At 55.8% G+C, this 56,104-nt stretch carries 42 protein-coding genes; 26 read left to right on the top strand and 16 right to left on the bottom strand.

Annotation, left to right across the window (positions count from 1 at the left end; genetic code table 11):
• Positions 1 to 56: 56 nt before the first annotated feature.
• From CUC55_RS23655 to tssH, 7 genes are all read right to left on the bottom strand, one after another.
• On the bottom strand, positions 57 to 242 hold the full coding sequence (locus tag CUC55_RS23655; protein ID WP_082760232.1) for a helix-turn-helix domain-containing protein: 186 nt from the start codon (positions 240 to 242) through the stop codon (positions 57 to 59).
• A gap of 272 nt (positions 243 to 514) precedes the next feature.
• Positions 515 to 1,003 carry a competence protein ComJ gene (comJ, locus tag CUC55_RS13665; protein ID WP_103088203.1) on the bottom strand — a complete coding sequence of 163 codons (489 nt, stop codon included), beginning with the start codon at positions 1,001 to 1,003 and terminating at the stop codon, positions 515 to 517.
• Positions 1,004 to 1,005: 2 nt separating this feature from the next.
• Positions 1,006 to 1,389: a NucA/NucB deoxyribonuclease domain-containing protein gene (locus CUC55_RS13660; RefSeq protein ID WP_425352839.1), complete on the bottom strand. Its 384-nt coding sequence runs from the start codon at positions 1,387 to 1,389 to the stop codon at positions 1,006 to 1,008.
• A 1,412-nt stretch (positions 1,390 to 2,801) separates the two neighbouring features.
• Positions 2,802 to 3,191: a PAAR domain-containing protein gene (locus CUC55_RS13650; protein ID WP_067648229.1), complete on the bottom strand. Its 390-nt coding sequence runs from the start codon at positions 3,189 to 3,191 to the stop codon at positions 2,802 to 2,804.
• Positions 3,192 to 4,562: 1,371 nt separating this feature from the next.
• Positions 4,563 to 6,650, bottom strand: a complete 2,088-nt coding sequence (tssI, locus tag CUC55_RS13635; protein WP_103088198.1) for a type VI secretion system tip protein TssI/VgrG — start codon at positions 6,648 to 6,650, stop codon at positions 4,563 to 4,565.
• Between the two features lie 799 nt (positions 6,651 to 7,449).
• A complete protein-coding gene (locus tag CUC55_RS13625; protein WP_067648221.1) occupies positions 7,450 to 7,926 on the bottom strand; it encodes an Hcp family type VI secretion system effector in 477 nt (158 codons plus the stop codon).
• 61 nt (positions 7,927 to 7,987) lie between these two features.
• Entirely contained in the window at positions 7,988 to 10,639 is a 2,652-nt protein-coding gene (tssH, locus tag CUC55_RS13620) for a type VI secretion system ATPase TssH (RefSeq protein WP_103088197.1), read from the bottom strand.
• Between the two features lie 218 nt (positions 10,640 to 10,857).
• On the opposite strand from tssH, the gene tssA reads away from it, so the two are divergent.
• From tssA to CUC55_RS13550, 14 genes are all read left to right on the top strand, one after another.
• Positions 10,858 to 11,916, top strand: a complete 1,059-nt coding sequence (tssA, locus tag CUC55_RS13615; RefSeq protein WP_245417757.1) for a type VI secretion system protein TssA — start codon at positions 10,858 to 10,860, stop codon at positions 11,914 to 11,916.
• A gap of 66 nt (positions 11,917 to 11,982) precedes the next feature.
• Positions 11,983 to 12,492: a type VI secretion system contractile sheath small subunit gene (gene tssB / locus CUC55_RS13610; protein WP_067648211.1), complete on the top strand. Its 510-nt coding sequence runs from the start codon at positions 11,983 to 11,985 to the stop codon at positions 12,490 to 12,492.
• 98 nt (positions 12,493 to 12,590) lie between these two features.
• Complete coding sequence (gene tssC / locus CUC55_RS13605) at positions 12,591 to 14,072, top strand: type VI secretion system contractile sheath large subunit (RefSeq protein ID WP_103088196.1); 1,482 nt, start codon at positions 12,591 to 12,593, stop codon at positions 14,070 to 14,072.
• 58 nt (positions 14,073 to 14,130) lie between these two features.
• Entirely contained in the window at positions 14,131 to 15,525 is a 1,395-nt protein-coding gene (tssC, locus tag CUC55_RS13600) for a type VI secretion system contractile sheath large subunit (RefSeq protein ID WP_103088195.1), read from the top strand.
• The gene (locus CUC55_RS13595) at positions 15,522 to 16,346 is read left to right on the top strand and encodes a type VI secretion system accessory protein TagJ (RefSeq protein WP_103088194.1); all 825 of its coding nucleotides are present in this window, start codon (positions 15,522 to 15,524) and stop codon (positions 16,344 to 16,346) included. The genes tssC (CUC55_RS13600) and CUC55_RS13595 overlap by 4 nt, the downstream gene beginning before the upstream one ends.
• Complete coding sequence (gene tssE, locus CUC55_RS13590) at positions 16,339 to 16,848, top strand: type VI secretion system baseplate subunit TssE (protein WP_103088193.1); 510 nt, start codon at positions 16,339 to 16,341, stop codon at positions 16,846 to 16,848. Before CUC55_RS13595 ends, tssE begins: the two co-directional genes overlap by 8 nt.
• Positions 16,841 to 18,625, top strand: coding sequence for a type VI secretion system baseplate subunit TssF (tssF, locus tag CUC55_RS13585; protein WP_103088192.1), 1,785 nt, complete (start codon positions 16,841 to 16,843; stop codon positions 18,623 to 18,625). Before tssE ends, tssF begins: the two co-directional genes overlap by 8 nt.
• A gap of 9 nt (positions 18,626 to 18,634) precedes the next feature.
• Positions 18,635 to 19,633, top strand: coding sequence for a type VI secretion system baseplate subunit TssG (tssG, locus tag CUC55_RS13580; protein WP_103088191.1), 999 nt, complete (start codon positions 18,635 to 18,637; stop codon positions 19,631 to 19,633).
• A 10-nt stretch (positions 19,634 to 19,643) separates the two neighbouring features.
• Complete coding sequence (locus tag CUC55_RS13575) at positions 19,644 to 20,840, top strand: FHA domain-containing protein (protein ID WP_103088190.1); 1,197 nt, start codon at positions 19,644 to 19,646, stop codon at positions 20,838 to 20,840.
• Positions 20,830 to 22,170 (top strand): type VI secretion system baseplate subunit TssK, encoded by a 1,341-nt coding sequence (gene tssK / locus CUC55_RS13570; RefSeq protein ID WP_103088189.1) that lies wholly within the window; start codon positions 20,830 to 20,832, stop codon positions 22,168 to 22,170. Before CUC55_RS13575 ends, tssK begins: the two co-directional genes overlap by 11 nt.
• Complete coding sequence (gene tssL, locus CUC55_RS13565; RefSeq protein WP_067648183.1) at positions 22,167 to 23,678, top strand: type VI secretion system protein TssL, long form; 1,512 nt, start codon at positions 22,167 to 22,169, stop codon at positions 23,676 to 23,678. Before tssK ends, tssL begins: the two co-directional genes overlap by 4 nt.
• Positions 23,675 to 27,166, top strand: coding sequence for a type VI secretion system membrane subunit TssM (gene tssM / locus CUC55_RS13560; protein ID WP_103088188.1), 3,492 nt, complete (start codon positions 23,675 to 23,677; stop codon positions 27,164 to 27,166). The genes tssL and tssM overlap by 4 nt, the downstream gene beginning before the upstream one ends.
• Positions 27,167 to 27,246: 80 nt before the next feature.
• Entirely contained in the window at positions 27,247 to 28,674 is a 1,428-nt protein-coding gene (tagF, locus tag CUC55_RS13555) for a type VI secretion system-associated protein TagF (protein ID WP_103088187.1), read from the top strand.
• Complete coding sequence (locus CUC55_RS13550; protein WP_245303956.1) at positions 28,661 to 29,521, top strand: protein kinase domain-containing protein; 861 nt, start codon at positions 28,661 to 28,663, stop codon at positions 29,519 to 29,521. The genes tagF and CUC55_RS13550 overlap by 14 nt, the downstream gene beginning before the upstream one ends.
• A 41-nt stretch (positions 29,522 to 29,562) precedes the next feature.
• Here CUC55_RS13550 and CUC55_RS13545 read toward each other — a convergent pair whose 3' ends face one another.
• The 7 genes from CUC55_RS13545 to CUC55_RS13515 form a co-directional block, all read right to left on the bottom strand.
• Positions 29,563 to 30,699, bottom strand: a complete 1,137-nt coding sequence (locus CUC55_RS13545; protein WP_103088186.1) for a polysaccharide biosynthesis/export family protein — start codon at positions 30,697 to 30,699, stop codon at positions 29,563 to 29,565.
• 275 nt (positions 30,700 to 30,974) lie between these two features.
• Complete coding sequence (locus CUC55_RS13540; protein WP_103088185.1) at positions 30,975 to 33,308, bottom strand: bifunctional diguanylate cyclase/phosphodiesterase; 2,334 nt, start codon at positions 33,306 to 33,308, stop codon at positions 30,975 to 30,977.
• A gap of 167 nt (positions 33,309 to 33,475) precedes the next feature.
• Complete coding sequence (locus CUC55_RS13535) at positions 33,476 to 33,814, bottom strand: hypothetical protein (protein ID WP_067648166.1); 339 nt, start codon at positions 33,812 to 33,814, stop codon at positions 33,476 to 33,478.
• A 120-nt stretch (positions 33,815 to 33,934) separates the two neighbouring features.
• Positions 33,935 to 35,545 (bottom strand): ABC transporter ATP-binding protein, encoded by a 1,611-nt coding sequence (locus tag CUC55_RS13530; RefSeq protein WP_103088184.1) that lies wholly within the window; start codon positions 35,543 to 35,545, stop codon positions 33,935 to 33,937.
• A 1-nt stretch (position 35,546) separates the two neighbouring features.
• Entirely contained in the window at positions 35,547 to 36,677 is a 1,131-nt protein-coding gene (locus CUC55_RS13525; RefSeq protein ID WP_103088183.1) for an ABC transporter permease, read from the bottom strand.
• Positions 36,670 to 37,593, bottom strand: a complete 924-nt coding sequence (gene oppB / locus CUC55_RS13520) for an oligopeptide ABC transporter permease OppB (RefSeq protein ID WP_103088182.1) — start codon at positions 37,591 to 37,593, stop codon at positions 36,670 to 36,672. The genes CUC55_RS13525 and oppB overlap by 8 nt, the downstream gene beginning before the upstream one ends.
• Positions 37,594 to 37,739: 146 nt before the next feature.
• Positions 37,740 to 39,338, bottom strand: coding sequence for a peptide ABC transporter substrate-binding protein (locus CUC55_RS13515; RefSeq protein ID WP_103088181.1), 1,599 nt, complete (start codon positions 39,336 to 39,338; stop codon positions 37,740 to 37,742).
• A gap of 214 nt (positions 39,339 to 39,552) precedes the next feature.
• Here CUC55_RS13515 and CUC55_RS13510 point away from each other — a divergent pair, with 214 nt between their 5' ends.
• The 8 genes from CUC55_RS13510 (at position 39,553) to CUC55_RS13475 (ending at position 47,979) form a co-directional block, all read left to right on the top strand.
• Positions 39,553 to 40,332 (top strand): DeoR/GlpR family DNA-binding transcription regulator, encoded by a 780-nt coding sequence (locus CUC55_RS13510; RefSeq protein WP_103088180.1) that lies wholly within the window; start codon positions 39,553 to 39,555, stop codon positions 40,330 to 40,332.
• Positions 40,333 to 40,434: 102 nt separating this feature from the next.
• Positions 40,435 to 41,943 (top strand): glycerol-3-phosphate dehydrogenase, encoded by a 1,509-nt coding sequence (gene glpD / locus CUC55_RS13505; RefSeq protein WP_067648146.1) that lies wholly within the window; start codon positions 40,435 to 40,437, stop codon positions 41,941 to 41,943.
• A gap of 72 nt (positions 41,944 to 42,015) precedes the next feature.
• Positions 42,016 to 43,101 carry an ABC transporter ATP-binding protein gene (locus tag CUC55_RS13500; RefSeq protein WP_067648143.1) on the top strand — a complete coding sequence of 362 codons (1,086 nt, stop codon included), beginning with the start codon at positions 42,016 to 42,018 and terminating at the stop codon, positions 43,099 to 43,101.
• 9 nt (positions 43,102 to 43,110) lie between these two features.
• Positions 43,111 to 44,181 (top strand): ABC transporter ATP-binding protein, encoded by a 1,071-nt coding sequence (locus tag CUC55_RS13495; RefSeq protein WP_103088179.1) that lies wholly within the window; start codon positions 43,111 to 43,113, stop codon positions 44,179 to 44,181.
• Between the two features lie 3 nt (positions 44,182 to 44,184).
• Complete coding sequence (locus CUC55_RS13490; RefSeq protein ID WP_103088178.1) at positions 44,185 to 45,051, top strand: carbohydrate ABC transporter permease; 867 nt, start codon at positions 44,185 to 44,187, stop codon at positions 45,049 to 45,051.
• 14 nt (positions 45,052 to 45,065) lie between these two features.
• Positions 45,066 to 45,884 carry a carbohydrate ABC transporter permease gene (locus CUC55_RS13485; RefSeq protein ID WP_067648134.1) on the top strand — a complete coding sequence of 273 codons (819 nt, stop codon included), beginning with the start codon at positions 45,066 to 45,068 and terminating at the stop codon, positions 45,882 to 45,884.
• Positions 45,885 to 45,897: 13 nt separating this feature from the next.
• The gene (locus CUC55_RS13480) at positions 45,898 to 46,179 is read left to right on the top strand and encodes a DUF2160 domain-containing protein (protein WP_067648131.1); all 282 of its coding nucleotides are present in this window, start codon (positions 45,898 to 45,900) and stop codon (positions 46,177 to 46,179) included.
• A gap of 78 nt (positions 46,180 to 46,257) precedes the next feature.
• Entirely contained in the window at positions 46,258 to 47,979 is a 1,722-nt protein-coding gene (locus CUC55_RS13475) for an ABC transporter substrate-binding protein (RefSeq protein WP_103088177.1), read from the top strand.
• A 240-nt stretch (positions 47,980 to 48,219) separates the two neighbouring features.
• Here the strand turns inward: CUC55_RS13475 and fba are convergent, their stop codons facing one another.
• Positions 48,220 to 49,284 (bottom strand): class II fructose-bisphosphate aldolase, encoded by a 1,065-nt coding sequence (gene fba / locus CUC55_RS13470; protein WP_067648124.1) that lies wholly within the window; start codon positions 49,282 to 49,284, stop codon positions 48,220 to 48,222.
• A gap of 350 nt (positions 49,285 to 49,634) precedes the next feature.
• On the opposite strand from fba, the gene CUC55_RS13465 reads away from it, so the two are divergent.
• From CUC55_RS13465 to CUC55_RS13450, 4 genes are all read left to right on the top strand, one after another.
• Positions 49,635 to 50,636, top strand: coding sequence for an ABC transporter substrate-binding protein (locus tag CUC55_RS13465; RefSeq protein WP_103088176.1), 1,002 nt, complete (start codon positions 49,635 to 49,637; stop codon positions 50,634 to 50,636).
• A 97-nt stretch (positions 50,637 to 50,733) separates the two neighbouring features.
• Positions 50,734 to 51,621 (top strand): ABC transporter permease, encoded by an 888-nt coding sequence (locus CUC55_RS13460; RefSeq protein ID WP_103088175.1) that lies wholly within the window; start codon positions 50,734 to 50,736, stop codon positions 51,619 to 51,621.
• Entirely contained in the window at positions 51,614 to 52,702 is a 1,089-nt protein-coding gene (locus CUC55_RS13455; protein ID WP_067648115.1) for a quaternary amine ABC transporter ATP-binding protein, read from the top strand. The genes CUC55_RS13460 and CUC55_RS13455 overlap by 8 nt, the downstream gene beginning before the upstream one ends.
• Before the next feature lie 89 nt (positions 52,703 to 52,791).
• Positions 52,792 to 53,814: an LLM class flavin-dependent oxidoreductase gene (locus CUC55_RS13450; RefSeq protein ID WP_103088174.1), complete on the top strand. Its 1,023-nt coding sequence runs from the start codon at positions 52,792 to 52,794 to the stop codon at positions 53,812 to 53,814.
• A gap of 45 nt (positions 53,815 to 53,859) precedes the next feature.
• Here the strand turns inward: CUC55_RS13450 and CUC55_RS13445 are convergent, their stop codons facing one another.
• Complete coding sequence (locus CUC55_RS13445; RefSeq protein WP_103088227.1) at positions 53,860 to 55,677, bottom strand: ABC transporter ATP-binding protein; 1,818 nt, start codon at positions 55,675 to 55,677, stop codon at positions 53,860 to 53,862.
• Positions 55,678 to 56,104: the final 427 nt, after the last annotated feature.

The following is a 56,104-nucleotide window of genomic DNA, read 5'->3' as shown; positions in this document are numbered from 1 at the left end:
TCTTCATCCGAATCTTCTCCAAAATCATTGTGAGAAAATTCTACTTTTAAACCCGGTTAGTTTGCGGGGGGATTACCGTTCAACCGCGATTGTCGGCCGGGAGTCTTGCCATTGATCAGGCCTTCGGGACCGCGCTCGTTAAAGCGCATGACCCAATCCCTGATGATCTGGAGCGCGACATTGCCAAGACGGGCGGCATCTGAACGCGAACCTTCATCGTAGATCAACCCGAGCGCTAACAGGCGTTGTACCTGGCTGCATCCTTGGTTTGCCGGGCAAGCCGCCGGAGATGATCTCCATCAAAATCTTCACGTAACGAAATGCCTGATCGCATACCTACCGTTCGCACCAGAGATCCAAATTCATCGCCGTTTGGGAAGGCCAAAGAGTCGAAGGCAGAGAGGGGGGCGTATAAGACACATCGCTAATGACGTCCTTAAACACGGGTATTACGCCATCACCGCGATGGTGGGCAGGCGGTAGCAATCCGTGCGGTCGCTCTCGGCGCTGTTCACTATTCCGCTGGCTGAGCCACCAACTCCAATTCAGATGACGCATCCATTTCGTCATCTGCTTTGCGGATTTCAAAGATAGGATTCTCCTCTTTCACGAACCTTAGCCGAATGCCGTGTTCGAATTCTTTCTCCTCGTAAACTCCGCGACGCAGCAATTCAAAAGACAATTGATATTTCGCCGCCTCGTCAATCAGAATGCTGTTTTCTTCAGTGATAGAGCCGACAGTAACGGAATTGTCTCTGATCCGCAGAAACGGCGTCAGGATGATGCGTGACGGCTCACCAATCAAAGCCGATACCTCCGAATCCTGGAGCACCTCCACAATGTAGTTCTCACCTTCCGGCACTCTGAAAGAGACGCTTTCAGCGCGCCAGGAAAACCCTTGGGAAACGTGACGCGGTTTCCAATCATTAAAAGGATTGTCGAGACTATGATTGAAANCTGCCAGTTGCTGGTAGCTTACAAAAAGTGGAAAAATTTCTGCCATGTTCAAGGTCCAACAGTAATTGTAGCTTTGCAGCCATCACGATACTTCCGAAGCTGGTTGCCCATCGAAGCGCCTGCCCCCATATTGTCACCCGCGGTCACATTTCTCACACTTGCGCCAGCCCCGCCTTCCAGAAACATTGCGGGAGGGTATTCATCAGGTTGCTTCCCAGTCTCTCGGGGAAACGCACCCGTTGCCGCTGCCCTGCGCATGGCAGCATTCGGTCGGTCTATTGTCAAGGTTGCCGGCTTTCCTGATGCCTGAGCATCCACTATGTGCTGCGCGGACTCAGGATATTTGCCTCTCGATATGATAACGATTCCGTGGCAGGGNCAGTCGTCACATGGCTCCTCTCGCGCCTTCGTTTGGGCAAGTTGTTGAGCCATCGCGGCAGCCTGAGCCAATTGCGCCGCTTTTCTTGCGCGTTCAGCCGCAAGAGCAGCCTCAGCAGTTGCCGTGACTGCCTGAGCTGTGCGAACAGTTCTGTAGCCCTGATATGCACGATAGCCGAGCATGGCAAGACGACCCAATCCAATGGCCACCGGTATAGCGAGAGGAAGAGCCATCAACTGCTCCCCGAGATACGTTTGCCTTGAATTTCAGATTGGCCAATTCTCACCATGCCATCCATGATTTCGGCCAGAGTTTGATCCGGATCGGCCGAAGTTTNCACGGCTTTTCTGATATCCTGCTCCTGGCCTATCTGACCATCAGTCGATGACATCAAAAATGCCCAGCGTGCATGCGCTCCCTCTGACCGCAGCCCCATTTCCTTGCCATCCAGCTCATAAAACAATGTCTTCTTGCGCAGATCTGCATCGGAAAGTTTATTGTTCTCAGGGTCAGCTTCTCTCAGGTAGGCCATGACCCGCTGCCGGGAGACTTCCAGCCTGGCGGCACTCATGACCTGCATCGCTGCAGGATCAAACTGGAGTGCGCCAAGAGGAGGCTTTATGTTCGCCGCGTGACGCGCCCTTTTGACGCCTCCGCCCCAGACCAAATCGGGCGCGAAAATAAGCTGTGTCGCCGGGCCGAACAGACGCGCCAGTTGAACCTCATCCAGAGCCGGGATTGTCTGCATCATGACATTCGCGTCCGCATGTCTGAAGATAACCATCTCTTGCCCACCATTGGTCAAATCTTCTAACGGCGCATCCTCACCTGCGGCGGTGAACTCTTCCTCGTTCCGGACGCGTGGCCCCTCATGTGTAGGCTGGTTATCCTTCCATACCTTCGGCACGGATATGCGGTTAAGCCCTCGCAGATGTTTATAGAGATGCTCGGAACTCAAGGAGCTTGCACCCGACCAGAAAACAGCAGCAGGCTTTCCATCGGTTAGCTTGACGACGTGCCGAAGCCGCTCGATGACCAAAGCCGGGGCATGACCCGCATCTACAGGCAACATTCCGCCGCCAGTCGGATCACCCGCCTCCAAAGACGCAACCATTTGCGCAGAGAGAGCGGCAGAATGGGCCTCGAGCTCTTCATCAGAAATGTCGTCTGCGCCTTCATCGACCATCCTCTGGTCAGTCGTTGCGGGCAGCGCGGCCTGATACGGGTCGATCAGCCATGGTCCTCCGACGATAATCGCATAGTCACCGCCTGCGTAACGATAGAGCGGTCTGTGAAAGACATTGGCCGCTTTAAACAGCTTGGGAAGATCATCAAACTGCGAACCATCCATGACGACATAAACGCGCTGGTCGGGATCGGAGACAAGTTCTGAAACGCTTTTCAGCAAAGCCTGAGCGACTGAAGACAGCTGGGTCTCATCAACGGCATCAGGTGTCATACAAAACTATCCTCGCACCATCGGCATCGACTGAGACGACATGCTCTTCTGACATTCCGTCCCACCCCCGCCACCCGCACCCGAGCCGGAACCACCCTCATCACCAATGAAGACATTGCCCGAACCCGTCTGCGCCTGCCCGCCGCAATCAATAGCATCGCCGATGCGACCGGCTGGCTTGCCGTTGATGAAGACGGTGGATGAGCCAGCAGCCAGCTTCCGGCCATGGACAGGTTCAGGGCACACCGGACAGCCATGCGGCACATAGGCGTCACCGACGCGCATCAACGGTTTATTGTTGACGAACACGTTGGGGCTTCCACCGGTGGCCAGAGTTGGCGGGAAGTGGCAGGAATGGCCGGAGCCTATGTCAGCGCGGCGGTGTGCTTGGGGCATTGATCACTAAGCTCTGTTTTTATTTATACAATTTAGTGCAGCTTCAAAAACAATCCTCTGTGATCCATCCCACATATTGGGTATGTCACAGGAGTTATTGTAAAAATACCTAGTTAGAGTAAATCCCTTCTCAGGTAACTTCTCGTTAGATTTGTAAGTTCTCCACGCGGCGGCTTCACAAGGGTTGAAGTATGATTGTTTCCCGACAATAGGGAAATTCTTCTGTCCATAAAATTTGATAAGCCATTGCCGAGAATTTTCGTCTCCCAACTTAGCAGCAACTCGTCTGAGATCTTCCGCTAAGCACAAATTACGAAAACCCAACTCAGTGTCGGCATCAGACACAAGTTTGTCTTCATATAGCAACCCAGCGGCAGCAGCTATGTCGGATGGATTATCACTCTTTGCTAAATCTAGAACCTTTATATAAGCAGGAGGGAGCGCACTCAAGTCCTCGGTTGCAGGACATTGATGCACACGCCACATAGTGACTACGAAATCAATTGCCGCCACCGCAATATATATTATAAAAANGATGCAGCATATTCTAATTGCATTACACCAAATGAATTTACAAAATCGCCTCATCGCGCACCTAACTCAAGTTTCAAGCTTTTCAGTCCCAACATTTGCGCTCTTGATCTAAAATAGACTACATCAAGGTCGTCATTTGGTTTAGCGTCAATTCGATGCAAAATTTCTTCTTCTAAGGCTTTTTCTATTATCCCCAATAAGTTATCTGTCTGTCCCCATATTACACCTGCAACTCCTAACGCCTTTTTCGCTGCTAAGATCGCAAGAATACCGGCAGCAGTAGATGCGTAACTAGTGGTCCTATTACCTAATTGGACATATCCCNTTAGTTCACTTATAGCATCAGCCGCCTTGATCAAATCATCTAAAGACATGCCAGCCAAAGCTTTGGGCTTCTCTCCGTTACGACGCATACTTTCTTTTAGAAGGCCATAACTCCATAAAGCTGGGTTTTCACCCTCTTCAAAAGGCGCTTTAAAATATTCTTTGACCACGTCATAATGAATTAAAGGTGGTTGCCAAAAAAANTTCTTATTCACTTCGTCACAAGCTGCAGCTTGCTCTGGATCATACTTTNCAATAAAATTAATCGCGTAACAATAATGCCAAGCACCTAGTACGCCGTGCATATCATAACCGTAGAATGCTGATTTCTTGAAACCGACCCCATTGTTAGAAAAGTAATTTACAAACAAATCGTAAATTGCTTTTAGAGCCTTTTCGTTAGCTTTNGACAAATCGAGGGGACGATATGATACGGTGTTTTNACTGTACCCATCGATCAGTTCATCCCCATCAAATGAGAGAAANTCGTTCACATCCAACTTTCACACCCCCTCAATTTAGTTCTATTTNACTTCCGTTTATTGTTATATTACCGTCCGCCCTTATTTCTATACTTCCATTTTTNCTCAATATGATTTTACATTTTTCATTACCAATGCGAATATCCCCCAAGCTATCGATAATCGTAAATTGCTCCGAGGTGATGGACATTTTTTTNGAAGCGTGGACATCAAAATTTACACTCTTCGACTTAAATCGTCTCTCAGAGACAAAGCCAATATCATTGGCCGACGAAANCTGGATATTGCTTCCGGCGTGCTGAATATAAGATCCGCGCACATATGAAAGTTTGCTCGCAGTCGAATTGTCAAAATTTGGCTCGCTATCTAGCTGAAGATGAGCCCATGAAANTGGCAAATATGGCGATTCATTTTNGTCGTATCCAATACTTTCTGTAAACGTTCCCCTCACTGTTTCAGTTTTTGAATTCTGGTAATTATAGTTTGCATTTCTTCTTACTATTGAACTTAAACCGCCCAGCACATAAGAAACGTGGTTATTTTTGGTAACTGAAGAGAAGTTCTTTTCTGCATGGATAAAAATTTCCTCGTCATTTGTTTNGTCTTCAAATCGTAGCTCATTATAGCCGTTCCCTTTGTGCGTGTTGGTCCTAAAGACGCTTCGCGTTTTATTAGCTGGAAGCTCGTAAGGCACTTTCTGCCTCGCATTTGGCACTACCCCAGTCACCAACGGTCGGTCCGGGTCACCATCCACAAACGCGACCATCACTTCCATGCCAATGCGAGGGATGATCTGACCGCCCCAAGTGGAGCCTGCCCAGTTTTGGGCGACCCGCACCCAGCACGTATCCGTCCCATCTTTCTTAGCCTTGCGGTCCCACGGGAACCATAGCTTGATGCGGCCATATTGATCCGGGTGGATTTCTTCGCCTTCGGGACCGGCGACGATGGCGACCTGCGTGCCTTCGATCTTCGGGCGCTTTGTGGTGCGGTGTGGGGTGAGCGGCACTCTCGCAGGGATGGCCTCGAAGGTATTGCGGTATTCGGGTTCGTTGCTGTTGGTCTCATAGGAGCGATCCACAATGGTGTGGCTTGCCTTGATGATCACATGCTCTTCATATTCGTGTTCGGGATGAGCCACCTCATAGGGCGTGAAGCGACGGCCGGCTTCCAGAATGCGGGATGTCGATCCGCCGAAGACCCGGTCATGGTCGGCCTCGATGGACTGTGCCCGGAGTTTCTGGGCCCGCTCTGCTTCTTCCACCGTCTTGATGCGCGCCGGGTATTCGTAAAGCTCGCGCTTGGTCGCGTCCGGCATCTGGACCAGTGATGGCGTCATATTGCCCGGCACCATGCCGGGTGTCTCGAAATTCCAGTCGGCACCCGCGCGCTGGCCGGGCACATAGGAAAAGCGACGGGCCCAGTCATTGATGTGGTTGCGGTCTGAGGAACCCTGTGCCAATCTCACTTTGCCTTCGCCCTGAGCGGAAGGCGATGGTCCAAGCCATCCATTGGCGGTATCGGCCACATGCAGCTTGTGAGAGCCGTCCTCATGGCTGAACCAGTAGAACAATCCATCCTCTTCAAAACGACGCCGAAGATAATCAAGGTCCCGTTCGTTAAACTGCACGCTGTAGTGCTGCGCAGGCGGAGTCTTGATGATTCCCGATGTATCCGGGGCTGGAATGCCGTGTTCGGAAAAAAGCGTTTCGGCGATCTCCACCGATGTCTTGTCCATCCAGATGCGGCAATCGGAACGGCGGGACAGCAGCCACATCTGCGGGCGGATGGTCATGGCGTAAGAGCGTAGGCCACGGGTGATGGGTGGCCCTTCATGCAGGTCCGTGACAAGCCCGTTGAAGGGACGGCGGACACCGCTTCCATCCTCGCCATCGCCTTGGTTCACCTCCACCGAGACATCGATCAGACGCCCGATCAGTTCCTCCGGCTTCACCGATTCCTTCTTAGCGCGGACATTCAGCTGTATCTCGAACAGCTGCGACACACCTTCGTTGATGACCATCCGTTCCGGCAGCAACTGGTCTTCGCCCAGTGGCGACTTTACCTTTAGAACACGGCTGGCCTGGATGAAATCAGACGACGATGGCTGGTCGGTCATGGGCTATCTCCGCTCTGCAACTCACAAGTACCAAGAGGGACAATCATCATGGATACGTCCGACGAATATATATATTAAAGTGATCGTAAGCGTATATTTGCGCAATCGTAGAGAACGCGTCCATGGAGCACTTGCCCACGCGTCACGATCAATGCTGGAATCAGGTGCGCTCTCCAACGAGATGCGCATATTTAAACTTCGTCGCATTATTGGGAACATCATCGATCTTCGGTCCGAACATAAGTTCAGGCGTCAAGATTGAGCCTATCTCTTTCGCAGACGGCGCAGTTCCGAGGAGGTAAATGTCTCGCGACATGAACATCTGGTTACCGAAAGAATTTCCGACAGCGTAGTTCACCTGCAAAGCGAAAGCAGAGTGACCTTTCGCAAGCAGAGCCTGCTTGATCTTGGCATCATTCGCGCCCAGCCATTTTTTNAGCCAAACGGTAAGTGAATATTCGTTGATCCCTCCCGAAACTTGGCTGACAGCGGCAGCGACCGCACCGCCTACAGCCATTCGCGAGTTAAGTTGTCGAGGTCCATCAGGAAGAGACATATAGGATAAATCAGGTCCCTTTCCCATGCGTTGAACAGGCACGACCTCGTCCTGCCGAACCGGGCGCACAACGAAAGAATCAGTAGAAACAGCAAAATTGGGCATGGATAGCTTCTCCCAGCAACATCCGAGAATGGACAGGCTACATTTGGCGCTAAAGGCGCTCCCGCGTATCGGCAATATCAGAATTGCGAAGACGGAAGAGACGACCCGGTGCCCTAAGATGGCACCGGGTCGAATCTGTTAGCCAGCCTTTGTGGTCGCGAGGTCGTAGGACGCGATCATTGGCGCCTGCTGCGTGTTGTTCTCGTCAGCAGGTGTGTACTTGACTTCCATCTTGGTGAAGTTGAGCTTGATGGTCTCAACAGGACGGTCACCGCTGGAGTCGACGGAATAGCTGGCGATCAGCGTGTTCGTCAGCAGGTACTGGATATAGGTGTTGCCTGGATCGCCTGTTGTGACGAGATGGATCGTTGCGAGCTTGCCCTGGCGGCCAGAGCAAGCTTCCTGGAACAGCTTTGTGGAAGACGAGTCGCTGACTTTGGTCAGGATGACTTCCGAAATGGTTGGCTCAGATGCTTCGCGGTTTGCAGCAGAACCAGCAGATGTGTTCATGTTGCGCGTTACGTTCCAGTGAATAGCTTCGATATCCATCCACTTTTTGTGTTCCTGGTGCGTAGCGTCACCCTGGATGCCGTCGATCTGCAAATAAATTGGCATACTGTAAGCTCCTGTAATTACTGAAAAGACCTCTTGCTTCGAGGCCGCGTTTGCCTTTCCACTACTGCCGCATGCGTCGGGACTTCCCTTCCGACGCGGCAACTTTATCCGCTGCAACCGGGGCGGCCGCAGTGAATTCATCATTCTCTTCAACCGCGTCCGCACGAATGCGGAACCCGGTTTCATCAAAATCAACGGTGATGTGCTTCACCCTGTCACCCGAGATGACCTTGTCCAGAAAGTACGTGGACATGGGTGGCAGCAGATCTCTGCCGATCATGATTTCAATGGCGCGTGCGCCGATTTCGCTGGAACCCGACCGCCCGACCAGCGCGTCACGCGCGGCGTCAGAAAGCGTGAGTTCCGTGCCGTAGGCAGAGCGAACCCGCTCGGCAATTTTCTCGATCTGGATGTCGACGATGCGCGACAGCTGCACGGGCCCAAGTGGCATGAACGGCAAANTGACCGTGCGACCCAAAAAGGCGGGTTNAAAGTGCTTGGTCAGCTCCGGCATGAGCAACGCCTCAAGAGCCTCACCTTCCGGCATTGTGTCAGGGTCTGCCGCCAGCGCTGTCAACAGTTCTGAGCCGGTATTGGCCGTCATGAAGATGGTTGTATTCTTGAAATCGATGTCGCGGCCTTCGCCGTCCTTCAACATGCCTTTGTCGAACACCTGATAAAATATATCCTGCACACCGGGATGCGCCTTATCGATCTCATCCAGCAGGAGCACACCAAAGGGACGGCGGCGCACGGCTTCCGTTAGGACACCACCCTCACCGTAACCGACGTAACCGGGCGGCGAACCGAGAAGCAGAGAGACCTTATGCTCCTCCTTGAACTCGGACATGTTGATGGTGGTGAGATGACTGTTTCCGCCATATAAAAGATCAGCCAGCGACAGGGCGGTTTCCGTCTTTCCGGTTCCCGACATGCCAACGAGGAGGAAGACCGCGGGCGGGCGGCGTGGGTCTGACAAGCCTGCACGAGCAGCGCGCATGGCGTCAGCAATACGACCAATCGCCATGTCCTGACCAATGACCCGCTGCTTCATGCGCTCATCGAGAGACTTTGCGCTTTCGATTTGATCGGCGAGCAATTTTCCAAGCGGAATACCGGTCCAGCGTGAGACCACCGATGCAATCATCTCACGATCAACAACCGTCGGAACGAGCTTTTCTTCGCCATGACCCGAGCCTGCGGCGACCGGTCGGAGCGGCGCGACATTCGACGTACCGGCGAGGTGGGCTTCACCCTCCAGAAGCTCGGAAAGTTCCGCATCATATCGGGCTTTCAGGTTATCAATGGTCGTTTCCAGATTGCCTATCTGAGCTTTTATGGCCTCGATGCGAGAGCATGTCTCTTCGTCGGCAGGCTCGCGCGTGAGCCATTCAAGCTCAGTGGAANGCAGGCGACGTTCACTTTCCATGGAGCGAAGCTTTTCAGGCAATGTCTGACGCGCCAGCGATACCGCAGCAGACGCAGTGTCCAGCAGGCTAACGGCCTTATCCGGCAATTGACGTGATGGCATGTAACGGGCTGACAGCTGAACTGCCGCGACAATCGCTTCGTCCCGTATGGTCACGCCATGATGCTTAACGAAAGTATCGGCGATCCCGCGAAGCATCCGGATGGCCGTCGCTTCATCCGGCTCGCGGACGTGGACAGGCTGGAAACGTCGGGTCAATGCCGCGTCTTTTTCAAAATACTTTTTGTATTCGCTCCACGTCGTCGCAGCGACAGTGCGAACTTCACCGCGGGCAAGTGCCGGTTTGAGAATGTTGGCGGCATCACCTTGTCCGGCTGCTCCGCCCGCCCCCACCAGTCCATGCGCCTCGTCAATGAAAAGAATGATAGGTTCGGGCGACCGTTTTACAGCATCTATGACACCGTGGAGACGTCTCTCGAATTCGCCTTTCACACCGGCACCGGCCTGAAGAAGCGACAAATCGAGTGTGAGCAGACGAACATTCTTCAGTTTTTCGGGAACATTGCCAGAGACGATCTCCAAAGCAAGCGCCTCTGCAACAGCAGTTTTACCGACGCCCGCCTCTCCAACGAGAATGGGGTTGTTCTGCCGACGTCTGGTCAGAATATCGACCATCTGCCTCAGTTCATCGTCACGCCCGATAACCGGGTCCACTTTGCCCTGGCGCGCATCTTCGGTCATATCTTGAGTGTAGAGGCGCAGAAAATCGTTCTGATCCTTAGGCTGCGAAGCGCCGACAATCGCGTCATCGCTCGAAGGCGCCTGATTGGCACCTTCTTCACGGAGCTGCTCCAATGCCGCGCGATCCATCAGCTTCAGCGCAGGGAAAGCTGCGCGCGCCAGACTGCGCAACGATGTTTCTTCATCGAGAGCCAGCAGCAGATGGGTAAGTGCAATGTGAGAACGTCCGTCCTGTAACGAGGCGAGGAGCCAAGCCTCCCGTCCTGCTGTCAGGATATTCTGAGATAACGATAAAGCCTGGCCGTCTCCGACAGCCGCATCATCCAGCGCTCGGTCAATTTGGGCGCGAAGATCGTCTTTTGAAATTTGCAACCGGTCAAACGTCTCAGTGAACGCATGGTCGTCCACAACCGCACTCAACCAGTGAGCAATGTCGACAAACTGATGGCCCNGCCGTACAGCGACAGATGCCGCGGTTTCAAGCGATAGACGCAATCTAGGCTCAAGCGCTTCTACCAGGCGGTTGAGATCAATATGCGACATACAGCGAGCCTCCGATTTGGATCATTCCACAACGTGACGTGGCATAGTTATGTCGATGAAACTCGCTTGTCCAGCAAAAGTTGCTTTTTTATTTGACGAGTTTAAAATCAAGTCGCCACAATTTCGCCCCATTTNCCATAAGTCTGTCTACTGAATAACCTTACGTAACGGAAGTAACTGACACATATCTATCATACTTAATAAGGGATAAACTGACATTGGCCACACAAGAGTCGGTACAAANTATAGAATACTTGAGTGATTGCGGAGAAAATATTCGAAGCAACGCAAGAACTCGTGAACTATACTATAGAATTAAGGATGAAAGAAATCAGGCACGTGCAGAAGAACGCACGGTTTCGCCTCAAGAAATTCTAAGGGTTTCCAGCAACTGGATTGAGGTCAGCAATCTCGGATTGCATATTATATATTCTGAAAGTCGCGACGTTGAAATATTGGCATGGCTTGCAGAAGCAGAACTAAGGCTAAAAGGCTTTCTCGGCTTGCGAGAAGTTTATCGAGTTACATATGATATATTTTGCAACCAATGGGACTCACTTCATTCAATTAGTGACGATGACGACGAAGAAAAATTCGCTCCTTTCGCCGGATTGAACGGGACTGGAAGTGAGGGAACGCTAATACAGCCCTTGCGTCTCAGCTCCCTCATTCCAGGCGGGAAGTTTGGCGAACATACATTGTGGGATTTCCAGCTCGCGCAGCGATCTTCTGAAACGAAACGCAAGGAAGAACTCTATAATGCCGCTTCCGAAGCGGGCATTGCGGCCATGTCTTCGCATTTGGCACATGTGAATGCGTGTCTTTCCACATTCGATGACATCAGCAAGATTTTGTCCGAACGGTGCGGACACAACGCGCCAGCCAGTTCCAACATCCGAAACATTCTGATTGAGGCCGCATCCGCGATTCGCACATTGGGCGGACGGGACGACTCGCAGCCTGCTGTTGCCAACAATGCACGGATAGCGGATAGTGATTCCGCACCGATACAGCCCGAAGTTCCTAAAAAANTGCCATCTGGCCCAGAAGAAATCGCTTCACGTGACGAAGCATTTGAAACTCTTCTTACAGTTGCGCGTTATTTCCGCCGGATGGAGCCGCATTCTCCGATATCGTTGGCAATTGAAACATTGGTTCGCAGGGGGCGTATGGATTTTTCAGAACTGCTCGCAGAGCTTTTGCCAGAAGTGCAGGCACGCCACGCCGTTTTGACGGCGGCTGGAATAAAGCCCGAGAGTGAGAACACCGGAAAATAGTGAAACCAAGGGAGATGCGACGCTCCCTACAGTCAGCAATGCCAACACGGCATCAAGGAGGTTTGAATGGCAAGTGTACATGAGAAGCTGGAACGGGTTCGGAAACCTCGCGTCCACATCAAGTACGAAGTGGAAACCGAAGGTGCGATGGTCGTTAAGGAGCTGCCGTTCGTGGTTGGCGTTTTAGGCGACTTTTCCGGCAACCCGACGCAGCCGCTGAAGCCGTTTGGGGAACGGAAATTCGTCCAGGTAGACCGCGATAACTTCGATGAAGTCATGCGCCGCATGACGCCGGGTCTTAACATTGCCGTTCCCAATACGCTTCAGGACGACGGCACGGATATTCAGGTCAACCTGAAATTCGAAAGCATGGACGACTTCCTGCCTGCAGCCGTTGTTGAGCAGGTACCGGCACTCAAAGCCCTCTTGGATGCGCGCAACGAACTTCGTGACCTGTTATCAAAGGCCGATCGTTCCGAAGATCTCGAGCGTCTCCTGGAAGATATTCTCCAGAACAAGACCGATCTCGGAAAGCTCGTATCCGAATTGAAAGAGAAAAACAGTGCGGGCGCCTGACCTCGAAATTTGAGGACTGTTCCGTCGAGTTGCCCCGCCGCATGGGGCTTCACCTGTTCTAGCGGTAAGACAAGAGCCGCATTTGGAAGGATTGAAACATGAGCGCTGAAAGCCTGCTGAAAAACGAGGCACAGACGACGACCACCGAAGAGAATGGCTTACTCGCCAAGGTGGTTGCCGCAACTCGTCAGACCGAACCGGACCGCGCACAAAACCTGCTGCGGACTCTGACTGATCAGGCACTGAAGGGCACGGTGAAATATGACCGAAACCTGACTGTCACGCTGAACCATGCGATTGCCGAGATCGACAAGGCAATTTCCGCCCAGTTGGCGGCTATCATGCAGGCACCGGAGTTCGCCAAGCTCGAAGGCACATGGCGCGGCCTGAATTATCTGGTCAAAANCTCTGAAACCAGCGTCAACCTCAAGATCCGCGTGCTGAACGCTTCAAAGCGCGACGTGGGCCGCGATTTGGAGAAGGCTGTTGAATTCGACCAGTCCAGATTGTTCAAATCCATCTATGAAGATGAATTTGGCACTCCCGGCGGCGAGCCTATGGGCGCCATCATCGGCGACTATGAATTCGACAACTCGTTTGACGATGTTCAGCTTCTACAGGGCGTGTCGATGATCGCCGCTGCGGCATTCGCACCGTTTATTTCGGCTGCCAGCCCACGCATGTTCGGCTTCGAAGACTATCGCGACCTCGCACGTCCGCGCGATCTCGAAAAGATTTTCGACACCGTCGAATATGCCAAGTGGCGCAGCTTCCGCGAAAGCGACGATTCTCGCTTCGTCACGCTGGCCCTCCCTCGCGTGCTGGCCCGCATGCCCTACGGCCCGAAGACAAACCCGGTTGACGAATTCGCCTATGACGAAACACGGGGTTCCGCCAATGGCGACTTGCAGCATGACGAATATTGCTGGATGAACGCCGCCTACATCATGGGCACCAAGTTGACCGATGCCTTTGCCAAGAATGGCTGGTGCACGGCCATTCGTGGTGCGGAAAACGGAGGCAAGGTCGAAAACCTTCCCATGCATGTTTNCTCCAGCGATGACGGCGATCTGGATCTGAAATGCCCGACGGAAGTCGGCATCACCGACCGTCGCGATGCGGAACTGGGCAAACTGGGCTTCCTGCCACTCTGCCACTACAAAAACACGGATTATGCCGTGTTCTTCGGCGCGCAGACTGCCCATAAGCCCAAGCTCTATGACCGCCCTGAAGCGACAGCCAATGCTGCGGTTTCGGCGCGTCTGCCATATATGATGGCGACCTCACGTTTTGCGCATTACCTGAAGGTCATGGGCCGCGACAAGATCGGCTCCTTCATGGAGGCATCTGATTGCGAAGTCTGGCTGAACCGCTGGATTTCCAACTACGTCAACGCCAACGACGTGGCGGGCGAAGAATCGCGTGCGAAGTATCCTCTGCGCGACGCGAAGGTGACTGTTCAGGAAATTCCCGGCAAGCCTGGCGCATACAACGCTGTCGCATGGATGCGCCCTTGGTTGCAGATGGAAGAGCTGACGACTTCGCTGCGCATGGTCGCACGCATTCCAACCAAGAACTAAGCAGGATGAAGGGGCAGCAATGCCCCTCACCCACCGCATTCCCGCCCGGAGCCCCTTCATGACGCACAGGTCCGTTTCGGACATACGCAGTCAGGCCGACCAGCTCATCGCTCTCATTGATGATGCTCTCAATGGCCAGGTGAACGCCATTTTGCACCACGCTGAATTTCAGGCGATGGAAGCGAGATGGCGTGGGCTTGCCATGGTGGTACGAGAAGCCAGCAGATGCCCGGAAGTGAAAATCAAGCTTCTGAACGCCAGTTGGAGGGAGCTGGCGCGTAGCATGGAGCGCGCAACGGATTTCGACCAAAGCCACCTGTTCGAGATCATCTACAACAGAGAATTCGGCATGCCCGGCGGTGAACCCGTGGGGCTTTTGGTGGGAGACTACACGTTCTCTCCCGATGATTTCGAGGGCATCGATTCCATCACGGCATTGTCGCAGATCGGCATGGTCGCCGCTGCTGCGTTTTGCCCGTTCATAGCCGCAGCGGCCCCTTCCGCCGTTGGTCTTGAGGATTTCTCCGAGCTGAGCCGTGTTCATGATTTCTCATGGCTGAAACAGGAAAAGACCCGCCTTCGCTGGAATGCGTTGCGCGCCCGCGACGACAGCCGCTTCGTGGGGCTGGTCGCTCCCCGAATTCTGTTGCGTTCGCCCCACAAACCCTACTCGCGNCGCNGCGAAGATCCGTTTCCGTTTCGCGAACACATAGCGGAAAATGGCAAGACGCTGCTCTGGGGAAATGCGGCTTTCGCATTCGCGTGTGTCGTTATCAGGAATTTNACTGACTCCGGCTGGTTTGCCGACATCAGAGGCGTGACGCAGGACGAGGTGGACGGTGGCATGCTGTCCCAGTCTCAATTGCCACCGCTTGATCTCGGCATCGAGAGCAATGGCCTGTCGGCGCAGCCGCCTGTCGAGATGCAACTGACCATGGGTCAGGAACAGCAGTTTTCCGACCTCGGCATCGTGCCGGTGTCGACAACTTATCTTTCCAGCATGGCAATTTTCAACGCCAACCAGTCGCTTCACGCGCCAGGGCATTACTCCAAGGAAAGCGCGCGCCAGAACGCTAGGCTGGCGGCAATGCTGCAATATGTGCTGTGCGCCTCGCGGTTCTCGCATTACCTCAAGGTCATCATGCGCGACGACATCGGCCAGCTGAGCGATGCCATCACCATCGAGCGCAAGCTGGAAAACTGGCTGTCGTCCTACACGTTAGGCAATGACGATGCCGAGGCGTCGCTGCGCACCCGGTATCCTTTGCGCTCGGCCGGTATAAGCGTTTTCGAAATCCCCGGAAANCCGGGCAGCTTTTCCTGCACCGTCCGTCTCCAGCCGCATTTTCAGCTGGATGATGTTTCCACCAGTTTCCACCTCATTGCCGAAACGACCACGCATACGGCGTCCATCGCCCGGTCCCCGGCTGAGCCACAGAGGATACCAGCATGACATTGCGCGACGATATCTCCAGCCTGCTTGATGAAGACCAGCTTGACGAGGCCATCGTCAAGGCAAANGACCACGTCAAGACTGCCCCTTCGGACAAGGAAGGCCGCAACCTCTACATTGATCTGCTGATCCTTGCCGGAGAGTACGAAAAGGCCGATGCGCAGTGCAATCTGGCAGCCACATTCGCACCGCAGGATGCTGTTGGGTTCTCGCTGTTCCGCCACCACTTGCGCGCCATGGCGGCGCGCGTGGCATGGTTTGAAACCGGCGCCGTGCCTGATTTCGCTCACGGCCCATCCGAACTTGACCAGCTTGCCATCAAGGCCAACATCGCCGCGCGCGACGGCAAGGCGGATGAAGCAGCGCAAGCGCTTTTGCAACTGGACGAAAAGCGTGCTGAAATCTCCATCATTTNGAATGACGGCAAGGGAGGTGATATCCGCGATCTCGATGACCGCATCCCGCACGCGCTGGAAGTGTTGACCAACGGCGGTAAATATTTGTGGATCGATTTCAGCCGGATCGACACTCTGGTCATCGAGCCCATGACGCGCCCGCGCGATCTGGCCTTCCGCTCGGCTGAGATCACCCTGCTGGACGGCGCCATAGCATCGGTGCTGCTGCCGGCAGTCTATTACGGCGCGGACAAGACAACGCCGTTGCTGCTTGGTCGCGAAACCCTGTGGAATGACGATGCTCCTCTGGTGACGGGGCGCGGCCAGCGCTGCCTGTTGATCGGCGACGATATGGTGCCCTTCCACGAAATCTCCAGCCTTTCGGCACCTGCCAACACCGAAGAAAGGCAGACTGCGCGTGGTTGATCCGCTGGAGCAATATCGCCCAAAGCAAAGAACTCTTGCCCGCTCGGTGCTGGACCGATTGCTGGACGATGCGCCAGATCTGGAAANCGACCCGCCTGCTAGCCTGTCAGATCAAGTGCGTGAGATGCGCGAAGTCATTCGCCGCGATCTCGAAACCCTGCTGAACACCCGGCGCAATCCCGCTGGCCCGCCTGCCGATTTCAAAGAGTTGCCGGATGCCCTGGTAAGCTATGGCGTTGACGGCATTCTCTCCGCCAATCTCGTCACAGACGCCTCCAAGGCAAAGCTCGCCCAGACGATAGAGCGGCGGATATCGATGTTCGAGACACGCCTTGCGGATGTGCGCGTGTCGATCATGAAGAACCGGATGGATGGCGACCGGGCGTTGCGCATGCGCATTCAGGCGACGTTCCGCCTTCATGAAGGCATGCCGCCGATCAGCTTCGAATCTAAGATAGACCCATCGACCCAACGCTTTCTGGTGGAGGCAAGCAATGGCTGACGGCTTCCTCGAAAAGTACAATGACGAACTTTTTGCGCTGAGAAAACGGGCCTCCCGCTTTGCCGCGGCGTTCCCAAAGATCGCGGGTAGACTTCGAATGACCGGCGAAGTCGCCGACGACCCCCATGTTGAACGGCTGATCCAAAGTTTTGCCTATTCCGCCGCGCGCGTGCGGCAGAAGCTGGATGACGAATTCCCTGAACTCTCGGACAGCCTGCTGGAAACGCTCTATCCGCACTATCTCGCACCGCTGCCATCCATGAGCGTCGTGCATTTCGCACCAAGCCCGGCGCTGACGACGGTACAGACATTGCCACGACACAGCGAAATCCTGGCTGAGCCTATCGGCGGCGAAAGCTGCAAGTTTCGCACTACGCAAGATATCGACATCATCCCTTTGGAGATTGCGGCAGCGTCACTTGTTAGCCAACCTATCGACGCGCCTTTTTNCCCGTCATCGGCGGGTGCTGCAAGTTGCCTGAAACTTTCATTGCGAACCACCTCACCTCGTCCCGCAACATTTCGCGAGATAGGTCTGACATCGTTACAGATATTCATTTCATCGGCATGGCAGCAGGCGACCGCCCTTTACGAACTCCTGGCCAACCATTGCGTCGGAATTTCACTCGCCCAGCATTCCGAAGACCGCAACGCGATCTTCCTTCCAGCAGCCAATCTCAAACCGTCAGGGTTTNCGCGCGATCAGGCCATGCTACCCTACCCTGCCAACAGCTTCGACGGATACCGGCTGCTTACGGAGTTTTTCGCGCTGCCGCAGAAGTTTCTATTTCTGGATATCGAAGGCCTCGACCAATGGAGCGGCGGCGATTGCGAGCTTTACATCTACCTCGATGCCGCAGAGACGCGGCTTGAGCGTATGGTTTCGGCCAAGGACTTCGTGCTCAACGCATCGCCCGTCATCAATCTGTTCAAGCAGAGCTGCGAACCTTTAAGCCTCGATGGCACGCGAACGGAATATCGCCTGCTGCCGGATGCCAGACGTCAGAGAACACGGGAAATCTACGGCGTCGAAGATGTAGAGTTGACGAGCCGCACGGGCCAAATCGAAAAGACGTCGCCATTCTTCGGTCGGACGCAAAAANGCAATGGATCCAACGTCTTTTGGCAAAGCTATCGCCGCTTCGATGATGATGACGGTTCGTCCGATACCGACATCGCTTTTGTCGATCAGCAACGTGGGCCGCTGGGTCCGCTAGATGTCGTGGCCAGCGTCAGCACGCTGTGCATCAATCGAGAACTGCCCAGCCAATTGCCATTTGGCGGCGGGCATCCCTTCCTGCAACTCGCAGCAGGAAATGAGGCGGTTAATTCGGTTCATGCGCTGATGCCACCAACAGCAGCCGTTCGAATGAACGAGCGTTCCGCGCGCGAATGGCGGCTGATTTCGCATCTTCTCCTCAACCATCTGTCGCTGTTCGATAATGGTGGCGCCCCGCTGAAAGACATTCTCTCCCTTTATGCTTTCAGGGATACGCCTGAGACCCGCCAACTGGTGGAGGCCATCACGTCGGTCGAAGCGCGCAACTCACATGCCAGAATTGGCTCTGCGATGGTGCCGGGAACAGACATCACCCTGGAGTTCGACTCGACTTTGATAGACCGATCCGCCGCCTTCGTGTTCGCCAGCGTTCTCAACCACTTCTTCGGTCTTTACACCTCGATCAACAGTTTTACCCGCCTGACCGCAACGATGCGCGGCCAATCCGAACCCCTTGCCCGGTGGCCTGCCCGCGCGGCAGACCGACCGTTGCTATAGGAGTTCGCGATGCAGTCTCAGGCAATGCGTGAAAAACAAGCAGCGCTTCTGGCAAACGATCCAGGCAGCTTTGACCCTGCGACAGCGTTTCGGGTGGCGCAACATCTTGTCAAGCAGGATGAGTTGACCATCGGCTCCCACAACGGCGCACGCCCGACGCCCGTCGCTATCAGCGGTTATCGCAGCAAGAATGGCAAAGCGGAACTGCGCTCCGCATTCGCACCCATCATCGGTCCGCTTGGATCACTGCCGCCAAGCTATAGTGAATTGCAGCAGCGTGAAGAACGCAATCGTTCGAAGGCGTTGACCAGCTTCTTCAATCTGTTTGCCGCCCGCTTCAGCGAGCTTTTCGTTTCCGCGACAGAAAAATATCGGCTGGCGCGTGGGCTGCGCTGGACGCCGACCCCTGAGAACAACGCCTTTCGCAAAACGCTGCTTTCGCTGACAGGTTTCGGCACTACGGGTCTCAGCGCTAAGGTGGGTGTCAAGGAAGATGTCTTGCTGCGTTTCAGCGGCTTGCTGGCAAATCGCAACCGCAACGCAACGGCACTGACGTCGATGCTGCATGAATTCACAGGGCTTGATGTCACCATCGAGCAATTTCGCAGACGCTGGGTGCCGCTTCCGGTGCACGAGCAAAGCAGGATGGGGCAGCCCGGCGGTTTGCGGCTTGGGCAGAATGTGACGGCCGGAAGTGCCATCGAGGATTTCAGCGGCGGCTTCCGCATCGTCCTTGGCCCCGTCGGTTATGCGGATTATCTGGCGTTGACGCCCGGCTCGAAGCGGCTTGCGGAGATCTTCGCCGTCACAAGGCTTTTTGTCGGAAGCGCTTTTGAGTTCGATATTCAGGTCATTTTGAAAAANGAGGACGTACCTTTTNGCCAGCTGGGTCAGGCAGATGCACCGGCACGGCTGGGATGGAACAGCTGGGCCCGCCTTGCCCCCGCTGCAAAAGACAGCACCGACGCAATCGTAACCGAGCGCGAAGACTCGGCACTTTCAGCGTGAGGACGACATCATGAAACTTATTCTGAAAGAAAAGCAGGTCAACGGAAGTGCAAAGCCCACCCTGTGGAGCTTCGAGCAGGGCAGACGCGTAATAGGACGATCGACCGATTGCGACTGGCAGGTCAATGACGATGCCCGCCGAGTTTCCAAGCAACATTGCACACTGAGCTGCGACCGCGAGGGGTTCTCCATCACCGACCAGAGCGCGAACGGCACGCAGGTCGATGGCCGCCTCTTACTGGAAGGCGAAACCGTTCGCCTGCAAAATGGCTCACAGATCGGCATCGGCGGACAGACATTCGACGTCATCATCAGCGGCGAGGCTGAATTAGAATATGGTGATCCTGAAAGCTCGCTTCGTGTCAGCGACGAACATATGACGATATCCGCAATTCTGGCGGATATCGCGCCAAATGGCCGTTCTGCACGCGGCGTCATTGCCGGTGGTGCCTCCAACGACGATTGGCCGGACACGGCACCGGACCTGACCGGCAAGAAAACCAAGTCCATTTCCCGCAATGTCGAGGTCGGCTGGAACGCCCCTCCCTCGACTGCCGGTGTTGGCACTGTTTTGCCCACTGACTGGAACGAAGAGCCGGTGGAAAGCTCCAAGCATGAACACACCGATGCGATGAACATTCCAGTGCTGGTTTCACGGCCCAAGAAGAAAGCACCCGTCGAAGATTTCGACGCTGTCTTCATGGGTGGGGACGACGAGGAGGCAGAGATTGAGCCGGCAGCCGCAGTTGTGCCCGGCACGAGCGATCCTATCGATGACCTTCTGCTCGAGATGGAAANGGAAAGCGCCGAATGTCTTTCCATCCTCGACATCGACCAGACGGCCATCGGCGCTGAGACCCATGAGACATCGCCAAGAGCACGGCTTGAAGGCCTTATTCGCCAGCAGCGGCTGCTGGCCTCGTCTCTGGAAATCCTGATCCGAACCTGCACGCAAAAGCTCGAGCCGCGATTGATCGAAGCCAAGGCTGACGCTCAAAACGACTGGCGCGACAAGATTGCACGCAAGGAATGGGGCGCTCTGGTTCAGAGGACCGATTACTGGTCCACGTTCAAAAAGCACTTCGAAGAAGATGGTCGTCAATTGTCGGTCAGGGAGTTTCTTCAGCGCGCAGCACGGGGCGAGGCTGCGCCTGATGAAGCGCTTCAAACAGATACCAAGGGGGTAAGCAGACAAAATGAGGCATGAAANCCGGGTTGCCTGGAGCGAGGGCATGTTCCTTCGCGTTCAACATTTTCAGCAATCGGACCGTTGGACGGAGCGACTGGTCCGCAATACCACGCGCAACCTTTCGCCATATCCCTGGGGTGTCGCGGAAATAGGCATTGATCGTAGCGCCTTGGCCATCGGCCAGTTTGCGCTCTCGAACCTGCGCGGCATATTGCCCGATGGAACGCCGTTCGAAGCGCCTGAGGATTCTGATCTACCCCCGCCGCTGGATTTGGATGAAGGCGTCAAGAATGCAATCGTCTATCTGGCGCTTCCGGCCCGTCAGCCGGGCAAGGCCGATATGTCCAGTAGCGCCAAGGCTGATAGCAACAGCGTGCGCGTTGTCGCAACCACATATGAGGTGTCCGACGCCAACGTCGATACGGATTTCATAGCGCCTATCGACGTCGGGCGCTTGAGTCTCAAATTCCTGAAANCAGGCGACGATCTTTCCGGCTATGATCTCATCGGGCTGGCGCGTGTCATCGAGGTGCGCTCCGACCGCGCTGTCATTCTCGATCCGGATTTCATTCCGCCGATCCTCAATTGCGCAGCCTCGTCACGCCTTTCCGAATTGCTGACGGAGCTTCTCGGTATTGTCCGGCACCGGGCGCAGGCAATCTCAGAGCGCATCGGTGATCCGACCATTCGGGGTACCGCAGAAGTCGGCGATTATTTNCTGCTGCAAATTCTCAATCGCGCCGATCCGCTGCTGGCTCACCTTTCCGCGAATGCCACGCGGTTTCATCCCATCCGGTTTTATGAGGACTGCATTCAACTGGCCGGTGAACTTGCCACATTCACCACGGATACAAAGCGCGCAACGGATTTTCCGCCCTATCGCCATGATGATCTGAAGGCGAGCTTTGCCGCTGTCTTCGATGATCTGCGCACGTCGCTTTCCTCCGTCTTGGAGCAGGCCGCTGTCGCCATCGAACTGGTGGAACGCAGACACGGTGTGCGTGTCGGCACCATCCACGACCGCACCCTGCTACGCGACTCCGGATTCGTTCTGGCCGTTCGCGCAGATATGTCAGCCGAGGATATCCGCCGCAAGCTGCCAGCCCAGATAAAGGTCGGCCCGGTGGAGCGCATTTCCGAACTCGTCAACGTGGCGCTGCCGGGCATTCCCGTACGCTCGCTGCCGGTCCTTCCGCGCCAGCTCCCTTATCGTTCCGGCACGATTTATTTCGAGATCGATACCAAGTCACCTCTCTGGAAGCAGCTTGAAACCTCCGGCGCCATCGCGCTGCATCTCGCGGGTGAATTCCCCGGCCTTGAGATGGAAATGTGGGCATTACGCGAATGAGCAACGACAAGCCCTCCTCATGGCAAGATTTGCCGACGGTGGTTGAGATCACCGACGAAAGCCGGCTTCGAAACAAAAATGCTCGCAACATGGCGGCTATCCTCGATGACATCATCGAGACCGACGTGGTCCCCGCCCGCGCAGGCCGCAGCGACAATTCGCTGCCCATCGATGCGCTGCTGTCCAATTTCCGTTTCGGCGGCGACGAGGTCCCGACACTGGTGCAGTCGGCAGCACCCCTGCTGAACCTTGCACATGTGTTGCGCTTCAGCGATGCCGAGCCGGACCCGGAGCATCTGCGCCGCGCCTGCATGGAGGCCATTACCCGTTACGAGCGCGATCTTGGATCTGCCCGTATCAGCCCGGAACGCGCCAGAGCCGCCCACTACGTGGTCTGCGCGACCGTGGACGATGTCATCTTGAGCAAGCCTTGGGGCGTGCGTGCAGGCTGGGCCCGCTCCGGCCTCGTTTCCACCTTCCACAATGACGTCACCGGCGGCGACCGCGTATTTGACATTCTCGACCATTTCCACCAGTCGCCTGGTGCCAACAAAGACATACTTCTGCTGCTCTATCTCTGCCTTTCACTGGCATTCGAAGGACGCACACGCGTTTCCGCAAAGGGTGCGCTAGAGCTTTCCCGCATCCGCGACAGTCTCTATAAAACGCTGATCGGGCAGTACGGGGTATTCGAACGCGAGTTGTCGCCGCACTGGCAGGGTGTCGAGGCACGGCACACGCCGCTGCGCACTATGGCGGCGCTTTGGACCCTGCTGTCACTGATCGCACTGGCATTTGCCTTCGGCTACCTGTTCTTCACCCTGTCTTTGAACAGCGCATCCGATACCACCTTCGAGCGGCTGGCATCGTTGCCTCCCACCGACACGCCGAGTGTGTTGATCACAACGCCACCCGCCCCGCCTGAAACACAGCCGGTCAAGGCCGAAGAGCCAAAAGTGGAGCCGCCAAGGATCGTTGAGCCGCCGAAACCGACGCGGCTGGATAATCTGATGGCGTTCCTCCAGCCGGAGGTTCAGAGAAATCTGGTAACGCTGGCGAATGTCAACGGTCGTCTTCGTGTACGCATCAACAATTCCGGCCTGTTCAATGTCGGCAGCGCCGATGTCAGCCCGCAATTCCGTGATCTCATCCAGCGCATCGGCGGCGCGCTTGCTGCCGACAAATTCCGTGCGGTGGTTATCGGCTACACGGACAATGTGCCGATCAAGACAATCCAGTTCCCATCGAACTGGCATCTTTCGGAAGCCCGCGCCAAGGCGGTGGGTGATATTCTTTCCACCTTTACAGGCCCCGAAGCCATTCTAACTGAAGGCCGCGCCGACAGCGATCCGATTGCCGATAACAATACGGCGGAAGGGCGGGAAAAGAACCGCAGAACAGAGATCATGGTGCTGACCAATCCCGGCGAACAACTGAGCGAAGCGGGTATTCTTTCCCCGACGATCACAACGACAACCGGACAGCAACCAGGTGAGGCCCAGCAATGAATCCGCTGAGTTATTTTTATACGATCCGGTCATATGTCGATAGCTATGCTGCCCTCATCGGCAGGCGGTTCATCTCGTTGCTGTGGGCCGTAGCACTCTGCGTCGTCATCTGGTTTNACGGATATCTCGTCGCCTTCGGTACTTTTAAACCTTTCGGAACGACGCAGGCGCGCTTGATTGCCATCGGCATCATATTGCTGATCTGGGTGGTCTACATCGTCATTACGGCCTACCGCGCTCGCAAGCAGGACAAGGAACTTGTTGATAGCATTGAGCAGGAAGCGCTAAACAACAGGAATGCCGAAGTCGGCGAGATACAGACTCGGCTGAAAGAGGCGCTTGCCCTGTTGCGCCGGGTTACCAAGAAGCGGTTCGGCTATATCTACGATCTACCTTGGTATGTGATCTTCGGCGCTCCCGGTTCCGGTAAAACCACGGCGCTGACCAATTCCGGCTTGCAGTTTCCTCTGGGCGATGCGCTTGGCGAAAGTGCCGTGAAGGGCATCGGCGGAACGCGAAACTGCAATTGGTGGTTCACCGATGAGGCTATCCTCATCGACACCGCAGGCCGCTACACGACACAGGACGACCTCGACGGCTCGTCCAAGGCTGGCTGGGAAGGCTTTCTCAATCTCCTGCGGCGCTATCGACGGTCTCAGCCGATCAACGGTGCACTCGTCACTCTGTCCATCCACGACCTTTTGACGCGTGACCCGGAGGAGCAGCGTCAGGAGCTTCGCTCCATCAGACAGCGTCTATCGGAACTGGACGAGTATCTGCACGCACGCGTGCCTGTTTATGTCGTGCTGACAAAGGCCGACCTTTTGGACGGCTTCATCGAGTTTTTCGATGGCTTCAACAAAACGGATCGTCATCAGGTCTGGGGTACGACGTTCAAGCTGGACGAAAGCTATTCCGCACAGGACCTGCCCGAGCGTTTTCTCGAAGAATTCGAACTGTTGCAACAACGTGTCGATGCGATGCTGATCGAGCGTTTGCAACAGGAGCAGAATGCGGAGATACGTGGTCGCATTTTCCGCTTCCCAGCAGAACTTTCCAAGCTCAAGGACCGCTTGCATGAGGCATTGAGCGAGCTTTGCGCCAGCTCACCGCTGATCGAAGCTCCTCTGCTTCGTGGCGTGTACTTCGCGTCCGGAACACAGGCCGAAGCCGGAACGACGGCCCCACGCGCCCACCGCAGCTACTTCCTCGTGCGCCTTTTCAAGGAGGTCATTTTTCCGGAAGCAGCGCTCGTCATGCGTGACAAGCGCCTGTCCGGCCGTCAGCTTTTGGTCCGGCGCATAGCCTATGGCTTGTCCGTGGCTGTGGTCGCAATCGTGTTTACCGGTTGGATCTTGACCTATTTCTCCAACACGCAGGCGCTGGCGGAGGCAGACCGAAAACTCAATGCTTACCAGCAGCTAGTGCAGGGTATTCAAGTTCGCAACGTATCGGACGCGGACTTCCTGCGCATTCTTCCAGCTCTCGATAATCTGCGCGACGTGAATTCCGGCTTTGCCAAAGACCGCGTATGGAATGTTGGTTTCGGGCTTGATCAGGAGGAAAAAATCGCTGGCAGACAGCGCGATGCCTATCAGCGGGCGTTGAACGCACTGCTTTTGCCGCGCATGATCGTGCAATTACAAAAGCAGCTTCAAGACGAGAACGATGTCACGCGGACGTTCAATTCGTTAAAGCTTTACGGCATGCTCGGCGGTCTCGGTAACCTCGACCGCGATTTCATGACCGTGCAGTCGCAGGATATGTTCGCGTCTCTCTATCCCGGTGATGGCAGGNCCGCGGCCCGTGACGCGCTCAATCGCCATGCGCTGGCGCTGGCCGGTGGTGTCCTGGCCCCGATAGAACTCGACGCCAGACTGATTTCCAAGGCGCGGGACACCATCCGTGGTCAGGCCATCGGTGCCCGCGCATATGATATTCTCGCTGGCCTTCCGCAGGCACGCGAGCTGCCGAACTGGAGCCCTTCTGGTGCTTTCGGGCCGCTTGGCGAACGCGCCATGGAGCGTGAAAGTAGCGCACCGCTGGTGGATGGCATCGAAGGGCTGTTTACTGCCAATGGATATCGCGGCGTGGTCATCCCACAGGTTTCCTACGCCTCACGCGTCGCGCTGTCTGAAGCCTGGGTGCGGGGTTCGGATGATGCAATTCGTGGTGCGACCGTGGAAACCGTGGCGCAGGCCGCTCTTCAGATATATTTTGACCGCTTTGAAAAACGCTGGAACGACCTTCTTACCGATGTCCGCATCAAGCCTTCGCAGAGCCTTGGTGACGCGGTAGAGACGACGCGCATTCTGGCGAATGATCGCAATATCGTCATAGAAGCCGCCAAGTCCATCGCTGATGCGACCGACCTGCGTCCTAACGCAGGCGCGAGCCTCACCACTCTGGCGACGACCACCGACGGTGACAATACGGCAGCGATCCTGTCAGCAACCGTCGATGCGGCTGATCCATATGCACGACTTCGCGAAATGCTGGCAGCGAAAGGGTCGGGTCAATCCGAACAGACGAACAGCAATGGCGCAAATGGTGGCAAGGAAACAGGTTCGCCTTCGGAACAGCTGCTTGCCGATATCAAGGCTTTGCATGAGCAACTGGCACGTTCCTCGACCACGTCGGACGAGGTGGCCAAAGTGTTCGATGTGGACAGCCAGTTGACGAAAGCCAATCAGGATCTGTTGCAGGAGGCGCGCCAGCTTCCGGCACCGCTTGACGTCTGGGTTGCCGGGCTTGCGGCCGACGTCGGTTCGCTGGCGGTGAAATCCGCACGTGGCCGAATTGCCGATCTCTGGGCAGCGGAAGGCGCGTCGCTTTGCTCCTCTATTGTTTCGGGCCGCTATCCATTTGATCGTGCATCTCCAAGAGATGTTGCTATGGCCGATTTCACCCGGCTTTTCGGACCGAAGGGCACCTTCCAGACGTTCTTCAAGCAACGCATGGAGCCATTCGTCGACAGAACGACAACCCCATGGGGTTGGAAGGGCACCTTTGGCGCAACAGGCATACCCAGTGATGCCATCGCTCAGTTCGAGAATGCCGACAAGATTTTCCGCGCTTTCTTTCCCAATGGGAGTGAAGTGCCAGCGGTTTCAATCAACGTGAAGCCGGTGTCGCTGACGGATGCGTCAAGTGCGGTCATGCTGGAAATCGAGGGAGAACGGGTGGTGTATTATCATGGCCCGGTTCAAGCAAAATCCATCACCTGGCCTTCGGAGAGCAATTCCGCCAATCTTTCGCGCATCGCTTTCCAGCCCGGCGGCTGGCAGCAGGCGAAAACAGAAAATGGCGACTGGTCGCCATTCCGTCTGTTCGACGACGCTAAAATCGATAACCAGGCAGGCGATTTGTTAAGGGCTAGGTTTGAAAATAATGGCCAGGTGGCTGAGTTCGATATTCAATTTGGATCGGTGCTCAATCCGTTCAGGCTGGATGCACTTGCGAATTTCACCTGCCCTGCTCAATTCTGAGTGACAGACCAATGGTGTTTAATGGAGGGGATAATGACAACGAAAATGCACCGGCACCGCAGAGCCGCCTTGTCTGACTGATGGCAAAGCAAGTCAGCCCCCCNGTCAAAGCCGCAGTCGAAAGCGATCGGATCGGCTTTTTCGGGAAGATCCAGAGCCACGGAGATTTCATCTCCGAGGGAATGGACCGCGATCTCATCGGCGCGCTCGATGGTTGGGTGCAGGCAGGCATGCATGCCTGCGCCGATGTTTTNGCATCGCGTTGGAATTCCGTTTTTNCAGCATCCCCTCCATTGCGCTTCATTACCGAGCGCGGAATTTGGGGGCGCAATGCCTATGCGGGTGTGCTCCTGCCCAGCCGTGACAGGGTTGGCCGTAAATATCCATTAGTCGTATTGGCACAACTGACAGACTTCAACCAGCACCCAAGAACGCTCTATCTTGATGATACCTGGTTCATGGCCGCGGAAGCGGTGGCTGAAACGTCCATGAGATCAGATTTCGACATGCAGCGCTTTACGACATCGGTCAAGCGGCTACGTTTGCCCAAGCCGAAAGGCGAGGATGAGGACGTCCAGTTCTCCGCCCGTTCCGGCGGGCCGATCAGTCTTTGGTGGTATATCGATGCCGACACTCGCCGTGCTCGCGGAATGAAATTCGAAGGCAAGCCCGCGGCAACGGATTTTGTGCGGCTGTTTCGTGACCAGACGTCTACGGAGGAAAGCGAGACGCCTGCGAGCCCGCCGCCCGCTCAACAGGTTTCTCCTGAGACTAAACCTGCGTCTCCACCCAAAACCACGATTGCCCCGAANCCGCCGCGGCATGAGGCGTCCACAGCTTCGCTTATCTATAGTTACGCCACGCATCCGGGAACGCGCCTTAGCGTCAATGCGGATGCACTATTNGTATCCAAGAGCCCTGCCCTCTTCGCCATTGCCGATGGTGTTGGAGACGGCAATGCAGCGGTTGAGGCTGCACGGCTGACGACCAATGCGCTCACCGACATCGCCAGCAACGATCAGGCTGAATTTGTCACTCAGGATATCAAGGGCAAACTCGGAACGGTCAACAGTCTGCTGCTTTCACGCCAGTTTGGGACAGGAGCGCAAAAACCAATGGCAAGCGTAGTTGTGGCGTCTTTGGTTGAGAATACGCTGACAGTCCTGTGGTCAGGCGATGCGCGCGCCTACGTTCTGCGTGATGGCACCATGCATATGTTGTCACGCGATCATGTCATCGTCGGTATGAAAAAGCAGCTTTCACAATGTCTGGGCCTTTCCCAGCAATTTCGTCCCGATACCTTTGGCGAAGAGTGGGGTATGCATGACCGCTTGTTGCTATGCAGTTTCCCCCTGATGCAGGCATTGAAGGAGCGCATCGTCGCCGAGATATTGCAGGAGACTCCGATCAGCGATTGCGCCAATGCGTTGATGCAGGAAGCGCTTATCGAAAATGTCAGGGACAATATCAGCGCTATCGTGATCGGAAATCGGCTTGAGCAACGATGAAGATGTTGCAAGACGTTTTGCCGATTTGTGGGCTACGATACGACAGTCTGAAAGATCTGAGGACGTCATAGATCGTATTCGTGATGCGCTTGATCGCAAGGCGTCCAAGTTGGCTCGGCAAAATCCCGCTTTCATTGAAAACAGTTTCACACTCGAGGCCGTGGCCTATGAAACGGAAACGACACAGATTTTGCGGGTAACGCACCGCGATCGGCGTACATCGTTTGCCATTAAAACATTACCAGAAATCCGACGTGATAACGCTTTCCTTGTGCAAAATCTGCGCAGAGAAGCCGAGATAGGCCTGTCTATACGGCACCCCTGCGTGCAGGAAGTTTCGGCACTTCTGCGTTTGCCAGATGGGCGGCCCGGCCTGCTGCAACCATGGACGCCTATGTCTCTCGCATCTCTGCTGGCAGACCGAAAACTGACCCAGAATGAGATCAACACGACGCTGCACCGAGTGCTGAGAGCTGTTGCCGCGCTCCACGCAGAAGATTATGTCCATGGCGACATCACGCCTGCAAACATTCTACTTCCAGATGGAGATTTGGAAAAGGCACGGCTTGCGGATTTCGGGATCACGCTGACAACCGGCGAACACCACCGCATGCACGGTATCGACTATGCGGGTTCACCGGAATTTTCAGCACCGGAACAAATGGCTGGCTCGTCTGCGGCGCATCCGCTGCATGATATATATTCGGTCGGCAAGCTAGCCCAGCGGCTGCTGAGCGTCACAGATGCTGACGTCGATGACAAGGTCGTGAGATTTGCGCAGATTTGCACGGCACTGGACGCATCAAAGCGCCCTCAATCTGCGAACGACGCCGCTCTTTATCTTTAGGCAAGAGCGGCATTTTGCAAACGCCCTCATCCCCGTAGATATCAGTTGGAACCGCCCGGCTGAGGCGCTGCCGCCGTCGGCACGCTCTTCTGGAAGACCGTCAACAGCTTGGCAGAATCCACCAGCGGTGCGTTGCTGGCATAGAGAACGTCACCCTTCTGCATCTGGAATAGCTGCATCAAGGCGATGCTGGACGCGTCACGCATATTGACGTGGTAGATCACCGGTTTCATGGTCGGTGTGAGAGCCACCGGGTCCTTGGAACCGGACGGCGCCTTCGTTGGCACGTTAACGATCTCGTTGCGGAAANCGTACACATTGCGGGCATCGGCACGATCATCCAGCAGGCCTCCGGCACGGCCAACGGCCTGCGCGAGCGTCATCTTGCCGGTTTCGAACTGGAATTCACCAGCGCTCTTGAATGCACCAAGCGCGGTGAAGCTCGATGCATCACCATCGATCATGATCTGGTCGTCTGGCGACAGGCGGATATTCTGGCGATCTTCCCGCATGATGCGGTCCAGAGAGGCACTGGCGCGCTGTGTGCCGCGAACGACTGTCACTTGAGCCGCACCCGGCGCAACGGTTGGACCGCCAGACTGGTTGATGGCATCCATGACCCGCTCCTGCCGAGCAGTCAGGGCAAGTTTGCCGGGCGTCTTGACCGCGCCGCTGAGCATGACAGCGCTTGTCGGCTTATCCACAACCGTGACAACCGCCTGTGGATTGACCGCAGAGCCTTTGAGGCCGGTCACGACCTGCGACTGCAAGCCCTCTGGTGTCGAGTCGATCACACGCTTCTTGCCGATGAAGGGTAGATTGACGCTGCCATTTTGGTCGACTGTGAAGCGCCCGAGATTAAGTGTCTTGCTCTGGGTAGAGGAAAAANGTCCATCTTCGCCGGTATCAAGTACAGTGATGTCGATAACATCGCCACGGCGCAGACGTTGAGAGTTGTAACCAGTATTGCGCAAAGCAGTCAGACCAGGACCGGTCGAGCTTTCCACCAAAGACGGTGACATTGGCGTCGCAGGCGCGTTTGCCAGCTCAATAACACGAATTTTTTCATTGGTGTTGGGAAGAGTTGCTGACCGGATATTTCCGGCAGTCGGACCATCAGAGGGCTTCGCACAACCGCTCAACAAAGCCAAAAGAAGTACCGAGACAACCTTCTTCATTCCATTTCCCCGCAATAGAATCACCTACACGCAGGAATAGCATCAAGGCGTTAACTCGCAATAACTTTGAAGCTGAAAATTGAAAANGATGCCATCGGTAACAGAGCCCCTGTGGCCATTTGGCAACCAGTGACGTTACGTTATGCCACAAATTTTTTAGCCTTACAAAAGGAAGACGCCAAACGTTGTGCGATAGCCTTACAAACCACCGTCCAGAAGATGGATCGAGCCTACGTCTCAGATACTCACCTCTTCATGCTTGAAGCGATCCGAGGTCAATCGACGACAGCCTTATGCGGCTTCTTTTGCCGGGAAGGCGCTTTTCCGGGTTTTCCGAATAAATAGCCCTGCGCTTGGGCGCAGCCCTCATCGACCACCATTCTGTATTGGCTATCCGTCTCGATACCTTCGGCCGTTACTGGCAAATCTAGGCTGCGACCAAGCCCGATGATGGCGCGCACGATAGAGTGGGCATTTTCATCCTGCTTCATGGCCGCGATAAAGCTGCGGTCGATCTTGATCTTGTCGAAAGGGAAACTGCGAAGATTGCTGAGCGAGGAGTATCCAGTTCCGAAGTCGTCCATGACGATTGTAACGCCAAGCCCCTTCAGTTGCCGCATGGTGGACAGCGTTATGGCGCGGTCCTTCAGAAGTGCGGCTTCCGTCATCTCAAGCTCGAGACGCAAAGGAGACAGTCCGGTTTTTTCAAGCGTCGAGCAGATCGTGTATGCGAGATTTGCGAGGGAGAACTGTACCGGTGAGACATTGACCGCCACTTTGATATGCGGTTCCCAGCGCGTGGCGGCGGAGCACGCTTCGTGCAATATCCATTCACCGAGCGAAATGATGATGCCGCTTTCCTCCGCGATCGGAATAAAGACGTCCGGCGGTACCGTGCCGCGCGTTGGGTGTTGCCACCGCACCAGCGCTTCGTAACTCGCCACTTCACCGTTTNCCACAGAATGCACCGGCTGATAGAGGAGCTCCAGCTCGTTGCGGCTGATGGCTTGGCGCAGATCGGATTCCAGACGCCGACGTTCTTTGCTTTCCTGATCCATTGCCGGGTCGTAAAAAGCGACGATGCCGCGGCCATTCACCTTCGCGCGGTAAAGCGCCATGTCAGCAGCATGCATCAGGGTCTCACTGTCGTCGCCATTAGCGGGGAAAGCTGCAATGCCGATGGTGACGCCCACGGCTGTCGGGTCGCTGACACAATTCATCTCCCGCCGGAATGTCGACAAGATATGCTCACCGAGATCACGCGCGTCTTCGCTTGTGGTGCTGAAAGCGGTCAGAATGAGGAATTCGTCTCCACCCAATCTGGCCACAAGGTCACCTGGCCTGGCAGACTGTATCAATATTCGTGCGACATCCTTGAGGACGCGGTCACCTTCGGCATGGCCGAAGAGATCATTCACGGCTTTGAAACGGTCGAGGTCCAGCGCCAGCAGCGCGAACTCGTCATCTTCCTGCGCAACGGCAATGTGATTTTTCAACCGTTCTTGAAAGAGCGTACGGTTGGCGAGACCAGTGAGAACATCGTAACGCGCCAGGTATTCGATCTCGCGTTGCGCCCGCCGTTTTNCCGTCAGATCGCGCACTGCCATAACCTCGCAGGGACGCCCACGATATTCGATGGTGGTGACAGCGAGCTCGAACGTGCGTGATCGATCGCCGCGGTTCGGAACTGCCTCCACAGCCCCATTGCGCTGTAGATGAGCTGGAATGCCGTCATCGGCATGCATCAGTTCTTCGGCATTTTCTCCGATAAGTGAGGCTTCGCTTGTGTCAAACAATTTCGCAAACCGGCTGTTGACCTCAACGATCCGACCATCGCGCACCACTGCCAGACCATCCAGCGTAGCGCCCACGAGGCCTTTCAGATCTACCAGATGACGGTCTATCAGTGCGGCAACGCCGGTGGCAGCTAGGATAAGGAACGTCACCCCGCTGATCGCACCCATCATCACCACCCTGTCCAGACCCTCAACTTGCGGACCTGGTATGCTGGGATCAGGAATGAGGATCGTGGATGACATTGCCGTGAAATGAAGGATCAGCACGCCCAGGATCGACGCTGTCGCGGACGCCACAACGCGCTTCCAGCTAAGGAGGCTCTGGAATAGAATAAATGACAGTGTGAAGAGAGCGCCAGCGATAACAGTGCCGACGATGATGGGCGGCAGGCGGTATTCAATCTGAGCGGCCACTTGCATCCCGGTCATACCCAGGAAATGCATCGCAGCAACCGTCAATGTTATGATGCCTCCTGATAACATCGCACCCCTTATGCCACGCCACAAATATTGCATGCTCAGCCAAAAGCCGAACACGGCAACGACGGCAGAAACCGTCGTGAATGGGAAATCAAATCCGATCGGCACACTGCCTTGATAGGCCAGCATGGCGATGAAGTGAGTCGCCCAAACGCTGAGACCGGACGCCAAAGCAGCGACGAGAACCCAATAGGGTCTGCGTCTCACTGGGCTTTCTTCCGCACGAAGCAACAGATGATAGAAGGATAGCATTCCAAGAAGCGCGATTACGCCAGCAAGCACGACGATCCGTCGATCATGTTGCAAAGCAACACATTCTAGTACAGCGAACACTGGGCCAACACCTCCAACAATGAAGCAACCGACTATATGTATTAGTACAGTTAAATTTAGAAATTACTAATCCAAATTGTAGTAGATGGCCCTTACGCAAAGAAACCCGCGCGAGGCGGGTTTCGGTAGGCAGTCGTTTTTAAACGACACATGTCTGAGCTGTGATCTCAGATTTCAGGGCAACCGCGTTCATTTGCGAATGTGATAGTGTCCTGGCCGCGGCGCGTAAAGCCTTGCACGACAACGCGGCGTGGCGTGACACGAACGATTTCCGGATCGCGAAGACCGGATGCACGTGCCGCAGCGCGAGCTTCGCGCTCCCCACACCCACGACCGCGTGGTGGTCCGCGACGGTCCACTTCTCGGTCACGCTCGCGAATGACTGGACGCACGCCGTCACGGCCAATTCTCAGCTCCATGTCCTGCGCCTGGGCTGGAGCAGTCATAACGAAGCCTGAAACTGCCATCGTAATGGCCAATCCGGCAATCTGGATTACCTTGTACATATTTCCTCCTGGGCGCCTTCGATGGCGCACATCAATTCTCACGAGGCAATAACGCAGATGTGAGTTGCTTGTTCCTTGACGGCACACTGGAAACGTCCGGCATTGCGGCCGGGCGGTCCCTTATGCGGCGACGTCGGCGGTAAAGGCGGACTTTATGAGCGTCTTGGTGTAGTCGGCCGTAGGGCTGTTGAAGATGGCATCGGTTTCGCCCTCTTCCACGATTTTNCCATCCTTCATCACGATCACATAATCCGAGATCGCCTTGATCACCGAGAGGTCGTGGCTGATGAAGATGTAGGAAAGACCGTGAGCCTTCTGCAGATCACGCAACAGATCGATCACCTGGCCCTGCACGGAGCGGTCAAGTGCCGACGTTGGCTCATCAAGGATCACAACGTCAGGCTTCAGGATGATGGCGCGGGCGATGGCGATGCGCTGGCGCTGCCCGCCGGAAAACTCGTGCGGATAGCGATTGCGGGCGGCGGGATCGAGCCCGACTTCCGTCAGCGCCTCGATTGCGCGTTTGTCCCGCTCGGCCCGGCTGAGCTCCGGTGCGTGCACATATAGCCCCTCGGTAATGATTTCGCCCACCGTCTGGCGTGGGGACAGCGAACCATAGGGATCCTGAAACACCAGCTGGAGCTGTCTGCGCATGGGCCGCATGGCTTTCCTGTCCAGGCTGGAAATATCCTTCTTGCCAAAGAACAAGCGCCCGATGGACGGTGTGAGCCGTAGCAGTGCCCGTCCTAGCGTAGATTTTCCCGAACCGGACTCTCCGACGATACCGATAGTCTGGCCCTGGCGCAAACTGACATTGACGCCATCCACTGCCCGGAAGGCGCTAGCCTTGGTGAAAAGGCCGCCGGGTATCTCGTAATCAACGGTCACATTATGGCCGGATAGAACAACCGGCGCTTCCGGGCCCACCTGTGGTTTGTGGCCACTCGGTTCGGCGTCCAACAGCATCTTCGTGTAGTCCGCCTCCGGACGTTCGAAGATATCCTCGGTCGTCCCCGTCTCTACGATTTCGCCACGGCGCATGACAGCGACGCGATCGGCAAAATGCCTGACAACGCCGAGATCATGCGTGATGAGAACAACGGCCATACCAAAACGCTTCTGCAAGGATTTCAGCAGATCAAGGATTTGCGCCTGAATGGTAACGTCGAGCGCCGTCGTCGGCTCGTCCGCGATCAGCAAATCCGGCTCATTTGCAAGCGCCATGGCGATCATCACACGCTGACGCTGACCACCCGATAGTTCGTGCGGATAGCTATCGATCCGCCGCATCGGGTCAGGAATCCCGACCAGTTGCAACAGTTCCAGAACACGGCCCCGTGCTTCACTGCGACTGCCCCNACGNTGATACAAGATCGGCTCCGCAATCTGCTTGCCGATCGTGTAGAGCGGATCGAGCGAGGTCATCGGCTCCTGAAAGATCATGGTGATCTTTGCACCGCGGATATCGTTCAGTTCGTTGACCGGGAGGCCGATCAACTCACGGCCCCGGTATTTTGCCGAACCTTCGACTTGGCCGTTACCGGCAAGTAGGCCCATGATGCCCATCATGGTCTGGCTTTNGCCGGAACCAGACTCGCCGACGACAGCCAGGGTTTCACCCGGCTTCACATCGAGATCGATGCCTTTGACGGCGCTGACCATGCCGTCAGGCGTCGTGAAATTCACCTTGAGCCCGCGCACATTCAGTATGGTGTCAGATGTCGTATTCATATCAACGATCCTTGGGATCGAGCGCATCACGCAACCCGTCGCCCACGAAGTTCAAAGAAAACAGCGTCATCACGAAGAAGATCGCCGGGAATATCAGCAGCCATGGGGCCGACTGCATATTGCTGGCACCTTCGGAAATCAGCGCGCCCCAACTGGTCAATGGCGCTTGCACACCCAGACCGAGGAAGGAGAGGAAGCTTTCCAGAAGAATAACCTTCGGCACCACCACGGTCACAAACACAACGACGGGGCCGATGGTGTTGGGAATGATGTGGCGGCGGATGATCTGCCAGTCGGTCAAGCCCAGCGCCTGTGCGGCACCCACGAACTCACGGCGTTTCAAGGCCAGTGTCTGGCCACGCACGATGCGCGCCATGTCCAGCCATTCCACCGCGCCGATGACAAGGAAGATGAGAATGAAACTTCGCCCGAAGAATACCACGAGCACGACGACCAGAAACACGAAGGGCAGCGAATAGAGAATTTCAACGAAACGCATCATCGCATTATCGATACGCCCGCCGATATAACCGGCAGTCGCGCCGTAGACGACGCCGATGCCGAGCGACACGAGACTTGCGAGAACGCCGACGGCAATCGATATCTGACCGCCCAGCATGATGCGAACGAGAAGATCGCGACCATTGCTATCTGTGCCGAAGAAGAAATATTCGCGGTTCACATCGCCGGTGATTTNCAGAGTGCGGCCATCGTCTTCGGTGGCGACGACTTTGGTGTTTTCAAACTCGTTGGCACGATCGAAATAACGTGTGGTACGCGGGTCGACTTCGGTTGCCGAGGTAACGGTTGCTGTGAAGGTCTGGCCCTCTACGGCAAACTCCCTCAATTCCACACGCGCGCGGCCGGCAATGCCCTCCATCACGCCTTGAAGGTTGGTGACATCGGGACGGGCTTCAAGGNTTGGCGGCACTGAGACGTATGATGAAAACACCTGATCATAGGTGTGGCTGAGAAAATGCGGTCCAAGAAACGAAAACAACGTAATCAGCACCAACATGACCGCTCCGGCCATGGCAGCGGTATTTCGTCGGAAACGCATAGTTGCGAGTTGGAACAAGCTTCGGCTTTTCACCGAGGGAGATGCGGCGATGCTGCCGGGGATATCAGTCATGTCTGACCCTCGGATCAAGAAGGCCGTAAAGAATATCGACCACAAGATTGAAANCAATGACGAAAAGCGCGATGAGAACAACGGTTCCCATGACAAGCGTATAGTCACGATTGATAGCACCTAGCACGAAATAACGCCCGACACCGGGAATGGTGAAGATCGTTTCTATGACGGCCGAGCCAGTCAGAAGAGCGGCGGCGCAAGGTGCGAGATAGGAAACCACCGGCAGCATCGCAGCGCGCATGGCGTGGACAATCACCACGGTGCGGCCCGGCAGACCATAGGCCTTGGCGGTGCGAATATGGTCCATCCGCAAAGCCTCGATCATTGACCCACGTGTGAGGCGGGCAATGACCGCAAGCTGCGGCAAGGCCAGCGCAATCATCGGCAGGAGGAGATAACGCAGCGATCCGTCACCCCAGCTTCCGGCAGGCAGAAGACCGAGCAGCACAGCGAATACAAGCGTCAGCACGGGTGCGACGACGAAGTTGGGAACGGTGACGCCGACTGTCGAAAACGACATCAGGGAGAAATCGAAGAAACTATTCTGCCGCAATGCCGCGAATGTACCGGCCAGCACACCGCCGATCAGCGCAAGCAGAAGGGCGTAAAANCCAAGCTCCAGCGAATAAGGCAGACCCTTGCCGATCAATTGGGCAACGGTGTTGTCCTTGTAGATATAGCTGGGGCCGAAATCGCCAGTCACGGCATTTTTCATGTAGATCAGGTACTGGCGCCACAATGGTTCATCCAGATGATAGGTTCTCATCAGGTTTTCCATCGTCTGCGGTGGCAGAGGACGCTCAAGATTGAACGGACCGCCGGGTGCAAATCTCATCAGAAAAAAAGAAATCGTGACGACGATGAACAGCGTCGGCACGGCGCTCGCCAAACGGCGCAGGATAAAAGAGATCATAGGTTTAGGCTCCGGGCATGGCACGGCGGCTACGCGTCTCGCGACCTTATCATCGCCTTAACGCTTTCGCCCGTTCTTTCAGCATGTCGCGCAAAAGCCCTGAAGCCATTGCGCGACATGTTTCAAANCCACCGTGGCAGCACTGCTTATTCGGAAACGCTCAGGAAGCGGCTGAGGTGTTCATTGGCCGCATTGTCCTGCCAGCCCTTGACGCGGTTGGAAACCAGCCACAAGTCGGCCTGCGTCAGAAACGGCGCAACTGGCTGCTCCTTCATCAGGATCGTCTCTGCCTCGTGCAGGATCTTGTTGCGGGCAGCAGGGTCTTTCTCGTCGTAAGACTTCTTCATCAGTGCATCGAATTCAGGGTTGTTGAACTTCGAATAGTTGAAGGTCTTGTTTGTCGAGACGGACAGCGCGAGGAAGTTTTCGGCATCCGCGTAGTCAGCAACCCAGCCAGCACGGGCGACGTTGAACTTGCCGCCTTCCTGCAGGTAACCGTAGTGCGAGGCGACATCGAGGTTCACCAGCGAAACATTGGCACCGAATGTGGTCTTCCACATATCGGCAACGGCTGTGGCAACGCGCTCATGGTTGGGATTGGTATTATAGCGGATCTCGATGGATAGCGGCTTGCCTCCCTCACCATAACCCGCTTCTTTCATGAGTTTCATAGCTTCGTCTTCACGATCCAGCTGCGAAAGTGTTGCGAAGTCTGCTTTTGCAGGCTCGCCGTAGCTGCCCATGCCGGGCGGAACCATGGAGTAGGATGGAATCTGCGATCCGCTGTAAATTTCCTTGGCAAGGAAGTCGCGGTCCACGGCCATGGAAAGGGCGCGACGAACGCGAGCGTCGTTATAGGGCGCTTCGCGTGTATCGAAGGTGTAATAATAGGTCGCGAGTGTCGGAGAAACGTGGACCTGCTCACCGTAGGACTTGCGCAGGCGATCTAGCTGATCTGCCGAGAAGTTATAGGCGAGGTCCATTTCCTTGGCTTCGAAACGGCGAACAGAAGCCGCCTGATCGTCGATCGGATAGAAAATGACCTTGTCGATCTTGGTGTTAGCGGCGTCCCAGAAATTTGGGTTCTTGACGACGGTCAGACTGTCGTTTGGAACGTGAGCCTCCAGCTTGTAAGCACCGTTGGACACCATCACACCGGGCTTCACGAAATCCGCGCCGTTCTTCTCTACGCTAGCCTTGGAGACTGGTAGAGCGGTCTGGTGCGCGAGCAATTCGAGGAAGAAAGGCGTCGCGCGCTCAAGCGTGACTTCCAGCGTCTTGGCGTCAACGGCCTTCACGCCGAGCTCTTCAAGCTTGGCTTCGCCCTTGTTGATCTTTNCTGCATTCTTGATGGGATAAAGAATGTTGGCGTATTTCGCGGCAGTCTTCGGATCTTCTACGCGCTGATAGGAGAACACGAAGTCCTCAGCCGTCACAGGCGTACCATCAGACCATTTGGCGTTTTCCCGAAGTTTGAATGTGTAGACCGTGCCATCGTCAGACAAAGTCCAGCTTTCTGCCGCACCGGGAACGATCTTGCCGGCTGCATCGTAAATGGTAAGACCTTCATAAAGGTCCTTCACGATGAAGGCTTCGATGTTGATCGAGGTCTGAGCCTGATCGAGAGTTTGTGGTTCCCCGGAATTACCGCGATGCAGAACGGTTTCTGCGAGAGCGGAACTAGCGCCAATCAGAAGCGAGCCTAGCAGGATTGCGGCGCGCGTTGTTGTTTTTATAGAATTCATTTTTTNAATTTCCCCATAAAGTGTGAGAACGCGCAAACAAGGACAAAATGCGCTGGGGCGCAACCCCAATATTTATCAGGCGGACAAATTAGAGAACCCGTAAACATGTTGATTGTGGAAAACCTTGCTCCAAACCCGTCTGTCCCGGCGCTTTCGTTTTTCATAAAAATGAANTAAAACGAAAGTCCACAGATATTGTCGGGTAGAAGCTTTCATGTTTTTCTCATCGCGCCAGCTTGATATCATCGAACTTGCAAAATCCGAGGGTAAGGTCAGCGTCGACGATCTGGCCTCACGATTCTCGGTGACGGCGCAGACGATACGCAAGGATTTGAACGATCTTTGCGAGGCGCGTGCGCTGACTCGAATCCATGGCGGCGCCATCTTTCCAAGCAGCACGGAGAACGTGAAATACGAAGCGCGACGTTTGATTGCCGCCACGGAAAAACAGGCGATAGGTCAGGCCGCAGCTGAGCTCATTCCCAGTAAATCATCGTTGTTCATCAATATCGGCACAACCACCGAAGCTGTCGGCGAAGCTCTCGTGGACCATCAGGAATTGATGGTCATTACCAACAACATCAACGTTGCCAACAGGTTACGGATATTCCCCGGTATCGAGGTCGTCATTGCCGGCGGCGTGGTACGCGGCACCGATGGCGGAATTGTCGGAGAAGCCGCCGTAGATTTCATCCGCCAGTTCAAGGTGGACTATGCGGTGATCGGCGTCTCTGCCATCGACAAGGACGGCGCGTTGCTGGATTATGATTTTCGCGAAGTGAAGGTGGCGCAGGCCATCATCGCCAATGCGAGGCATGTCATTCTGGTGTCAGACTCCAGCAAATTCGACCGGACGGCACCGGTGCGAATCGGTCATCTCTCGCAGGTCCACACTTTCATAACGGACCACTGTCCGCTCGACTCCGTGAAAGTCATTTGCAAGGAAANTGACGTACGGCTGATCGAAACAGAACGCTCGCAAGCTCAAAACTGAAACGATTAACATTCGTTTGACATTCACTTTATTTNCATTTTAACTCCTACCAAGTTCGAATTCCAAGGATAAGCGACGGAATGGCGCGCCAGGGAGAGTGACGTGACTGAGCAGGCAGTTCGCGATATTTTCGTGATCGGTGGTGGCATAAACGGGTGCGGGATCGCACGTGATGCTGCTGGTCGCGGCTATTCCGTGACCTTGGCCGAAATGAACGATTTCGCCTCCGGCACCTCTTCAGGCGCAACCAAACTCATTCACGGTGGACTTCGCTATCTCGAACATTATGAGTTCCGTCTGGTGCGCGAAGCCCTGATGGAACGCGAAGTGCTGTGGGCGATGGCACCGCACATCATCTGGCCGATGCGTTTTGTTCTGCCGTTCCACAAAGGTGGTATCCGCCCGGCATGGCTCATCCGGCTCGGGCTTTTCCTCTATGATCATCTGGGCGGTCGCAAGCTGCTGCCAGCCACAAAATCCCTCGACATGCGCCGCGATCCGGCAGGCAAGCCATTGAAGCCGCTCTTTACCAAGGCTTTCGAATATTCGGATGGCTGGGTGGATGATGCGCGTCTGGTGGTGTTGAATGCGCGAGATGCTGCCGACCGTGGCGCTGACATTATGAGCCGCGCGAAAGTGGTGTCCGTTCGCCGCGAAGGCCGGCTCTGGAACATCGACATCAAGGAAAACGCGACCGGCACTGTCAAGACGGTTCAGGCGCGTATGCTCGTCAACGCGTCTGGCCCCTGGGTGGACAATGTTCTGTCCAACGCGGCGGGCAAAAATCAGGTTCATAATGTGCGGCTGGTTCAGGGCAGCCACATCATCGTGAAAAAGAAGTTCAACGATCCGCGCGCCTATTTCTTTCAGAACCCGGACAATCGCATCATCTTCGCAATTCCCTACGAGACGGATTTCACCCTGATCGGCACCACCGACCGTGATTACACGGGCGATCCGGCAGATGTGAAAATAAGCGGCGAAGAGACGGATTACCTTTGCAATGCGGCGAGCGAGTATTTTGCCGAGCCGGTCACGAAGGACGATATAGTCTGGACCTATTCGGCGGTTCGCCCGCTGTTTGACGATGGCGCTTCCAGCGCGCAGGAAGCCACGCGCGACTACGTTCTGAAGCTTGAGAATGCTTCTGGTGAAGCGCCGTTGCTGAACGTGTTCGGCGGTAAGCTGACGACCTATCGTCGTCTGGCGGAACACGCGCTTGAAAAAGTGGCGGAAGCCATTGGTGACAAGGGCAAGCCTTGGACAGCCAAGAGTTCGCTTCCGGGCGGTGATTTCGTGGCCACCGGCTATGAGGCGGAAGTTAAAAAGCTCAATGCGAAATATAGCTTTCTATCTGATCGGCAGGCGCGCAGACTGGTGCGTCTCTACGGAACCAAAGCAAATGCGATCCTTGGCGATGCGACTGATATGGAGGCGCTCGGCCAGCATTTCGGAGGCGATCTTTACGAGCGCGAAGTCGAATGGCTGATCCGACAGGAATGGGCCAGAACCAGCGACGACGTGTTGTGGCGCAGAACAAAGCAGGGCCTGCATTTTTCTAAGGAAGAAGCGGCCGCACTCGACAGTTACATGGCGTCTATCGCCGCATGATGAACGCCCGAAAGGGCGGAGCAGACTGATATTGAAGCGGATATCTTGCAGGTTGGGAGGCCTCGGGACAGCATGCTGGAATTACGCAACATCGCCAAGATGGTGGGTGGTGATTACCACATCTACCCGACCAATCTGACCCTCAAGCGAGGCACGTTGAACGTGCTGCTGGGGCCGACGCTGTCTGGAAAAACATCACTGATGCGGCTGATGGCCGGTCTCGACAAACCGACCGAGGGCCAACTGCTGTTCGATGGCAAGGATGTCACCGGCAAGCGCGTGCAGGATCGCAGCGTTGCCATGGTGTACCAGCAGTTCATCAATTATCCGGCGCTGACCGTTTACGAAAACATCGCCTCCCCGATGCGGATCGCCAAGAAAGACAAGGCAACCATCGACCGCGAAGTGCGGCGCGCTGCCGACATGCTGCGGCTCACGCCCTACCTCGACCGCACACCGCTCAACCTCTCCGGCGGGCAACAGCAGCGCACGGCGCTTGCCCGCGCCATCGTCAAGAATGCCAGCCTGGTCCTGCTGGATGAGCCTCTTGCCAACCTCGATTACAAGTTGCGCGAAGAGTTGCGCGAGGAGTTGCCGAAGATTTTCGCGCTATCCGGTGCCATCTTTGTTTACGCAACGACCGAACCATCCGAAGCCCTGCTCCTGGGTGGCAACACCGCGACCATGCATCAGGGNCACATCGCCCAATATGGCAGCACCATTGATCTCTACAGAAACCCGGTCGATCTCGTCTCGGCAAAGACTTTCGCTGATCCACCGCTGAACATCATAGCGCTGACGCGCGCCGGTGGATCGTTTCTACTCAATGATGAGCCTGCTTTCCCGGTACCGGCGCATCTTTCGACCATTGCAGATGGCCCGGTGACCTTGGCCTTTCATCCTCACCATCTCTATCCGGCACCCGCAAATGGCGGAGCTGCAATCAAGCTGAGTGCAAAAACGCTGATCTCGGAAATTGCTGGTTCGGAAAGCTTTATTCATCTGGATTACGCGGGCAATCGCTGGGTGATGCTGACACGTGGCATCCTCGATATCGAGCCGGACCGCCAAGTCGATATTTACCTGGATACCCGTCATCTGATGGCGTTCGATGCGGATGGCCGTTCGCTTGCAACCCCGCAACAAGCAGCCGCGTGAGGAGAGACCATGGCACGCATCAGCCTCGATCATATCCGCCACGCCTACAACGCCAAAGCCAGGGCGGCCAATGATTACGCCCTGAAGGAAGTGAACTACGAGTGGAGCGATGGGGGTGCCTACGCGCTGCTCGGCCCATCTGGCTGCGGCAAAACCACCCTGCTCAACATCATTTCCGGCCTCATCAACCCATCGGATGGACGCATCCTGTTCGATGGCAAGGACGTGACCAACTTAGCCACGGAACAGCGCAATATTGCGCAGGTTTNCCAGTTCCCTGTCATCTACGACACCATGACCGTTTACGACAATCTGGCCTTTCCACTGCGCAATCGCGGCGTGCCCGAGGCCGATGTCGACAGGCGTGTCAACGAAATCCTCGAAATGATCGACCTCAGCGCATGGGGAAAACGCCGCGCACATCGCCTGACCGCCGATCAGAAGCAGAAGATTTCGCTAGGCCGTGGCCTCGTGCGCGACGATGTCAACGCTATCCTGTTCGATGAGCCGCTGACTGTGATCGACCCGCATATGAAATGGGTGCTGCGCTCGCAGTTGAAGCGCCTGCACAAGCAGTTCGGCTTTACTATGGTCTACGTCACGCACGACCAAACCGAAGCCATGACCTTCGCCGACAAGGTGGTCGTGATGTATGACGGCCAGATCGTGCAGATTGGCACGCCCGCCGAACTGTTCGAACGGCCAAGCCATACCTTCGTCGGTTATTTCATCGGCTCTCCGGGCATGAACTTCATGCCTGTGTCGCTCGATGGTGCGCAAGCGAAAATAGGCGATCAGCATGTGTTGCTCGACGCAGCACCAAATGTTGAAAGCGGCGTGAAGACGGAACTCGGCATTCGTCCGGAATTCATCTCTCTGGGTCGCGAGGGCATGCCTGTCACCATCAGCAAGGTCGAGGATATCGGTCGCCAGAAGATCGTCCGCGCCAGCTTTGCCGGGAATCCTCTGACCGTGGTGGTGCCTGAGGATGGCGACATTCCTTCAGAACCCCGCGTCACTTTCGATCCGAAAGCCATCGGCATCTACGCCGATAGCTGGCGCGTTGGCGCGGGAGGCTGAGCCATGGAAANGACGTTCAACAACAAGGCATGGCTGCTGCTCATTCCCGTCCTCGTGCTTGTGGCATTTTCAGCGATCATCCCACTGATGACGGTGGTCAATTACTCGGTTCAGGATACGTTCGGAAACAACCAGTTCTTCTGGGCGGGAACCGACTGGTTCGTGCAGATGCTGCATTCGCCGCGTTTCTGGGATGCGCTGATGCGCAACCTGATTTTCTCTTTCGTCATTCTGGCAATCCAGATTCCGCTCGGTATTCTGATTGCGCTCAACATGCCCAAGACCGGTCTTGGCGTACCTGTTNGCCTGGTACTCATGGCCCTGCCGCTTCTTATTCCGTGGAACGTTGTCGGCACCATCTGGCAGGTCTTCGGGCGCGTCGATATCGGTTTNCTCGGCCATTACCTGTCGATGCTCGGCGTCGATTACAACTACACGCAGGACCCTGTGGATGCCTGGGCGACCGTCATTATCATGGATGTCTGGCACTGGACGAGCCTTGTCGTGCTCCTGTGCTATGCCGGTCTCGTCTCGATCCCCGACGCCTATTATCAGGCAGCCCGCATCGATGGCGCATCGCGCTGGTCTGTCTTCCGCTATATCCAGTTGCCGAAGATGAAGCGCGTGCTTCTGATTGCCGTTCTTTTGCGCTTCATGGACAGCTTCATGATCTACACCGAACCCTTCGTGGTGACAGGCGGTGGCCCCGGCAACTCAACCACCTTCCTGTCCATCGATCTGGTGAAGATGGCAGTCGGCCAATTCGATCTGGGGCCAGCGGCGGCCATGTCGATCATCTACTTCCTGATCATCCTCGCTCTGTCGTGGATTTTCTACACCGTCATGACCAACAGCGACGAACAGGCTTGAGAAAGGAGACCACCATGAGCACTTCAAAATCCATCACCCGCTTCTCCTTCCTCATTCCGACGATTTATATCCTCTTCCTGCTGCTGCCGATCTATTGGCTCGTCAATATGAGCTTCAAGGAAAACGGCGAGATTCTCGGTGCCTTCTCGCTCTGGCCGCAAAACCCGACGCTGCGAAACTACACGGTCATTTTCACCGATCCAGCTTGGTATAACGGCTACATCAACTCCATCATCTATGTGGTGATGAACACGGTGATCTCGGTCGCCGCCGCGTTGCCCGCCGCCTATGCGTTCTCGCGGTATCGCTTCCTCGGTGATAAGCATCTGTTTTTCTGGCTGCTCACGAACCGCATGGCGCCACCTGCCGTGTTTGCCCTGCCCTTCTTCCAGCTCTATTCCGCCTTCGGGTTGATCGACACGCATATTGCGGTTGCTATCGCCCACTGCCTGTTCAACGTTCCCCTGGCTGTGTGGATTCTCGAAGGCTTCATGTCCGGCGTTCCCAAGGAAATCGATGAGACCGCCTATATTGACGGCTATTCCTTCCCGCGCTTTTTCGTCAAAATCTTCATGCCCCTGATTGCAAGCGGCATTGGTGTCGCGGCCTTCTTCTGCTTCATGTTCTCATGGGTTGAACTGCTGTTGGCCAGAACCCTGACGACAACCGCCGCCAAGCCGATTGCCGCGACCATGACCCGTACCGTTTCCGCATCCGGCATGGATTGGGGCGTGCTGGCCGCCGCCGGTGTGCTGACGATCATACCCGGTGCGCTGGTGATCTATTTCGTCCGAAACTACATCGCCAAGGGCTTTGCCCTCGGCCGCGTCTGAAAGGAGAAGCACAATGAATTTTTCCTGGATGGCATGGACGTTGCCAACGGCGCTGTTCTTTATCACCATATTACTGCTGCTGATCTGCATGGCGGTATGGGAGTATGTTTCGCCCGGCGGCAATCCGCGCGTCGGAATCTTACGCTTCGAGACGACACGCGGCGACCGCCTCTTTGTGTCGCTGCTCGGCTCGGCATTCATCCACCTCGGTTGGCTCGGTCTCGTCGGCCCCGGCCTCTGGTGGGCACTGGCTCTTTCGGTCGTCTATGCGATTGGCGTGTTCCGCTTCGTATAGGCCACTGACGGAAATACCGGGAGGGAGGACCGCCCGGAGATACATCTGCAAGCAATCGTAAACACTGGGAGGATGATTATGCGAATGCATCTTTTAACGACGACGGCAGCCGCGCTGCTGGCACTGACCGGCGTGGCAAACGCCGGAATGAACGAAGCCAAGACCTTTCTGGACAAGGAAATTGGCGATCTCTCCAGTCTTTCCCGCGCCGAGCAGGAAAAGGAAATGCAATGGTTTATCGATGCCGCCAAGCCTTTTGCCGGCATGGACATCAAGGTCGTTTCGGAAACCCTGACGACGCATGAATACGAGTCCAAGGTGCTGGCAAAAGCCTTTACCGAAATCACCGGCATCAAACTGACGCACGACTTGATCGGTGAAGGCGATGTGGTGGAGAAGCTGCAAACACAGATGCAGTCCGGCGAAAACATCTATGATGCCTTCGTCAACGATAGCGACCTCATCGGCACCCACTGGCGCTATCAGCAGGCCCGCAATCTGACGGACTGGATGGCCAACGAGGGCAAGGACGTCACCAATCCCGGTCTAGACCTGAAGGATTTCATCGGCACGAAATTCACGACGGCACCTGATGGCAAGCTCTACCAGCTTCCCGACCAGCAGTTCGCAAACCTCTATTGGTTCCGGTACGATTGGTTCAACGACGAGAAGAACAAGGCAGATTTCAAGGCGAAATATGGCTATGACCTCGGCGTTCCCGTCAACTGGTCTGCCTACGAAGACATTGCCGAATTTTTCACCGGTCGTGAAATCGACGGCAAGAAAGTCTACGGCCATATGGATTATGGCAAGAAAGACCCATCGCTTGGCTGGCGCTTCACCGATGCCTGGCTTTCCATGGCTGGCAACGGCGACAAAGGCCTGCCAAACGGCTTGCCGGTCGATGAATGGGGCATCAAGGTCAACGAAAAGTCACAGCCGGTCGGTTCCTGCGTGGCCCGTGGCGGTGACACCAACGGCCCTGCCTCGGTCTATGCGATCCAGAAATATCTCGACTGGTTGAAGGCTTACGCGCCTCCAGCAGCGCAGGGCATGAACTTCTCCGAATCCGGTCCAGTTCCGGCGCAGGGCGAAGTGGCGCAGCAGATTTNCTGGTACACGGCGTTTACGGCTGATGCGGTCAAGAAGGGCCTGCCCGTCGTCAACGAGGATGGCACGCCGAAATGGCGCATGGCCCCNTCCCCGCATGGCGTTTACTGGAAGGACGGTATGAAGCTTGGCTATCAGGACGTGGGTTCCTGGACGCTGATGAAATCCACGCCTGACGACCGCGCCAAGGCCGCATGGCTTTACGCCCAGTTCGTGACCTCGAAGACCGTCGACGTGAAGAAAAGCCATGTTGGCCTCACCCTCATCCGCGATTCCTCGATCAACCACGAAAGCTTCACCAAGCGCGCCAAGGATCTCGGCGGCCTGATCGAGTTCTATCGCTCGCCTGCCCGCGTTCAGTGGTCTCCAACCGGCACCAACGTTCCTGACTATCCAAAGCTGGCTCAGCTGTGGTGGCAGGCCGTGGGTGATGCATCCTCCGGCGCAAAAACGGCGCAGGAAGCTATGGACTCGCTCTGCGCCGAACAGGAAANGGTCATGCAGCGTCTGGAACGCGCAGGCGTTCAGGGCGAAATCGGACCAAAGCTGGCTGAAGAACACGATCTTGAATACTGGAACAAGGACGCAGTTTCCAAGGGCAACCTTGCACCACAGCTGAAGATCGCCGAGGAAAANGAAAAGCCAATGACCGTCAACTATGATGAGTTGGTCAAGAGCTGGCAGAAGTAAGTCTGCTGACCACATCCACCGACGTCATCCTCGGGCTTGACCCGAGGATCTGCCAAGGTTCAAGCAGGCTGTGACGTTGGCCTATTCCTGAAACGGAAAGCCGGGGGCGAATTCATTGCCCCCGGCTTTTTTNCAGCGGTATAAAGATCAGTCACCGTCGTACAAGACGAGACGTAGCAGATCCTCGGGACAAGCCCGAGGATGACGGAGAAAAGGGGGTTGCCCCTTCTCTAAAGAACCTCACGAAACAATCGGGTCCAGCGAACCAGACGCGTAACGCTTCGCCATCTCCCGCAGCGGAATCGGCGTGATCTTTGATGCCTGCCCTGCCGTCCAGAACAGCTCGAACCGTTCCTTGCACAGCTTCGTCATGGCCTCCCGTGCAGGCTTCAAATACTTGCGCAGATCGAACTCAGCCGGGTCTTCCGCCAGCACCTTTCGGATTTGGCCAGTGATCGCCATGCGGCAGTCGGTGTCGATGTTGATCTTGCGGACGCCATTTTTGATTCCGCGCTGAATTTCTTCGATCGGCACACCCCAGGTCGGCTTGATCGCGCCGCCATAGGCGTTGATGATATCCTGCAAGTCCTGCGGCACGGTCGATGATCCGTGCATGACAAGATGCGTGTTTGGCAGTTTGTTGTGGATTTCCTCGATGACATTCATGGCCAGCACCGAACCATCAGGCCTGCGGGTAAACTTGTAGGCGCCGTGGCTGGTGCCCATGGCAACGGCCAGTGCATCCACCTTGGTTTCGCGCACGAACTTTACCGCTTCGTCCGGGTCGGTCAGCAGCTGATCATGTGACAGCACGCCCTCGGCGCCGTGACCGTCTTCCGCCTCGCCCATGCCGCTTTCCAGCGAGCCGAGGACACCAAGTTCACCTTCGACGGAGATACCGCCGTAGTGGGCCATGTCGGTAACTTGTCTGGTAACGCCGACGTTGTAGTCCCAGTCACCCGGCGTTTTGCCATCGGCCTTCAGAGAGCCATCCATCATGACGGAAGTAAAACCGGCCTGAATAGCGGTCATGCAGCTGGCTGCTTCGTTGCCGTGGTCCAGATGCACGCAGACGGGAATGTGCGGATAGATTTCGACAACCGCATCCATCATATACTTGAGCATGATGTCGTTGGCGTAGGCGCGTGCCCCGCGCGATGCTTGCATGATGACGGGCGAATTCGTCGCATCCGCCGCCTCCATGATGGCGAGCGCCTGTTCCATATTATTGATATTGAAAGCAGGTACGCCATAGCCGTTTTCTGCCGCGTGATCGAGCAACTGACGGAGCGTTATTCGAGCCAAGGTATTTCCCCCTAAAACGAGCTGTTTTTAGAGCGGCAAGTATCACTACCGCCCTGTCCTTTCATGAACAGCCCTACTATTGCCTTGAGAACCCTAACTATCCAGCTTTTTTNGACGATCATCAGTAGAGAATGCGCGATCTGGATTGTGTAGGCCTGCCGGTCTGAAAGTTACCCAAAGATTAAAATACCGTGCCCTGTCGTGGTTTGGCGAATGGCCGTCGCTTTTCGCGTGGGTTCCCGGCAGGGCTTCGCGCCATCATCTTTTCAACCTTGCAGAAGACAAGAACAGCGGCACACCCCTGCGGCAGGTGCGCCTATTTATAAGTGTCGCCAATAAAGGGAACAGATATGAAGACATTGCTTGCATCCACCTGTCTGGTGTTCGGCTTGCTCGGTGGCGTGGCTGCGGCCAGCGCAGCAGAGTGTGGTAGCCCCACCATCGCCAGCATGAACTGGCAGAGCGCCGAAGTGCTCTCCGCCATCGACAAGATCATTCTCAACGAGGGCTACGGTTGCAGCGCCGAGATCACCATTGGCGATACCGTTCCGACCATCACCTCCATGGTCGAGAAAGGCCAACCGGATATCGCACCAGAGGCGTGGGCCGATACGCTGCCGGAAGTGGTCAAGCGCGGCGTCGATGAAGGCAAGCTCGTCGTAGCCGCAACGGCTTTGCCGGACGGCGGCATTCAGGGCTGGTGGATTCCCAAATACGTGGCCGATGCTCACCCAGAGATCAAANCCATCGGCGACCTCATGAAGAACCCCAAGCTTTTCCCGAATGCGGAAAATCCAGACAAGGGCGCCATCGTCAACGGCCCGCAAGGCTGGGGTGGCACTGTGGTCACCGGACAGCTTTTCAAGGCCTACGGGGCTGAAAAGGCAGGCTTTATCCTCGTTGATAGCGGCTCCTCCGCCGGTCTCGATGGCTCCATTGCCAAGGCTTACGAGCGCAAGCAGCCATGGGTTGGGTATTACTGGTCGCCCACCGCCCTTCTCGGAAAATACGAGATGGTGAAGCTGGAGCCGGGCGTTGCCGCAGATGCGGCCGAGTGGAAGCGTTGCAACACCGTTGCCGATTGCCCAGACCCGAAACCCAACGCATGGCCGGTGGACAAGGTGGTGACGCTGGTTGCCAAGCCGTTTTCGGATAAGGCGGGGCCAGAAATCATGGACTATCTTAAAAAGCGTTCATGGAGCAACGATACCGTCAATAAGCTGATGGCATGGATGACGGACAACCAGGCAACAGGCGAGGATAGCGCCAAGCACTTCCTCAAGGAAAACCCCGACATCTGGACCAAGTGGGTGTCGTCAGACGCTGCGGAAAAANTCAAGGCTTCGCTCTGAAGACTTGCCCTGCTGTCTGACCGGCGGTCGGCAGCCGTGCCAAANGATATGCGATTGATATTTCGATCGCATGTCGCCGCGATCACAGGGGACGCGTATGGATTGGTTCTACAGATTTCCGCATATGAACGACGACACGCTTCGCAATCTGAAAANGATGATTGATGACGGGTTTCGTGAGTTTACACGCGCTTGGGGTGGAAGCATCGAGGGCTTCTTTTCACCGCTTCAACAGTTTTTGATATGGGCCGAGCGCTTCATGACGCAAACGCCGTGGCCGATTATTATTTNGATTATTTTGGGCATAGCTTGGGCTGGCAGTCKCAGCCTCAAGATCGTGCTTGGCTGTCTCTTCACACTTCTGGCTATCGGCTATTTCGATATGTGGACAGATACGATGCGAACGATCTCGATGATCTTCGTCTGCACCGTCCTGTCCATCGTCATCGGGCTCCCCCTCGGTATCGCCATGTCGCACTCCAATCGCGTCCAGCGGGTGGTCAATCCCATACTGGATGTCATGCAGACCATGCCGAGCTTCGTCTACCTCATCCCCGTCGTCATGCTGCTGGGCATCGGCAGGGTACCGGGGCTGATCGCTGTGGTCATCTATGCCATTCCGCCGATGATACGCCTCACCAATCTCGGTATCCGACTGGTGGACCGGGATGTGCTGGAGGCCGCCGATGCGTTCGGATCTTCCGGCTGGCAAAAGCTCTTCAAGGTGCAACTGCCGCTGGCGCTCCCCACTATCATGGCCGGCATCAACCAGACAATCATGATGGCGCTCGCCATGGTCGTAATTGCCTCGATGATCGGCGTACAGGGACTGGGCCAGCCGGTTCTCAAAGCCATCGCCAACCAGTATTTCACGCTCGGCATCTTCAATGGCTTGGCCATCGTTGGCATCGCCATCATCTTTGATCGCATAAGTCAGGCCTATGGCAAAAGGCTCCAGAAACATCAGGAGATTGCCCATGGCTGACACTGCATTTGGCGGCATAAAGATCAGCAATCTCTACAAGGTTTTCGGTGTCAAACCGCAGGCTCATATCGACGCCGTTCGCAATGGGCTGACAAAAACCGAACTCAACGAGAAGTACGGTCATGTTCTCGGCCTTCGGGATATCAACATCGATATTCCCTCGGGCTGCATTCAGGTCATCATGGGTCTGTCAGGCTCCGGCAAGTCAACGCTGATCCGCCACATCAACCGGCTGATCGACCCCACGGCTGGCGAAGTGCTGGTCGATGGCGTTGATGTCGTAAAGATGAATGCGACGGAGCTGCGCGCCTTTCGCCGCCATCAGACAGCCATGGTGTTTCAGAAATTCGCCCTTCTGCCGCATCGTAACATTCTGGACAACACTCTATACGGGCTTGAAGTCCAAGGCATGGCACGCGCAAAAAGCGTCGATATCGCCATGCGCTGGCTGGAGCGGGTGGGATTGAAAGGGTATGAAACGCGCTTTCCCAACCAGCTTTCCGGCGGCATGCAACAACGCGTGGGGCTGGCGCGAGCCCTGTCCAACGATGCGCCGGTTCTCCTGATGGATGAAGCCTATTCCGCGCTTGACCCGCTGATCCGAACCGATATGCAATCCGTGCTTCTCGATATCCAGAAGGAAATCAAGAAAACCATCGTGTTCATCACCCATGATCTGGATGAGGCGCTTCGTCTGGGAGACCAGATCGCTATTCTGCGGGATGGCGAAGTCATCCAGCAGGGCACCAGTCAGGACATCGTGCTGCGTCCAGCCGACGAGTACATCGCCAACTTCGTCAAGGAGGTGAACCGGGGTCGGGTCATCAACGTCGAGGCGGTGATGTCGCCGGTTGCGCCGGGAATACAGGCGGTCGACCCGCAGGTTTTTGTCGGCACCAGCATCGAGGACACGATGCGAATGCTGGCGCGCAGCGGCGATGACAAAGCAACCGTCTGCGACCTTTCAAGCAAGGCCGTGGGGACTGTCAGCTTCCGCCAACTTGCCAGCGCAATCGTCGATGTGTCGGCAACGGAAATCAATGGTGGCGATGCCGGAGACGTTGCTCGGGCCAAGGCCTGAACAGACTGTTCACAATCGCGACCGTACATTCCCTGAAATGCACACTATATGTTTGGCAACGAAACATATGCAGATTCAGGTGAAACATCATGAAGAAGATTGGCTTTCTGTCTTTCGGCCATTGGGGTCCGGGGCCACATTCGCAGGCACGCACGGCCAAGGATGTACTTAAGCAATCCATCGAGCTTGCCGTTGCCGCAGAAGAGATTGGCGTCGATGGCGCATACTTCCGTGTACACCACTTCGCCCGCCAACTGGCCTCGCCGTTTCCGTTGCTCGCAGCGGTCGGTGCTAGAACGAGCAAGATCGAGATCGGCACCGGCGTCATCGATATGCGTTATGAAAATCCGCTCTACATGGCGGAAGACGCGGGTTCTGCCGATCTGATTTCCGATGGTCGCCTGCAACTTGGCCTCAGCCGTGGTTCACCTGAACAGGTGATCGAAGGCTGGCGGTATTTTGGCTATCAGCCGAAAGACGGCGCAAGCGATGCCGACATGGGCCGAAGCAGCACGGAAGTGTTTCTGGAAGTGCTGAAAGGCGAAGGCTTTGCCGAGCCCAATCCTCGCCCGATGTTTGCCAACCCGCCCGGCCTGTTGCGTCTCGAACCGCATTCGGAAGGTTTGCGCGACCGCATCTGGTGGGGTGCTGGCTCCAATGCCACCGCCGTCTGGGCAGCAAAGCTCGGAATGAACTTGCAGAGCTCGACGTTGAAGGACGACGAGACCGGCGAACCGTTTCATGTCCAGCAGGCAGCGCAGATCCGGGCCTACCATGCCGCATGGAAGGAAGCTGGCCACACCCGGACGCCGCGTGTGTCCGTCAGCCGCAGTATTTTTGCGCTGGTGGATGATCGCGACCGCGCCTATTTCGGTGGCAGCGGCAAGGATAGCGACAGCATCGGTTATCTCGATGCCAACACCCGCGCTGTTTTCGGACGTTCATATGCCGCAGAGCCCGAGATGCTGATCAAGGAACTGGCGAAGGATGAAGCCGTTGCCGAGGCCGATACGCTGCTATTGACGATCCCGAACCAGCTGGGTGTCGATTACAACGTCCATGTGCTCGATTCGATTTNGAAACATGTCGCGCCAGAACTCGGCTGGCGTTGATTGAACGAGGTCCACGGCATTCGCAAATGCCGTGGACCAGAGCCGTTATTCGGCGACATCCAGAACCAGTCCCTTGGTCAGTTCCAGGGCCTGGCGTTCAAACAGACCGCGATAGATGCCACCCTTTTNCTGGATGAGGCTGACATGCGTTCCCTCTTCCGCAATCGTGCCGTGGCTGAACACCAGCAACCGGTCGAGAGAGCGGACCGTGGACAGGCGGTGCGCGACGACAAGTGTCGTGCGTCCCTGCATCAATCGTTCCATCGCATGCTGGATCAGCATTTCCGATTCCGAATCCAGACTGGACGTCGCCTCATCGAGAATGAGGATCGGTGCATCCGCCAGAAACGCTCGCGCAATGGCGATACGCTGACGTTCCCCACCAGACAGCTTGACGCCGCGTTCCCCCACCAGCGTGCCATAACCCTTTGGCAGCGCGGTGATGAAACCATCTGCGCTGGCCAGTTGCGCGGCGGTCTCGATTTCCTTCTGCGTGGCATTGGGCCTTGCATAGGCGATGTTTTCGGCCAGCGAACGGTGAAACAGGATCGGCTCCTGCTGCACGATGGCGATCTGCTGACGCAGAGACGCCTGCGACGCTTGCGAAATGTCCTGCCCGTCGATGCGGATCGAACCATCGCTGACATCATGCAGCCGCTGGATGAGCTTGATGAAGGTCGTCTTTCCCGAACCGGAATGACCGACAAGCCCTACCCTTTCGCCCGGCTTGATGGTGACGGAAAAATCCTTGTAGAGCGGTGCGAGATGTTTGCCATAATGGAAACTCACCCGCTCGAACTCGATCTTCCCCTCGTTGATGACAAGCGTTTTCGCGTTTGGCACATCGTCGATGCCGAGCGGCTGCGAATGGATGGAGACGAGCTCTTCCATGTCGTTTACCGACCGCTGCAGGTTGCGGATATGCATGCCGATTTCGCGCAGGTAGCCTTGCAGAATGAAGAAAGCCGTCAGAACGAAGGTAATATCACCGGCATCGGCATTGCCATTTGCCCAGAGCAAAAGCGCGAGACCAATGACGCCTGCCCGCATGATAGTGAGCAAGCCAGCCTGTAAAGTGCCGTTGATGGTGCCACGCACCCATGTCCGCCGTGTCCGGTCTTTCCATTTGCCCATGACGCGCGTCAGCCGCGCATCTTCGCGCTCCTCCGCACCGAAGGCTTTCACCACGGCGTTGCAGGTCACGGCATCGGCCAGCGAACCGCCGAGGCGTGTGTCCCAGGCATTGGCAAGACTTGCCATCGGCGCAACATAGCCCAACGCCATGCAGACCGTGACAATCACGAAGAGCAGCGAACCCAGCCCGACGAGCAGGCCCATCAACGGCCAGTACCATGTCATCAGAATGGTAGAGCCGATCAGCATCACGATGGATGGAAACAGCGCCACGAACACCGTGTCGTTCAGCAAATCCAGCGCCCACATGCCGCGCGTAACCTTGCGCACGGTGGAGCCAGCAAAGCTGTTGGCATGCCAATCCGATGAGAAGCGCTGGATGCGATGAAACGAGTCAGCGGCGATGTCCGTCATCGATCTTAGCGTGAAGCTGATGATGGTCATGAATGTCGCGTGCCGCAAAACGACGGCGAGCACGGCAAGACCCATCAGCCAGCCAAAAGCCGTTAGCGCGCTGTTCCATGCGGTGAGATCACTCGCGCTTCCCGATACGACGGCATCCACCAGCCGACCCGCAAACATCGGTGTCAACACATCGGCAAGTGTTGAAAACAGCACCGCGCACAACATGAAAGCCACCCGGCCAGGCTGCCGCCGCCAATGGGTCCAACAGAAACGGAAAACGCTGCGAAACGCCTGACTGCGGCGCAATTTCAAACCAAAAGACATGATAAGCATCCCGGCGTCGGCCGGTCCCACGAAAGATATGAAANTGAAATTCGCGCGTTATCGGTGCGCGAAACGATTTTGGAAAAATCGAGAAATAACCGGCGTGCCGGTCGTTACGTGTCGATCTCTTGTTGAAAAGAGAAAGAGAGCATCAGCTCTTGATGGCTGAGGCCACCGGGGAGTTGGAAAAATATGCCATGTAATACCTCCCTCGTTCACGTTGATGCAGACACATTATGCAGCTTGCATCAAAACGCCAAGCCCGTTTCATGCACCATGCTTCACTAAACCTCTAGGTGCGGCAGAGTTGCCACAGGGTGGCATACGCAAANTGATTGCCGAGCGAACACGAAGGGGGAATATTTCTCCTATTCATCACCCATATTCTGGATGATTATTTGGCGACTTCAAGCGGGCAAAAGGCGAA

The organism is Agrobacterium bohemicum (genome assembly GCF_002896715.1).
GTDB lineage: Bacteria > Pseudomonadota > Alphaproteobacteria > Rhizobiales > Rhizobiaceae > Agrobacterium > Agrobacterium bohemicum.
Note: the sequence above shows the minus strand (reverse complement) of the source record. Positions and strands in the feature narration are given on the sequence as shown.

What these genes read in the sequence shown, in the direction of transcription:
- tssB (WP_067648211.1), top strand. Translation starts at nt 11,983, where the DNA reads ATGGCAAGTGTACATGAGAAGCTGGAACGGGTTCGGAAACCTCGCGTC.
- CUC55_RS13535 (WP_067648166.1), bottom strand. Translation starts at nt 33,814, where the DNA reads ATGTACAAGGTAATCCAGATTGCCGGATTGGCCATTACGATGGCAGTT.
- tssL (WP_067648183.1), top strand. Translation starts at nt 22,167, where the DNA reads ATGAGCAACGACAAGCCCTCCTCATGGCAAGATTTGCCGACGGTGGTT.
- CUC55_RS13485 (WP_067648134.1), top strand. Translation starts at nt 45,066, where the DNA reads ATGAGCACTTCAAAATCCATCACCCGCTTCTCCTTCCTCATTCCGACG.
- CUC55_RS13480 (WP_067648131.1), top strand. Translation starts at nt 45,898, where the DNA reads ATGAATTTTTCCTGGATGGCATGGACGTTGCCAACGGCGCTGTTCTTT.
- CUC55_RS13625 (WP_067648221.1), bottom strand. Translation starts at nt 7,926, where the DNA reads ATGCCAATTTATTTGCAGATCGACGGCATCCAGGGTGACGCTACGCAC.
- CUC55_RS13455 (WP_067648115.1), top strand. Translation starts at nt 51,614, where the DNA reads ATGGCTGACACTGCATTTGGCGGCATAAAGATCAGCAATCTCTACAAG.
- CUC55_RS13650 (WP_067648229.1), bottom strand. Translation starts at nt 3,191, where the DNA reads ATGCCCCAAGCACACCGCCGCGCTGACATAGGCTCCGGCCATTCCTGC.